Genomic DNA, 57,671 nt, shown 5'->3' with positions numbered 1-57,671 from the left:
GAAATATATTAAAGAAAAAGGCCATCATGAAGCCCCATATAACTAGGGCTCCTAAGGATAAACCAAAATGTTCAGTCAAGTACATTCATATTCCAATAGCTATTGAGGTCGCTTATCTGGATCAATGATAATCCCGCCACCGCGTTGAATTTCTGCACCGCCAGCTGCCGCTAGTGCTTCTTGTGATATAGACACTGTATCAGATTGTAGGGTTTTATTGCTAGCGCTTTGTTCTAAAGCTGGCTTTGATTGTTGCATAGAGTTGTATGCTTGCATTTGCAATTGGCTGTTACCTGTAACTTGCATGAGAGTGTTCCTTTCATTAATTGTTGAATTGATTGCTTAAGCAATTTAAGTTGTTATTGCAAAACGCTATGATATTTTTTTGGCGTATTGCAAAGATGTACCCTTACAGAAACATCTAATTAATACAAAGCAAATAGCGATCCAACTTTTAATCAATTCTGATCTATTTATGATCTTTTTACTATTTTTAGTAATATTCCGAGGAAGAAAAAGACGAATGAGGTCATACCAGATGTGCTGGGACATAAAAAAACGCACAGGGGTAACCGTACGTCTTTTACATCCAGGGATTTTAAGCTACGTTTTTACACGGGATCTCCGTGTTTCGACTTGGCTTCAAAATAAATTCCATTGCGACTTCGTCACAATTGTCTTTGCGTAAACAAAGTTCACAGTCTTTCATTACCTTTTCAGGTAAGCTTTCTTTAGTACAGAATGTAAAACCTTGCTTTTCAAAAAAATCTGGTACTCGCGTCAATACAATGATGCGATTGAGTGCCAATTTTTTGGCTTTGCCAAGTAAATGCTCAACAAGTTGCCGCCCTTGCCCTGTTACGCCAGTTTCAGGGTCTATTCCTAGTGAGCGTATTTCGGCAAGTCCAGTATCATAAATATACAAAGAGGCACAGCCTGCAACCGTTGAGTTCACCTCAGTGACTGCAAACTCATTGATTGAATGCACCATATCGCTTTTAGCTCGCGGTAAGTTTTCACCTACTGTTGCCCAGTGCTGAATAAGCTTAGCAATAGACTCAACATCATCTAGGTTTGCATCACGTACCGTTATTTGCTGTTTTTTTTTGGCATCTTTCACAGCATTGGTTACTTGCTCTAATGATGTGCCACCGAGTGCTTGACGCGCTTTAATACAAGCGTCTATTTCTAATACAGGATATACATCTTGTTCAAAAATACTATGTACTGACTTAAATTGTTCTAAACTTAAATCTTCTAAGTTATTACCTTGTGCAATAGCCATTTGTACCAGCACACCTACAATGTGGTGACCTTCTCTAAATGGGATCCCTTTGGCAACTAAATAATCAGCAAGTTCGGTCGCATTTGAGTGTCCACCCTTTGCTGCAGCGAGGGTACGTTCGCCATTTACTTTTACACCTTTAATACACGCTTGTGCCATATGAATGCAGGCAAGCCAAGTAGGCATTGCATCAAACAAGCCTTCTTTGTCTTCTTGCATATCTTTATTATAAGCAAGTGGCAAGGCTTTAAGGGTCATCATCATCGCACTGAATGAGCCAAACACACGACCAGTTTTACCACGAATAAGCTCAAGTGCATCTGGGTTTTTCTTTTGCGGCATTAAAGATGAGCCAGATGTCACGTTATCAGCCAACTCAATAAACCCTGCTTCACCTGAGTTATAAAAGATCAAGTCTTCTGCCATCCGCGATAAGTGAATCATTGAAATAGACGCGCAACTTAATAGCTCTACCACAAAATCACGATCCGATACCGAGTCTAAGCTATTTTTAGTCGCAGCGGTAAAACCTAGCCCCGTGGCAAGTGTTTGCCTATCTATTGGGTACGCCGTCCCCGCAAGTGCACCGCTGCCTAATGGGCAAAAGTTCATCCGCGCTTTGGCATCACTTAAACGACTTTCATCACGCTCAAGCATTTCAACATATGCCATACACCAGTGACTAAATAACAGTGGCTGCGCACGTTGTAAGTGCGTGTAGCCAGGTAAAATAGTACCTAGTTCACGCTCTGCTAAAGCAATAAACTCACCTTTTAATTGCCCTAATGCTTCAAGTAAGTGATCGGCAGTATCACGACACCATAATCTAAAATCTGTCGCTACTTGGTCATTACGGCTACGTCCTGTATGTAGCTTTTTCGCCAAGTCACCTACTTTTTCAATCAGTGCAGCTTCAACATGTGAATGAATATCTTCAGCGCCCGACGTCGCCACAGCTTGTGGGTTCACTTTAACTTCATCGAGTAATTCATACAGTGCCGCCACCAGCGATTCATGCTCGCTACTCGTTAGTACATCAACTTGCTTTAGGGCACCCGCCCACGCCACAGAGCCAATAATGTCTTGCTCTGCTAATTGATAATCGAAGGGAAGTGAATCGTTAAATTGTTTAAACGCTTCATCTGGACCCGTAGAAAAACGTCCGCCCCATAATGCCATGAAATATCTCCAAACCCTGAAACTGCCCCGTTTAACGGGGCGTATTAAATTACTTCTTCGCTAATGCCGAAATTCTGCTTGAAAGCGAGAATAAACGAATAAACCCTTCAGCATGCGATTGGTCGTATACATCATCTTCACCAAAGGTTGCAAAATCTTCGCTATATAAGCTGTTTGGTGATTTTTTCTGCACAGCTGTTACTTGGCCTTTGTAAAGTTTTAATACTACTTCACCCGTTGCCAGTGTTGATAATGCTTCTGCACCCGCTAAGATTGAATCTTTCAAAGGTGTAAACCAGCGACCGTCATACACTAGGTGTGAAAACTCACCGCCCAATACTTCTTTCCATTTACGGCTTGATTTATCAAGTACAAGCTCGTCAATTGCTTGTAATGCTGCCATGATCACCGTACCGCCTGGTGTTTCATAACAACCACGTGATTTCATCCCGACTAAACGATTTTCCACAATATCAACACGACCAACACCATGAGGCGATGCAATATCATTAAGCTTCACTAAACAGTCATACGGTTTTAATTGCTCACCATTTACGGCTACCACTTCACCTTCAACAATATTTAAAGTAACTAATTCTGGCTCATTAGGCGCTTGTTCGGGAGAGTTCGTCCATGTCCATACTTGGTCACTTGGTTGGCACCACGGATCTTCAAGCTCGCCACCTTCGTGAGAAATATGCCAAGCGTTAGCATCGCGGCTATAAATTTTGGTTGCAGACGCTGAACAAGGAATATCACGCTCGGCTAAGTAATCTAATAGCGACTCACGGCTTGATAAGTCCCACTCACGCCATGGAGCAATCACTTTTAAGTCCGGCGCTAAAGCTGCAAAGCACGATTCAAAACGAACCTGGTCATTACCTTTACCTGTACAACCATGAGAAAGCGCATCTGCACCTACTTTACGCGCAATTTCAACTTGTGCTTTAGCAATGATTGGGCGTGCCATCGAAGTACCTAATAAATAAGTACCTTCGTAGATTGAGCCAGTTTTTAACGTTGGGTAAATGTAATCACTTACCATCTCATCTTTTAAATCAACTACATAACATTCTGATGCGCCTGATGCGATAGCTTTTTCTTCTACGCCTTCAAGTTCTTCAGCGCCTTGACCTACATCAGCCACAAACGCGATAACTTCACAACCGTAGTTTTCTTTTAACCATGGCACGATAGCCGATGTATCTAAACCACCAGAATAGGCTAATACGACTTTTTTAATTGAACTCATTGGTATACCTTAAACAAAATTTGGATTTAATAATGTAACAAGCAGTGCGTTTTGCGCGTGCATACGGTTTTCTGCTTGCTGTATAATTTTTGACGCCGGACCATCCATTACCTCAGAGGTAATTTCAAATTCACGGTGTGCTGGCTGGCAATGTAGTACAGTATCAGCCCCTGTTTGCTCAAGTAATGCTGCATTTAATTGATACGGCATGTACTTTTCTTTAACTTGTTCAAGCGGTGTGTCATCACCCATTGATACCCAGGTATCGGCATAAACAACATTAGCACCTACCGCAGCTTCAACACGGTCGCTCACCATTACGGATGCACCATTCATTGCGGCTATTTGCTCTGCTTGCTTTAAAATTTGCGAATCCGGTGAACTTCCCTTCGGACAAACCGCAACAAAATCAGTACCCAATGTTGCCGCCAATAACATCAGTGAATGCGTTACATTGTTGCCTTCACCTAAATAAGCAAGTTTGAGCTGGCTTACATCACCATACACTTCTTGCAGCGTTAAAAAGTCAGCCAAGGCTTGGCATGGGTGATATAAATCACACAAGCTATTTACCACTGGCACACTGGAAAACTCAGCCAGTGTGGTCAGTGTTTTATGCTGATTAACACGTGCGACAATTCCGTCGGCCCAGCTAGCTATATTTAATGCAAAATCTTTTACTGACTCACGGGCGCCCATAGCGCCATTTTGCGAATCCAAATAAACCGCATGGCCGCCTAATTTGTTAATACCAATATCAAACGATAAGCGAGTGCGCAAACTTGGCTTTTCAAATAACGTGACAACTGATTTACCCGCGAGCGCTTGGCTAAAATCAGCGGGATTTGCTTTTATTTTTTGCGCAAGATTAAGTAATTTAAGTGCGCCTTTTTGGTCTAATTCAAGACCAGATAAAAAATGATTAAACATGTAAAAACCTATGGTGTAATTTTTGTTCCGACGTGCTCACCGTTAAGTAAAGCAATTAAGTTATCTGGCTTTTGCCAGCTCGAAATATACACACCTCGTCGTAAATGTTGGGCAGCGTGAAGACTGGTCTTAACTTTGACCTCCATCCCGCCCACAATTACTCCTTCTTCAATTAAAGTATTGATCTGATTTGTGTCAAGTTGATGTAACGGCTGTTTATTTGCATCAAGTACCGCTTCTACATCGGTCATAAAAATAATTTCAGCATCGAGCTCTTTAGCTATCGCTGCGGCTGCTTCATCTGCATTTACGTTATACCAAAGACCGTCCTCACCAAATCCTATTGAACTGACGAGCGGTAAACGACCCTGTTTTAAAAGCGCAGGCAAGACACTTTGAACACCGCTTTGACATTGACCAACCTGACCTAATGCTTTTAGTTTTTGCGTAGCAATAATACCGGCTTCATACAAGCTAAGCCCTACAGGCATATGACCTGCAACAATAGCTTGGCTCATTAGCTGCTTATTTGCACAACCTGCTAGCGCGCCGACAATGTAAGGCATTTGCTCTTTTGGGCTAATGCGTAATCCTTGGTGCTTAGCACTGGCAAAACCAGCCTCTTTTAACCAGCTATCCACTAAAGCCCCACCACCATGCACAATCACATATTGCGCTTGGGTTTGTGAGGCAAGCGCAGCAAACAATGCTTTTGCGGCATCTTCAGTATTAAGTACTGCCCCACCTAACTTAATTACCCATGTTTGCATTACTTAACTACCCTTTTAAACCTGTGCTATGAGGTAATCCCATAACTAAATTAATACATTGTAGCGCTTGACCAGCAGCACCTTTTAATAAGTTATCAATAGCAGCCATAACAATCAGTTGCTCACCTTGCTGTTGCCACGCAATGTCGACATAAGGCTGTTTTGCAACCCCTTTGATGGACGGGATCTTACTACCAAGCAAACGAATTAGCGGCTCGTCGGCTAAGACCTGATAAGCATCTGTTACTTGCTCTGGCGTTACGTCTGTCTTTAATTGGACGTAGATAGTTTCTAAAATACCGCGAGGAAAATTACCTAAATGCGGTGTAAATAAAACCTCATGGCCCAAGTGTAATTCTATCTCAGGGCTGTGCCTGTGATTAAATAAACCATAAGGTGCAAGTGACACTTCACAAAAGTGGGTACCAACACTTGCTTTACGCCCAGCGCCGGTAACACCCGATACCGCATTTATAATCACAGGCTGATCAGCTAATAAACCCGCTTGTTGTAATGGCTTTAATGCATTCAATGCCGCCGTTGGGTAGCAACCCGCAACCGCAACAAGTTGCGCCGCTTTAATTGTTTCGCCATTCCACTCAGCTAAGCCATAAGCCGCTTGGGCTAATAAGTCTGTGTGCTGGTGTTCAAAGCCATAATAAGTTTGGTAGTCGTCATTGCTACTTAAACGGTAACCACCGGATAAATCAAACACCTTTTTACCCATAGCTAAAAAACGAGGCGCTAACTCAACACTCACTTTGTGATCTGTACATAAACAGACAAAGTCAGCGCTCGTCTCTATCTCGTCGAAAGCAATTTCGCTTAGCGGTAATAAAGGTGTGTCCAGTAAACCTAAATGCTCTGGATATAAATCACTCAACAACTTGCCTTTATCTAAGCTTTGCTCAGATACATAACAACCTGTTAAGGTTAATTGAGGATGCTTAACTATTAAGCTGGCTAACTCAGCACCGCTATAACCACTTGCGCCAATAATGACTACTTTCATTCGTTACTCTTTTAATCGTTAATACTGTTATTCATATAGGTGTTCAGTGCAGAACAATGCACTATTAATTAGGAATGAAATTTCGTTATCGTCGTATAATGAACATAGCTCTACTTAAATATATTTATGCTTAAAAAGTGAATTGATATTCATCATAAATACTTTTATATTGTTATGCAATTAGATTGAATAATTATTTTGGATTTTTTTATGCCTTTACCGTCGTTTTTATCTATGTATCAGCAATTGATTGCTGCGCCTTCAATTAGTGCTATGGACGAGTCTTTGTCTATGAGTAATAAAGGCGTTATCGACTTACTCGCAAACTGGTGCAAAGAGTTAGGCTTTGACTGTGAAATAACTGAACTTTCTGGGCCTAAGGGTCGCTTTAACTTATTAGCAAAGCGTGGCGAAGGCGATGGTGGTTTAATGCTCGCAGGTCACACCGACACCGTTCCTTTTGACGACAGCCGCTGGAATTATGATCCATTTAAGTTAAGCGAACATGACAACAAACTTTATGGTTTAGGTAGCATTGATATGAAAGGTTTTTTCGCATTCGTATTGCAAGCAATTAGCGAGCTAGATGAAAGTCAGCAGAGCCAACCTATATTAATTTTAGCGACCGCAGATGAAGAAACCACAATGGCTGGGGCGCAACAAATATGCAAACACCCCAATTTAAAACCAGCACGCTGTATTATTGGTGAACCAACAGATATGACTCCCGTATTTACTCACAAGGGGCACATGAGCACAACAATTAGAGTAATAGGCCGCTCAGGTCATAGCTCAGATCCTGAGCGTGGTTTAAATGCCATTGAAGTCATGCATCAAGTCACTTCAAGGCTGTTAGTATTAAAGCAAGAATTAAAGAATAAATATTCAGTAGAGCATTTTGTTATCCCTTACCCTACTCTTAACCTTGGCCATATCCATGGTGGTGACAATGCTAATCGCATTTGTGGTTGCTGTGAAATGCATATTGATATGCGACCATTACCGGGTTTAAGTGTACAAGAATTACAAGCTATGCTGCTAACAATCGCGGCAGATATAAATAACCAATACCCTAATGCAGTCAGTGTGGTTGATATGCATGAACCTATTCCAGCGTTTACAGGTAGTACTGATTCAGCCCTTGTCAAATTAGCCGAAAAAATCTCAGGCGAACAAGCTGTAGCTGTAAATTACTGTACCGAAGCGCCGTTTATTCAACAACTTGGTTGTGAAACGATCGTGATGGGACCAGGCTCAATTAATCAAGCCCACCAACCAGATGAGTTTTTAGCGATGGAAAAAATTAAGCCATCACAACATATTATCAGTGAGATGATTAAAGCGAGTTGTTTTAGCTGAACAGTAAAAAGCTGTGGTGTTTCTTTTTAGTAAAGTAACACCACTAAACTACTAATCCATATATTTAGCTAAGAACTTTTTAAATACGGGGTCTGTTTTAGCGAGCTCTTTTTGCTCAGCTAAAATCTCTTTTAAAATGGCTTCTGAGGTCAATGGGTTTGCCAGCACTACACGAAATACCACAGTTGGTTGGTGGTCGTACTTTGCAGGAGTAAGGCGAGTACGTGATACAAAAGAGCGTCCAGCTTCACGTTGACGTTTTTGCATACTCGCAGTAAATCGATTTAACGAGGCATAAATTTCTAAGCGAGTCTGTTCATCAGCTTGTGCGATCTTTTGCTGAATTTGCTTAGGTACGTAACGGTATGTCAGCAAACACAGTTCAGGCGCTGATATTAACTCAAAATCTTCATCAGCATTTACTAGATCAGCAAAGTAACGTGCTTTTTCAATCCCTTTATCTATCAATATCTCGTAGCCTTTACGGCCAATAACACGTAAGCAGGCATGTACTAACATCGCCATACCTGGCCGGCTACCTTCGAGTGTGTGACTGCCTAAGTCTTTTGAGCCTTTACGTAAGATGTATTCTGCATGATGCTCAATTGCATCGGTTGCCGCTGGATCTTTAAATAAAACCAGTCCGGCGCCCATTGGCACATACATTTGTTTATGGGCATCGATGGTGATTGAATCTGCCCGTTCAATCCCTTTTAGTAAAGGACGGTACGTATCAGATAATAAAGTGGCTCCGCCCCACGCAGCATCAACATGAAAGTGGCAACCAAGTTCTTGACTTAAATCAGCCATATCATCGAGCGGATCAATGCTGCCAGTTTCAGTTGTGCCTGCTACGCCGACAATCGCCATCACTTTAATACCTTGTGCTTCAAGCTCATTTGCTTTGTCGCGCATTGCCCCGATATCAACTTTATTATTACTGGCTGTTTTAATAGCGATAAAGTTGTCACGACCTATCCCCAGTAAATCAGCTGATTTCCCTAACGAATAATGGCCACGTTCAGAAACCAGTACAGCAAGTCCTTTATAGCCATAATGTAGCATGGCACTTATTAAGCCTTGTGCACCAATACCTTTAAACTCACCGTCGGCCTTCAACAGTCGATTTCGAGCAATCCATAAAGCAGTAATATTCGCAACCGTACCACCAGAGCAAAACGCGCCCAATGACGTTTTAGCACTGTGCATCCACTTACTATAAAAAGCATCATTTTGGCCATACGCAAGATGATGCATCATGCCAAGTACTTGGCGCTCTAATGGGGTGAATGCTTTTGACGTTTCTATTTTTACTAGGTTTTGGTTAAGGCCAACCATGAGCTTTGATAGCGGTAATACAAAGTGTGGTAAAGCAGACGTCATATGCCCGATAAAGCTAGGCGCAGCAGTATGCACCGAATGAGCAACAAGTTGATCCATAATGTCCTGCGCATAAGCAGAAACAAACGTGGGATCTTCAGGGATCACTGCCGATTGAAAATCTTTTTCAATTTCATGCAATGGCTTTTCTATTGCCGCTATATTTTCATTCAAAAAGCCAGCCAAGTTACTCGAAATCTCAAGCTCGATTTTACTCAATGTTGAGTCAGGGGCTTCTGGTACAGTAAATATACGCATCAGCGTTTCTTTAGAGGCGACGGCACTACGCTTTTGATCCATCTTGATACCCAGTAAATGCAGTTTTTCACAATCTTAATACCCAAATAGACTAACATTCGATAAGTAAGGCAAACTGCAGTGTTGCTACGAAATGCGCTAACTTTACTGCAATATAGTATAAATGTCTCGTATTAAGCCATAAAAGCCAACAATTGCATGACAGATTAATGATAAATTGATTAATTATTTACCTCGCTAAAGACTAATTATATATAGTCGCCGTCAAATTTTTTTGTATAATGTCCACGTCAATATATAAGGGACTAACATGATAAGTGCAAGTTTGAGGACAAACTGGATAATTGCGGGCTTTTTGGTTTTTCTAATTAGTTTGCTTAGCTATGTTTATTATACTTATCATACTACGCGTGCAGATATCATGCGCCAAGTTGATGCCCGTTTACTCAATGCTGCAGTCAGCGTAAAGCACATATTAGGAAATGAGTACCACGACCAAATAAACGCAGGGGTTTTAATCCCTCATTCAATGTATCAACTAAAAAGTCGCCAGTTGTCTGAGTTTGCCAACGCACTGGATGTTGCCTATGTGTATTCAATGGTATTAAAAGATTCCAATGTACACTTCAGCGCGTCTAGCTATACACAAGAAGACCAAAACAGCGGCAAAGTAACACAGTTCCTTGATTTATACCCAGAAGCCACCAAAGCTAATATAAGCGCTTTTTATTCCACCGAACCGGTGTTTGAAACATCCAAAGATCAATGGGGTCATTTCAAAAGTATATTCGTGCCGTACGTTGATAAAAACGGTCATACCTATTTAACCGGTGCTGATATCACAATCTACGATTTAAACGAGCAACTGAGCGAGAGTGTTTCTAAAGCGGCAGCCCTTGCTAGCTTCTTCTTTTTTATTGCGTTGCTGGTAGCAGGCATTTATATCTATTTACTTAAACGTGCTTTATCTACTGATAGCAGCAGCGGTTACGCAAATCACATAGCACTTGATTACTATATAAAACAATCATCGACCTCTCACATGCAAGTTGCAGTTATTTGGGTAAATGAAATAGAAGACATTAATAGTTTTTATGGTACAGAAGTGGGTGACAAAGTAATGAAATGCCTCCTAGAACACTTTGCATTACGTCGCCCAGCTAGCAGTAAAATCTTTCGCTTAGCAACGAATAAAATAGTCTTGATTGCCCCTTTTGATGAAGAACACACGGGGTTTAGCGATCTTATTCAAAATTATAATTGTAGCACTCCATTACTAACCGACCCCTTTATTTACATTACATTATGTGCAGGTATAGCCAGTGGTAATAAAGCCATGCTTCTTGAGAATGCGCACATTGCTGCGCTACAAGCTAAGCAAGGCCGATTCAATGTTGTGAACTACTCAATCGCATTACATGATGTTAAAAATCAATACCAATATAATGTAGAAATGGCAAAGGATGTGCGAGAAGCGTTTGAAAATAATCGCATAGTGCCTTATTTTCAACCTGTTTATGACTATGAAAACAACTCAATTATACAATACGAATGCCTAGCACGTATGATCACTTGTCATGGCGAGATATTACTGCCCGATGCATTTTTAAATGTAGTAAACCGCTCTCGTATGGATGGTATGTTAACCAGAACCATGCTTAATCAATGCTTTGAGCGATTTAGAAAAACAAGTATCTGCTGGAGTATAAATATCACAGCACAAGACATGCTAGATCCAAGCTTAACAGAGTTCTTAGCAGACGAGCTTAAACGCTACCCACAGCCAAGCAATATTACTCTCGAATTATTAGAAACCGAAGCAATCGCGAACTTCTCCGAAGTGAAAACATTTATAAGTATGGTTAAACAGCGTGGTGTAAAAGTGATCATTGATGATTTTGGTACTGGTTACTCTAATATCTCCAATGTTTTAAAGCTCGACGTAGACGGTATAAAGTTAGATGGTTCTTTAATACGACAAATTATTAACGACCAAGATATTTACCTTTATATTGAACATATTGCTAGTTTCGCAAAACAACTAAATTTACATGTTATTGCAGAGTGCGTTGAAAGTAAGCCGATAGTCAACGCACTAATAAAAGCAAAGGTAAACTTAATGCAAGGACACTACTTTGCCTGTGCGGCTCCGCAGATATCTCCCCACACGCAGATCGTTAATCCAAATCGATTACTAGCCGGTGACTCTGTTGACCACTCGCCCAATATTTACGCTCAAACGGAGTGATTGCTTCTTCGCTTTCATACAGTTCAACCTGTGTCTCTTGCCCTGCCAAATAAAGAGCATGAGCGAATTCTTTGACATATATATCCCAATTACTGCGCACTTCTAATCGGCCACCTAATTTAACAATAAATGGAAATATTGCAGCGCCATGCCAACGACGCTGAATATGTTTCGCTTTAGGCCAAGGGTTTGGATAAAGTAAATAGTGATGTGTTGGCTGCCAATTAGCTGCCACAGCTAAACGCCAAAAATCGTTTAAGTCAGCCTGCACTAAAATATAGTGGCCTGAGTCAGTCTGCTTGTATTCAACTTCATGTTTATCCAAACGGTGTGATGATTTGTCTATACCGATAACTAACGCATCAGGGTGACGCTTAGCTAAGTTAGCTGTGCTCTCACCCACCCCACAACAAGAATCTAAAATAAGCGGGCCTGTAAAAGCCTGTACCTCTTCATTTACTTGATCAAATGCTGTTTGTGTATGTGCTGCAATAGGTTTTTTAAACTGCGCTGTTAAATGCTTATTGACTATTTCATCCAGCTTATCATGTAAGCCATCTTGGTTTGATACAATACTACGTGAATTTGCATCACTCATCAGTGTCTAAGCCCCACACCTTTTTTAATTAACGTCAATGCTAATGTAAATAAGGCTGTAATAAATAAAAATAACACACCAAATGCAACTGATAAATCAACATCTGACACACCTAAAAAACCATACCTAAAGGCATTAACCATGTAAATTATTGGATTAACCTGCGATACACCTTGCCAAAAATCAGGCAACAAAGTAATTGAATAAAACACCCCTCCCAAGTAGGTCAGTGGCGTTAAAATAAACGTAGGAATAATGCTTATATCATCAAAGCTATTTGCATAAATTGCATTTATTAATCCACCTAATGCAAACACTGCCGAGGTTAAAGTCACAGTCGCGATAATAACAAAAATGTTATGAATTTGAATATCAACAAACAACAAGGATACACAAGTAACAATTAAGCCTACCAACATGCCTCGCGTCATCCCGCCACCCATATAACCAAGTACAATAATATAATTAGGTACAGGTGCAACGAGTAGCTCTTCAATACTTTTTTGAAATTTTGTAGAGTAAAAGCTGGATGCCACATTAGAATATGAATTAGTGATCACCGACATCATAATAAGGCCAGGTACAATGAACTCCATATAACTAAACCCACCCATATCACCAATACGAGAGCCGATTAAGTTACCAAAAATAACAAAATACAAACTCATTGTAATAGCAGGTGGTACGAGTGTTTGAACCCAAATACGCAAAAAGCGGATACATTCTTTTATCCATAAACTCTTTAAGGCTACGCCGTATTTAAACATCTACTTCTCCCGCCCTTGCTCTAGTAAACCAACAAACAATTCTTCTAACCTATTTGCCTTATTTCGCATACTTAATACTGTATTACCTTGCTCAGTAAGTGCTGAAAATACGGCATTTAAGCCTTGTGCTTTCGCAACTTCAACTTCAATTGTATGATCATCAACCATAGAGAACTGATAGCCATCTAGGGTCACCGCCTGCACAGGCTGCTTTAAGTCCAGAATAAAGGTTTCTTTATCCAGTTTGGCTAACAAAGCTTTAATTGTAGTATTTTCAACGATGATTCCCGAGTCAATAATTGCGATGTTTTTACACAATAATTCAGCTTCTTCAAGGTAATGAGTAGTCAGTATAATCGTCACCCCTTGCTCGTTAATTTGCCTTAAAAAATCCCACATGGAGCGGCGAAGCTCAATATCAACACCAGCCGTTGGTTCATCTAAAATAAGTAACTTAGGTTCGTGCATTAGTGCGCGAGCAATCATTAAGCGACGTTTCATTCCACCCGATAATGTGCGCGCTTGTTTATCTTTTTTATCAAGTAAGCCCAGCTGCGTCAGGTATTTATCGGCTCGCTCATGGGCTAATTTACGAGGAACACCGTAATAACCTGCTTGATTTACCAATATTTGAGTCAGAGTTTCAAATTGGCTAAAATTAAACTCTTGTGGCACTAAACCTAGCTCTGATTTAGCCGCTTCTAAATGGGTATCAATATTATGACCAAATACTTCAACTTCACCTGCGGTTTTATTTACTAATGAAGAAATAACCCCTATTGTTGTTGATTTACCAGCGCCATTGGGACCAAGCAGTGCAAAAAAATCGCCTTTTTGTACTTCTAAATCAATGTTTTTTACTGCTTCTACACCATTTTTATAAACCTTATTCAGGCCTTTAATGTTTAACGCTATTGTCTGTTTGCTCACTTTTTACCTTCCCCATAACCCCAGCGTTTAGTGAGGGTATGCTCAATGTTTAAATGATCTAAAATCCGTGCCACCATAAAATCAACTAAGTCACTTATTGACTCCGGTTGATGATAAAAACCCGGCGCTGCTGGCATAATTGTAACCCCTAACCGAGCAAGTTTAAGCATATTCTCTAAATGAATTTCACTAAATGGGGTTTCTCGTGGCACTAAAATAAGCTGTCCACGCTCTTTAATAACCACATCAGCAGCACGCTCTAGTAAATTATCAGATGCACCTACTGCAATCGCTGAAACCGAGCCTGCGCTACATGGGCAAACAATCATTTTTTTCGGTGCCGCAGAGCCTGACGCAACCGGGCTAAACCAGTTATCTTTACCAAATACTTGTAGTTGCTCAGGTTGCGCATTAAAAAGTGTGCATAATTGCTCGGTGGCTTTGTCTTCATTAGCTGAGAGCTTAATATTTGACTCAGTATCAAGCACCACACGTGCTGCACTTGATATCAATACATACACTCTAAATTGTTGTGCTAAAAGCACTTCAAGCAACCGTAAGCCATAAGGGGCACCTGACGCCCCGCTAAACGCAAGAGTGATGGTTTCTTTATATTGCACTGTGGCTCTCTCTTTAAATTTAATTAAACTTATCAGTTAAATGGCTAATCAATAGCTCGTGTAAACCATTAAACCCACCATTACTCATAATTAAAATATGCTGATGCGGGCGCACTTTATCAACCACTTGAGTCACTATTTCGTCAGTACTGGATAAGCAGTTCATTCCCGCTTGCTGCGCTTGCTCATTCAAAGACCAGCTCAGATTGTCAGGTTCAAATAAATAAACCTCATCGGCATCAACTAATGATGCTAATAATGTATGTTGATGAACGCCCATTTTCATTGTGTTAGAGCGCGGCTCTAAAATAGCGATAATCTTATCATTACCTACTTTAGCACGCAGGCCCGCAAGCGTGGTTTTAATTGCCGTTGGGTGGTGGGCAAAATCATCATAAACCTTAATATCAGCAATATCCGCTTTAAGTTCCATTCGCCTTTTTGGACTAATAAACTGTGCTAAAGCTGCAATACTGTGCTCCATTGCAATGCCCACGTGACGCGCCGCAGCAATAGCCATAATGGCATTTTTAACATTATGCACACCAATTACTTGCCACTTAACAGTCCCTACAGACTCGCCATTAAGCAAAACGCTAAACTCACTGCCATCAGACTTAAGTAAGTTATAATTCCAATCACTACCAAGCGTTTCACTTTCGCTCCAACAGCCTTGATTAATGACCTCAGTTAAAGCCTGTTCATCATTGGGCCAAATTACTTTACCTGTACTTGGTAGTGTACGCATCAAATGATGAAATTGTTTTATTATTGCATTCAAATCGTCGAATATGTCAGCGTGATCAAATTCTAAATTATTCAAAATCAGTGTACGCGGCAGGTAATGTACAAACTTACTGCGTTTATCAAAAAATGCAGTGTCGTATTCATCTGCTTCAATAACAAAAAACGGGGTGTCACCGACTCGGGCTGACATTCCAAAATTTTGTACAATTCCACCTATTAAAAACCCTGGTTTCAAACCGGCATATTCGAGTATCCAAGCAAGCATACTTGCTGTTGTGGTTTTACCATGAGTCCCCGCTACAGCTAACACCCATGAATCTTGTAGTAAGTTATGTTTTAACCACTCTGGACCTGATGTATAAGGTAAGCCTTTATCTAACACATACTCTACACACGGATTACCACGACTCATCGCGTTCCCTATGACAACCATATCTGGCGCAGGCTCTAGTTGAGAAATCCCATAGCCTTGAGTAAGTGTGATACCAAGCTCTTCAAGCTGGGTACTCATTGGGGGATATACGTTTTGATCTGAGCCAGTAACTGTGTGACCTAATGATTTAGCTATCGCGGCAATGCCACCCATAAAAGTGCCGCAAATACCTAAAATATGAATATGCATGTCTATTCCTTTGCTGCACTAGTTATAAGCAGCATTGTTTTTATTACCTGCCATAATGCCAAAATTAGCAGCTAGTTGCCATTGCCATATCGCATTACAGTTTTGCAAAAAATCAGCTAATTAAGCAGCTTATTGCAAAAAGTTCCATGCCACTTGTCTAACTGGTGACAAAACAAACACCACTTTTTATACAAAATTAACATTAGTGCCGATTTAAACCACTAAAATATTTATATTTAATTTAAATAAAGTTAATAACAGGAATAAAAAAACACTAAAAAACAATCTAAACAGGACGTTGTAAATATATAATTACATAATTTTACCTTAAATATCATATTGATACCAATATATATTCAAAACAAAAACAAAGCACACATTATTGAAACAACATACACATTACCATTTTTTAAGACTCTTATTAGGTACTATGTTAAAACGTAGCGCTAAATTACATCTGGTTACATTGTCTGCCATTTATTTAACTTCTTAAGTTAAAAGTGCCTACCTTGATAACTAGTTAGTTCAATCATGCTTTAACTCCTAGTTGAAGCTTGTCGAAATTAAAGGTGTTATGTTGAAAAAATTAAATCTTATCGCAACAGCCGTAAACGCAGTTTTAGTGACAACTGCATTTAGTGCATTAAATACATTTGCACAGTCAACGACTGAAACGAAACCCGTTGAACGCATTCAAGTTACCGGCTCAAAAATAAAACGCTTTAACCTAACGTCTCCAACCCCTGTTACTGTGATCAGTGGTGTTGAGATGGAAAACCAAGGTATAACTAACGTCAATGATTTACTTGCAGAAATGCCACAGGCAACAGTTGGCCTTTCTCCGGAAACAACAACTAACACTATTTATGCGTCAGGCCTTAACACTACGGACCTTCGTGGTTTAGGTTCAGAGCGAACTTTAGTGCTTGTAAATGGGCGCCGTTTTGTACCTGGTTCTGTGGGTGATACAGCAGTTGATTTAAACAACATTCCTACCACAATGATTGAACGTATCGAGATAGCTACAGGTGGTGCAGCAGCCGTTTACGGCGCAGATGCAGTAGCTGGTGTGGTAAATATAATTACTAAAAAATCAATGGATGGGATTGAACTTGATGTCTCTACCGTACGTCCAGAGCAAAGTGGTGGCGAGCAAAACAACTTCTCAATTACTGGCGGTATGGAAGGCGATAAACTCTCTTTTATTGCCTCATTTAATTACACTGAAAACAAAAGTTATGGCAAGCTGAGCCGTGATTTCTACCGCAACCCTGTAAACTCATACGCAAACCCGGCAAATAAAAGTGGTAGTGATGGCATCCCTTCACGGGTTGTTTTAGGTCAGCCGACAGGCCTTGCTTATTACTCAGAGGGTGGCGACTTCTTCGCTAAAGACTCACTTAAAGATAATGGTTACGACAATCATCACTACACCTTTGATGCAAATGGCAACCTAAAACCGTTTGACTATGGCTTGGGGCGCATTCCTAATCCAGGTGTTGGAAGCGATGCGTCAAACTACTTTCAAGATAATCAAAATCAAGGCGATGGTGTTTTTGGCCACGGCTATAAAGATTACTTTCAAACGCCATTAGAAAGAATAATTGCTTCTGCGTACGGCACATATGAACTCAATGACGACCACGCTTTAACCTTTGATTTCACCTATTCAAATACAGAAGCCACAACAGAGAGCTCACCTTCTTTTTTTCGCCATACGATACGTCGCGACAATGCGTTTATTAAAAACGATATGGCTAAAGTAATGGACGACAATGAGCTTACAGAGGTAACACTTCGCCAAGCTAATGAAAACTTATGGGGCGACCGTGCATATAACCAAGAGCGTGAGGTATTTCGTACCTCAATCGGCGCTGAAGGTATTTTAAACGATGACTGGGGCTACTCTGCTTACGCACAATTTGGCCGCATCGAGCAAAACACTCTTTGGACTGGCGAAGTATTAACACAAAACTTAGCTAACTCTATTGATGCCGTTGAATACCAAGGTAATGTAGTGTGTGCCAAGCGTAATGAAAACGGCGATGTTATAGGTGCTATTGAAGGTTGTACACCATTTAACACAATGGGCGCGACGTCAGCAACACAAGCACAGTTAGACTATATAGCGACTGATGCAACACGTTTTGCTAAGCACGACCAAGCCGTGTTTGCTGTTACTGTAGATGGCGCCTTATTTGAACTACCAGCAGGATATGTTGCTGCGGCCTTCACTGCTGAACACCGCAGAGAATCAGCGATCACTAGGCCATCTGAAAACATGGAAAAAGGCCTTATCTTTGGTAACTCAAGTTCACCGATGGACGGCGAAATAGATGTAAACGAACTTTCAGCTGAAATTTCAATTCCATTATTAGAAGAAACCTTCCTAACAACAGATTTAACCCTTGAAACAGCGTTCCGTTATATGGATTATTCGGTTACAGGTGAAGATAATGCTTGGAAGATAGCTTTAAATTGGGGCGTCACTGATGAGTTACGCGTACGTTTAAATCGTTCAAAATCAGTACGCGCTCCTAACTTAGGTGATTTATTTACTCCTAACTCAAAAACGTTCAGCTCAGGACGTGCTGATGTATGTAGAGCTGATTCTATCGCTGAGTCAGGCAGCAAATATAAAGATAACGTAATCAAAAACTGTCAAGCTGCAGGACTGCCTCAAGGTTGGATGCCTTCTGAAGAGTGGTTAGCAGGAGGTAGTTTACCGGGTTATATTCAAGGTAACCAAGACCTTAAAAATGAAACGTCAAACGATTACACAATCGGTGTTATTTACACTCCAGAGTTTATTGAAGGATTAGATTTAACTCTTGATTATTGGTCATTTGAAATTGATGATGCTATTGAATATTATGGCCGAGATAATGTTAAGCTTTGTTATGAATCAACATCACTAGACAATCTATTCTGTAACAACGTGGAGCGAGACCCTCAAACAGGAGAGATAACAAACTTCTACAATCGACCTATCAATGCCGCAACTGTAGCAATTAAAGGTATCGATGTTGAATCTGCATACCGTACAGAGTTGTTCTCTGGTGATTTGGCATTAAAACTAACAGCAACCTATTTAATAGAGGACAATAATAACTCTACAGGTCGTGCTGAAGACTTTAGAAGTGATGTAGGCGAAACAGCTTCACCTCGCTGGAAGGGCCGCTTTAATGCTGTTTATTCACAGGATGACTCTGCTTATGTATTAACAATGAATTATCGCCATGCAACTGTTAATGACAACGACTGGACCATTGAAGACAATAACTACAATGATATCCCGTCTTACACAACATTTGATTTCATGTACAAAACTTATCTAATGGATGAGCTACAGTTACGTGTTGGTGTTAACAACATATTCGACCGTGAGCCGCCACGTAACCCGTTCACTTACGACGATGGTGAGTTCTTTGATGTTAAAGGCCGTCGCTTATCGTTAGGCGCTAAATATACTTTCTAATAAAGCTTGTATTTAATTGCTTATAAAACGGCTCAGTTCATTGAACTGAGCCGTTTATTTTTAACCAGCGACTAGAACAGCCAATTTACCTGCATATTTAACGATAATTGCATCGCTTTGTTTGGGTTCAACTTATCCATCGCCATCTCAAGTTTAAAAAAATCAATTTCATAACCTAACTGAGGCGTTAAATTAATTGGATCAAGCATTAACGCAAACTTGCCTTTTTTGTAAGAAAACTGAGCACCTATCTGCATAAAGTTAATATCACCTTGGCGTGATAAGTTTAACGCATAGTCAATTTTTTCATGATGGTAGGTAAACGCTAAAGCTATTTGTTCTGGTATTTTAAATTTATGCTTGCTTTGCCCCTCAAAACCTTTGAGCAAAGGTCTAAAGCTATTAAATCCTTGATTATCAATAAAGCTACCCTTGGTGTTTATATCTGCTGATGTATAACCTACATTATCAACACTAAAGCGATTGTAAATATCTATCAGATCAGCACGTACAGTTAGGTTATCTAATACATTCATTTCAGCAAATAAGTCGACTGAATAACCCTTGCCTTTACTATCCCAACTACCTTCATTAGGGCGTTTTAAAAAGTTGTTATGCGTGTAGTACTCTTCATAATTAAGGTCGCCTAATAAACTATTATCAGCCCTTCCTTGCACATTACCCGAAACAACAGAGTGACGAAAATAATTAACTCGCCAATAGCTGCCTTTAATGCCAATCAATAAAGCATCACTAAACTCATAGCTATAGCCCGCAGCAAACCCTTTGCTCCTATTTGCAAAGTAATCAAGCTTCACCTTGTAGTTCTCTTTATCTAGTAATGGAATATCATTCTGTTCTTGATAATAGCCTAAAGCAGTATCAGCATGACTTTTAACAAAATAATCTAGGCGCTGTTCGATATGAAAGGTAAAGCCTTCTAGACTTGAGTGTTGATAGCTTACGCCTAGCTTTGTTTGCGAGAAGCCCTTATCAGCATCTGGCTGAGGTTTGCTCTGCCAGTCATCATCGACTACCGCCAACACCGGTGAGATATTACTAAAACTATTAGAATCAACATATACAGACACTTTTTGCTGAGCATTACAATGCAATGCCATTAAACCTAAGCAGCTTAGGAGTGTATTTTTTATCATTTATTATTTCTTTTATAAAAAAGGCCTGCAAGAGCAGGCCTTGAACTTCATGCAAAATTATAATGTTTCAACAGTTCCATTTTCATAAACAATGAGCACCAACGAATCACGCTTAACAATTTCAGCTGCTTTTTCATCACCGACCATAATTGTGCCGAGTACTTGCTGCTCTGCTTCTTCATCATCTGACTCAGCTAAAACTAGCTTAACGTTTTCAGCATTCGTCGCTGATAAAGTTTCAAGTTTAGTGTCATAGCTTACAATAAAGCTGCGTTGTTTATCACTGTCTGGCAGTAAATATTTAACATCAAGTGCTAATTTACCTTGCTCAAGTTCAGTACGTTCACCTGTTAAATTTAGCTCAAGGTTGTATTCTCCCACCTCAACCTGTACATTTAACGCCGCATTTACGTCTAAGAAAGTTTCTTCATTTTCAACATTAGAACCAAGTTCTGGTTGGGCTAAATACATATCAATCGTATAAGTACCATCAGCAGACCATTGCATGTGCTCAGGTTGTGTAAAATCAGCAGCAACACGGCCTAAACCATCAACGTAACTGTAAAAAGTCCGTGCTTTAAACTGCTGTGAAGGCTCCTCCCCCGGGTTAATAGGCACAGGGTTATCACTTCGATAACTATTCAAACCAGATATAAATGCATCATCAACAGTAAAACTATCGATGCTCTCACTCGTTATACCAAAACGCGAAAAATCCCACGATGTATCGATAAAATCATCAACAGTAGAGTAGCTTCCACAATCATACCCTTGTTCTTCAATGCTAATTACTGAACCATCGTAATCCAAATACTCACCAGATCCATTAATTCTAAAAAAATCAATCTGCTTACAGGCAAGGTAATCAACTAGAGAATCATTGTCAGAGTCGATAGGCATCAAGCTTACAAAATTTCCCCAATTCCAATCATCAGCCTGATGGTAATATTCAGCATTTAAATTTTGTCCCAGTGCTACCTCATGACTGCTGACCTTGAGAGTTTGACGCTCATCGAGCTCTCCACTATTATCTTTTATCTCATTACTTATAGAAAAGCTGTTGACGTCAGCCCTATCAATAGTAATAACCTGAGTAGTACCACCTTCGACTATAGCTTCTAAATTAGTAGCATCATCGCTAACGGTAATAACAAGTTGGCCATTTAAAAGTGGTGAAACTAAGTAGCCATCTACCATAAATGACTCACCCGCTTTTACTTTGTCCAACACATCTTCAGTATTAAACCTAAAGTCTCCGGTATCCTTCAGTGATGCAGAGTAACCGCTTTCAAATACACCATAGTAATACGAACTTATTGAGCCGGGGTCAACTGAAGTACCAATACTTAGCCACTCTTGAGCTTCTTCTAAAGAATAGAACCAACCGTTATTTTGATACGGTATGTCAGCTATATTTACTTGCTCTCCCTCGCTATTGGTAAGCACACCTTGGTTGAAATCTGAGAAATAATCAAAGTTTGCCATCAAGTTATAAACGCCGTCGCTCTCATTATATTCGATGTATTCAATCCACGAGTATTGAGTATCGCTAACAATATTATTCTGGTTAAACATATAATATTGACGTTCACCAGAGTTATAAGCTTCTCGATTAAATGTACCTTGGAAGTAACCTTCGATATCCGTTGTTCTACTCGCTGCGATTTTCCAATTACCAGAGCTTTCGGCTGTTTTGGTGTAAACATACTGAGTGAGCGTTTCATCGTTATTAATAGACAGATTTAACTCAGTATCCGCTTCATTAATAGTCACTTGTGCAATATCTTCATACATTTCACCAAAGCCTTTAAGTTCTGGCGGTGTATATGTTTCAAGATCTTTAATATTAACGGTTGCAGTGGCTTTTACAAATTCACCTTCTAGAGACGAAAACTCACCACTTAAGCTCGCCATTTTAGGTAGCACAAGCGTATCTTGCTCAAGCGTGTAATCCCAAGCTGTTTGTTCCCAACCATTCAATGACTCTGCACTATAAACTTTTAACGGCAATAATTCAGCGGTTAGAGCACCTGTAAAACTAATAGGGTTTACTACAGTGTCTGTAGCCTTTTGCGCGAGTGTAACACTCAGCTGTAGCTCCCCTTTGGTTGGCTCTGCATTAACATCACCACTTTCAATTTGGCTTCGCGTAACAGTACGATCTAAGTTAAGTGTTGCGTGACTACCTTCTCCAATTGTTAATGCTACAGCGTCATTCTCAGCCATACCTGACAACAACAATTGATACTGCGTATTTTCTGCTAATGCGTTAATAGCAACATCAAGGGTTAACTTCTCGGCTCCAGCTTGTGCATCAACACTAAAAACAAGGTTTTCTTCATCGATAGTTACACTACCTGTACCTGCTGTACTTAAGTAATCCGCTAAATCAAATACCGTACCTGTTACTTCTTCGTTTTCAAGCTGTTGATGAATATCTGTCACGGCTTCAATAACATCACTTAAAAGAGCAAAGCTATCACCTTGTTCTGCAACCATGTCACCGGCAGCTTCGACGAGATTTACAAATTGCTCCCCCTGCGACTCAAAGTGTTCTCCCGATGAATTTGTTACATCAAATAAATTAGCAAATAAGCGAATATCATTCACCATAGCGCTTGCTTTTGCTATCGCATCACCTTGAGTTTCATCGCTAACATTACCTTTAATACGACCGTCATCACCCGCTTGGGTTATTTTCACTTGAATTTCGTTAGCTATATTAGTCGCAATTTGCTCTAAGTCATCTAAGTGTTCAACTAACGAAGGGTCCTCTGCAATGACTTCTATAAGCTGCGTTAATGCCTGCTCAGAGCCGTTGAGAACATCTTCAATTGAAAGTTCAAACTCATCGTCATCATCTGCATCAGCAGAAACTAACATTCCGCCATTTGCTGCAACCATATCATCTATCGCGAACTTTAATTTAGCACTCAGAGAAAGATCAGGCTCTTCAATGTATAAAGCATGAGCAATACCTGCGTTGATTAAGGCATAACGCATTGCGTTTGTATTTTCTTGATCAAATAAAGAAGAAGGCGTTTCAATTGCACCTGGCGTAAGTGAGTTCAAGGCTCCAACCAATCCAAAAGTATTTGCTATCTCTGATTGTGCATCTGAAATTGTTTGTTCTGATACATCACCACGGCTTTCAGCTAACGCAGTTGCCATATGAGTTAATGGTGTTATATTTGCTGTATCTTGGGTATCAGCTGAGTCACTGCTAACAGATAAGATACTGGTTAACGAAAACTCAGGATCTTGTAGTGTAAGATTAACGTTTTCACCGAATTTAATAGCAACGTCATCAGCACCAACCCCACAACCTGTTGGTGCATCACACACCATAATTGTCGGCGAGCCTGCATCGCTACTTACAGACAGTTCAACCTTAACAACGCCCTGAATATCATTAAGCGTAACTAGGTATTGTCCGTTTTCATCAGTAACTAAGCTTGAATCCCCTAATTCTTCATCAGTTAACTCAACAGCACTGCCTTCTACGTACTTATAGAAAGTAAGCTGTGCATTTTTTAATGTGCCTTTAGATGCCACCCCATTAATTTGTGCCTCACTGACCGTCGGTGTTTCTGGATCTGTGACTACAGGAGGATTGGTAACTTCACTATTATCATCTGAAGAACCACCGCAACCGGCTAAAACCGTAAGTACACTTAACACTAGAATTGATTGTTTAAATTCCATCTTTGTCCCTTTTAATCAAATTATTATTTTTAAAATCCTAATAATCATAGCTGGAAAAAATAATAAAAACAGCAACGCTTTTATCTTAACGCTAACTGAACGAAGAAAAAAGAAATGGAATAAGGAGGCTTACGTGAAATTTTTTAACTAAATACAGCTGGAGAACTAATTAAATAAAGGCTTCAAGAAAATCCGACAGGATAATCTTGAAACCCAATCACATAATAAATAAACGTTACTACGTAATTTAACTATTTTTTTCTCATATAATTTAAAATTTATTTCAGAGACTCAAGAAAAGAATCAATCCAGCGCCTAATAATAAACGGTAAATGACAAATGGCATCATGCCCATGCGTTCAATGATTTTCAAGAAAAAGTAAATACAGGCATACGCAGATACAAAAGATAAACCTGCACCTAACAAAATTGCTTGCCAGTCAATAGCTTCACCTGCTGTGAACAGTTTGTAGGTATAGTAAGAGCCAGCAGCAGCAATAACAGGGATAGACATTAGAAATGAAAAGCGTGCTGCACTTTGCTTATTTAGCCCTAATAATAAACCAACCGTTATTGTTATCCCTGAGCGTGATGTACCAGGAAAAACCATCGCAATAACTTGTGAAAAACCTAATAATAACGCGCTCACTAAATTGAGTTGATAGATGTTCTTTACCTGTTTTGCTTTTACATCTGCATACCAAAGTAATAAACCAAATACGATCGTAGAAGTGGCTATTACCCATGCATTTCGAGAATAACTTTCTACAAAGTCTTTAAAGAAATAACCAATAACAAGCGCTGGAATAGTCGCTGCAATAATCCACCAGCCTAGTTTACTGTCATCTGTTGCACCTTGTGCTCCAAACGATTTAAACCACGCACCAAGTATATCGACAACTTCTTTTCTAAAATAAATGACAACAGCGATTAATGTACCAACGTGTACTGCGACATCAAATGCCAAACCTTGATCTTGCCAGCCTAAGATTTGTGAAGGAAGAATTAAGTGGGCTGAACTTGAAATAGGTAAAAACTCAGTCAGTCCTTGGATCAGGGCTAAAACAATAATTTCTATAATACTCATGGGTTAGTAAACTCCACCTTCCATAGTTTTTGATTAGGGTTATTATATTCATTCCATAGCTGCGCAATCGTCTTCTTTGCGACTGGGTGAATAAAATGAGGGGCTATTTCTGCCAATGGTTGTAGCACAAATGCATTTTTTGTTATTTCATCTCGAGGTAACTGTGCTGGCGAGTCGCAAATTACATCATTATAAAATAATAAATCAAGATCTAAGGTGCGCGGGCTAAACTTTTTATCGTTGAGCTTGCGACCATTATCTCGTTCAATTTTTTTCAATAACAAACACAACTGTTCAAGCGGCATTTCTGTTTGAGTACCAACAACAGAATTATAAAAGTTACTACCTGAAAAGCCAACAGCTTCACTTTCAAATACACTTGAATGCTCAAGCTCGGTAAAGTGCTCTTTTAAGGTGGTAAGTGCTTGGCGAAAATAATGCTCTTTATTCACGTTAGAGCCAAGGCTAATATAAATCTGTGCCATGCTAGTTAGTGGCCTTTTCTCGCGTAATTTGCACACCAACAGTGTGTGCTTGGGCTACCGCAGCTGGCTTGCTCACTTTTATTGTAACCTCTGAGGTATTGAACTCGGCTAAAATAATGACTGCAAGTTGTTCGACTAGCGTTTCTAAAAGCTCTACAGGCTTTGCTGTTGTATGCGCAATAACTCGTTCGCTTACTTTGGCATAATCTAAGGCTAAATTGATATCATCACTTTGAGCTGCAGGTTTTATATCGCAGAGCATTTCTATATCGAAATATAAACTCTGTTTGGTTTCTTTTTCAAAATCGTACACGCCAATGATAGTCTCAACATGTAGTTGCGATATAAAAACTTTATCCATAACTGCTCCAACTTGAAAAATTTAAACTCAATTGACGAGTTTTACCCACTATAATTAACTTTTATAGTGTTTATACACTTTAACTATGTTTTATTATGTAAAAATTAACCATACAATAGTCAGTGGGTACAAAAACAACTGCTCTATTGTTGAACATAAAAGTATGCAATGTTATTTTGCCCTCGATATTTGCGGCCAATGATAGCCGAAAAAGCGCGATTAAAAAATAAGGAAGCGTGTGATAGCTGTTTTAATGTTAGTTTTAGCCTACTTACTAGGGTCGATTTCATCGGCTATTCTAGTGTCACGGCTGTTTAAACTACCAGATCCACGCACTAATGGTTCAAATAACCCTGGCGCTACCAATGTCTACCGTTTAGGCGGTAGTTTTCCCGCTTGTTTAGTCCTAGTATTCGATATTCTTAAAGGCACTATACCTGTATGGGCCGCATACTTTTTAAAACTTGACCCGCTTATGCTAGGTTTGATAGGTGTAAGTGCTTGTTTAGGCCATATGTTCCCGGTGTTTTTTCGTTTTAAAGGCGGTAAAGCCGTTGCCACTGCATTTGGAACTTTGTTACCAATTGGCCTTTCTTTAGGTGGGCTGCTAATATCGACTTGGGTGGCAGTTGTTGCAATTACTCGCTACTCGTCGCTCGGAGCGCTGATTGCAGTTTCCTTAGCGCCTTTGTACACATGGTGGATTAAGCCACTCTATACCTTGCCTGTGACATTTTTAACTGTACTTATAATTATTCGCCATCATGGTAATATAAAACGTCTTTTCAGTGGAGATGAACCAAAAGTTGGTGATAAAAAGAAACCACCAACTCAGGATAACAATAGCACTAGTTAAATCGCTTCTAAGCTATCTATAGGCCAACGCGGTTTTGTTTTCATATCGAGACTAGCAAATTGTCCAGCTTTTAAGCGCTGCATACCGGCATAAGCTATCATCGCACCGTTATCAGTACAAAACTCTGTACGTGGATAATATACTCGCCCCTTCATACCTTGCATTACCCGCTCAAGCTGTGCGCGTAGCTCCACGTTTGCGCTTACACCACCTGCGATCACAAGACGCTTAATTCCTGTTTGTTTCAGCGCACGTTTACATTTGATCACTAACGTGTCAATCACAGCGGTTTGAAATGCATGGGCAATATCAGCTTTGGTTTGCTCATCGCTATCATTATCACGAATCGTGATAGCAGCAGCCGTTTTTAAACCACTAAAGCTAAAATCAAGGCCTGGCTTGTCAGTCATTGGGCGTGGGAAAATAAATCGTTTAGGCTCGCCTTGCTCCGCCAGTTTAGCTAAACGAGGACCACCAGGGTAATCCAAGCCTAGAAGTTTTGCTGTTTTATCAAATGCTTCACCTGCGGCATCATCAACAGACTCACCAAGCACTTCATATTGACCTATGCCTTCGACTTTCACCATCATGGTATGACCACCTGAGACTAACAACGCGATAAATGGAAAGTCTGGTACATCTTCTTCTAGCATTGGCGCCAGTAAATGCCCTTCCATATGATGCACTGCGACAGCAGGAATATTCCAACCATAAGCAAGTGAACGTCCAATAGAAGTGCCAACCAACAGAGCCCCTACCAGCCCAGGCCCTGCTGTGTAGGCTATCCCATCAATATCATCTGCAGTACAGCCCGCTTGTGCAAATGCAGCATCAATCAATGGTAGGGTTTTACGAACATGATCGCGTGACGCAAGTTCAGGAACCACCCCACCATAATCAGCGTGCACTTTTACCTGACTATACAACTGGTGCGCCAGCAATCCTTGTTCGTCATCATAGATTGCAATTCCTGTTTCATCACATGATGACTCAATGCCTAAAATTCGCACTGCTTTTTCTCCTACCGATAAATTCGTGTTATAGCGCTAAACCAATATTTGTTTGACCATCTGCAATAGCATGTTGTTTCAGTTCTTTAACACTCTGTGATGTGACACGGCCCATTTGCTCGACAAAATCGATCATTTCACTAAGCACTTCAATTTCATATTGCATTAAAGGGTGTTCGCGTACTGTTTTATTATCGGCAACTACCCCCTCAACTGTCAGTTGATATTCAATAAAACGAGCAACGGTTGCTTGTGATATCTTGCTTATACTGACAAATTCACTATCATTTTGGGCAATTAAACCGTGCATTAACCCAAGTAAAGCCGTTGCCGCATCGATCGCGGGATATGTACCAAACATATCAAAATCGGCAAGTTCGGGGACATTAGGTTCAATTTTTTCGATTTGTTTTTCTAAATCAATTTTACTTTTAGGGAGCAGAATTTTTTCCCAGCACACATTCAGTGCACTACGAAGCGTCGCTTCATCACCAAACCCAGTCGCTTCACTAAACAAACCATAGTTTGGTAGCATGCGCTCAATTAATGCAGCCGCTAATACGGCTTGTTGTAAATAATTAAGCTCTCGAATACGCTGAAAATTATTCGCTTTAGTCATTCTTAGGAGTCCTACAAGACCAACAAATTTCAAATGTTGGCCCATTATGCTCATTACAGTTGGGGCATACCCAATCCAGAGCAGATTGCTGTTCTTGGCTATAGTTTAACAATATTTCACGCGCATGGCGCTCTTTTATCGCATAAACCTGTACACGAACTTCTGTTTGAGCAATGGGAATTTCACCTACTGCGCTTTGTAATGACTCGCCTAACAATTGGCAGTTTATTTCGTTCCCTATTAGCAGCCCTTTCACTATATTTGCTTCAACAGCATCTGCAGCGCTATAAACCGTTATCCAACGAAATGGTTCATTGTTCATAATTTCATTTCCTATTTATTATATGAATGAACTCTTTTACTTTGTAATTAAACTCCCCTAATCTATTCTAAGCGAAGTATTTGTTATTTAGGAATAATCATGACACTAACCACCCCAGGCTTACTTTTTCCTGCTATCTCATTATTACTATTGGCTTATACAAACCGATTTTTAGTATTAGCGCAATTAATTCGGGAATTAAATGCGCGAGAGGGTGAAACTATACGACCACTTGTTGTTGCGCAGATCACCAACCTAAGAAAGCGTATAAAGCTCATTAGAACCATGCAAGTATATGGCGTAGCATCATTTTTAATGTGTACTATTTCAATGTTTGCATTATTTATTGAGTTTAAAACCACAGGCGTTATTTTATTTGGTATTAGTCTAGGTTGTTTAGCTTTATCGCTTTTAACTTCTTTATATGAAATACACATATCATGCGATGCCATAGAAATTGAACTCAAAAACATTGAAAAAAAACCATTAAGTGATAAAGCAGACTAACTATCAGGCAATAACCCTTTTGGTGAAGTATTAAACGAAGGGGATTTATGCGACAGACTTTTTATTTTCAGACGAGACTGTAATTGAGCCACAAAGTGAATACGCAACAGTCATTTTGGCATATTCTTATTGTCGACAATGGTGCAAGTATAGCCACCAAGTCACCAAGTCACCAAGTCACCAAGTCAGTTTTATCTGGTTTTAAATTTGAAAGCGGACCACTTCGCTTTCACCAAACCTAAAAAGTAAAAGAACTATTACAACAACATAATGACATCTCTCGGGTTAATTGATGTTGTGATGAAAAAAACCATGCTGGACTCGCTCTGAAAAAATTTAATCGCGATGACAGCAATAATCATTAAAGTGTCTTCGATGGCTGAATCAGTGATCATTATTATCGTGCTTTCATTAATAAAAGAGCAACGCACAAAGCAGCTTTCCCCTAAAATTGTTGATATATCCATCAACAACTTAGCACTTTTTTTTGAGTTTAATCAACGTTAACCTGACTAAAGTTGTAATATTTTTGTAAAAAGAGACTTTTCAAATTAGGTACAATACATTACTATCTGTTAAGATAATTTCAACTATGCTCGCACTCGTGCGACTTACTTATACAAAGGACTATAAAAGTGAGATTTGAACAATTAGAACAGTTTGTTGCATTAGGCCAACTTAGACACTTTCGCCAAGCGGCCGAAACCACTAAAATAAGCACTTCAGCGCTAACACGTAGCATTCAAACCCTTGAAGATGAAGTTGGCTATCAATTAGTTAAACGCTCTACTCGCTCAGTTAAACTTACTGCCGAGGGTGAATTATTTTTAGATTATGCACAAAATACCCTATCAGCTTTAGAAGCGACCAAAAAAAGCTTATTTCAATCATTCAACGACTGCTCAAGCGAGAAGTTGATAATTGGTTATACGACTAAGGCAAGCGCAATTGTACCTGTATCATGTGGCCAATTTTTAGCACAATACCCGCATGTAAAAATAGAAATGCAGTTACAAGAACAAAGTGAGTTACTTCGTAAGTTGCAACTAGGTGAAATTGATATTAGTGTTTGCTCACAAGCTGTAAATAGTATTGGTACTGATATACACCTACCTGATCAACTAATTTTATTTGTGGCTAAAAGCCATCCATTAGCCAAAAAAAGTGATATCAGCAAGCAAGACCTTATCGACTTCCCAATGTATGGCTGTTTTTCGCAATCAAAGCAAATTCAAACTATGCTTAACGAAGCAATTGATGGTTTAAATAAAGCTTCAAGTATTAAAGTTGGTAGTATTGAACAAGTAATGGACGGCTTGTGCAAATCGAACCACTTTGCCATTGCAAGCATTGAACATGCAAATACAGTTGCTGAGCATTCAGATCTCGTGCAGTTAAAAACAAATAAAGACTTAGCTCATGAGCAGCTGATTGTGCAAACTAGTCAGCAAGTATCCCCTGGGGAGCACATAAACCAGCTCTTGTCCTTAATAGAAAAGACAGCGCTGTCGGTTAGTGAGTAAGGTTGATATTGAAAGCCTGATTTATTCAGGCTTTTTTTGTTTTAAGTCCGAAATAAAAAGCTCGCTTTAAATAAATATTAAGCTAAACTAGCGCACCTCCCTATACTTAGTATATAAAATGAACGCTCATTTCATTTCTGAAATCTATTTAGATGATATTGAAAGCCGTGGCTATACCATTATAAATAATGCTCTATCTAAAAGTTTAACTGCAAAATTGATGCTTGATTGCTATCGCATTAACCCCGAATTTAGTGTCGCTGGCATTGGCCGTAAACATGACTTACACGTCAATAAAACTGTTCGCAAAGACAAAACATTTTGGTTTGATGACAGTAGCCAAGCACAACTAGATTATTTAGCATTAATGGCAAAGATGAGAGTCGTACTCAACCGGAGTTTCTTTTTAGGTTTATTTGATTACGAATGCCATTATGCTAAATACCAACAAGGTGATTTTTATAAAAAACACTATGATGCCTTTAAAGGCCGCTCTAACCGAGTTTTTACCACAGTATTTTATTTGAATACACCTGACTCTGGTGGTGAATTAATAATATACAAACCTAAGAGTAAACAAGTCGAAGTGTGTATTAAGCCACAGGCTGGCACACTTGTTATGTTTGAAAGCGAGCGCTTTATGCATGAAGTGTCACCTGCAGGTGATGATCGCTATTCCATAGCTGGTTGGTTCAGGATGAATGCCTCTATTAGTGGCGTGATTGATCCGCCGCGCTAGTAAACTAAACACAAGCGATGAAATTTACAAGTTTAGGGGTAAGGACGCCACTAAACCAACAAAAATGACTAAACCAACGTAATGGTTATTTAAAAATGCCTTAAAGCATTGAGCACGTTCACGAGAATGAATCAAAACCTGCTGATAAGCTAAAAATCCAGATGCGATCACTATGCTAAGCCAATACGGTGTATCAAGTTGCTCACTCCAACCGATGTAACAAAGTAAAGCTATAAAACTGCCATTAAGACACAAGATGATTGCTCTATCTGCTTGACCAAACAAAATTGCTGTTGACTTTACCCCGATTTTTAAATCGTCATCTCTATCAACCATGGCATACATCGTATCGTAAGCCACAGTCCAAATAACATTGGCCATAAACAGCAACCAAGCAGAGGCAGGCACATGACCGCTTGCAGCCATATATGCCATTGGAATAGCCCAACTAAACGCAGCACCTAATACCACCTGTGGTAAATTAGTAAAACGCTTCATAAAAGGGTAACTAAAAGCTAAAAACAGCGCACCGACAGATAGCACGATGGTTTGCCAGCTGAGTAATAACACAAGTCCAAATGCAATTAATATCAAAAATACAAATAAGCTAAGAGCTTCTCCACTAGTAACAAGTCCTGCAGCCAATGGCCGCTGTGCAGTGCGTTTAACAGAGCCATCAATTTTACGATCGGCATAATCATTGATCACACACCCTGCACTGCGCATAACAAACACACCCAAGCTAAACACTATAAAGTTTAATAAGCTTGGTACACCACCACTTGCGAGCCATAAAGCCCAGTAAGTTGGCCACAACAACAAAAGCGTGCCAATTGGCTTATCGGTGCGCATTAGTTGTTTGTAGTGTGCAATGTTCGCAGTTTTTAATGCAGCTAATGTCATTGGTAAATAAACGCCTTAGGTAAAAAGATTTCACACACTAAAAAGCGACTTTGCGCTAAAGAAAATATACTACGCCGCCCCCATAATGGACTTACACAATCAAGAGGTTGCTCAGCCAACTGTTGTACTGGGTGATACTGATCAAAACATGCAATTTCAATCTCCGTGCGTTTTAAATCAGGGTCGCGAAAAATCACATCACCTAATGGCTTATTGCCAAGCTCAAGTAATTGTTGTTGTTGCATACTTTGAGAAACAGGTAACCAACTTTGAGCATAAACCATAGGGTGGCCATTACACCAAAGTAACACTTCACGGTTAATACCTTGCGATAAATGACAATCAAGTAATTGCTGTTGCTGTAGGCTTAAAATAAAACGCTTTTCACTCAATACTTGAACAGAGAAATCACGACCATGGCTTTTAAGTTTAGCCGTCAGAGAATTTGGCTCAAGCAGCCAGTTTTGTTCTTGCTGTGAAAGTGAGGTAACCGTATTACCACGTTGCCAATTAGCTGTTAGGGAAAGAGGAAATGTAATCACAATAGCTCTATTTAATAAAAACCGAGTAAATGATAACACTGCCTAAGCTATGGAAAAAGTAATTGAAGATATTCAATAACAAATAGCTGATTCAGCCTGTATATTAATCAGTATTACGTATAAACTGTTAACATGAAATATGGATCACCCCACTTACTTATGAAAAAAGCGCTTTACTCAGGTATCTTAATAGTTACATTGTCATTTAGTTTATTAGCAAGCTTTAGCAGTCGTGCAGAGTCTACCGTGGGCTACTTTGGTTTTGAGCCCGATATAATTGCCAATTACATCGCGCAAAATAACAAAAAGTTAGGGTATGTCCGTGTAACTGTAGATTTAATGCTGACAGACATGGCAAACATTGCAGTTGTTGAACATCATACACCACTGCTACGCGATGCGCTGGTAGAGATTTTATCGAAAGAGCCTGAAGAAAATATTAAATCACTCACAGGGCGTGAAGAGATTCGTAAACGCTGTGCTGAGCGATTAAAAACCCTGCTAAAACAAGAAACAGGGCAAGAAATCATTCGCGAAGTATTATTTACTAAATACCTTTATCACTAGCGTTAAAAAACTGTGCGGTATAAGCGTAAGCCATGCCGCTAAGTAAACCACCTAAATGCGCCCAATTAGCCATATTAACAGGTAGCATATTACCAAACCCTAAAATAACCCAAATAAGCATAAAACCAATGACCGCATTACTCACCAAAGCAGGCTGCTGTGGATTGAGCGTTCTGTAAATCCAACAGTAACCCAGCAAACCATAAACTACACCACTCAAACCACCAAAGTTAGGGCCTACCATTAAATACTCAGCCCAATTACTAAACAAGGCTGTGGTTAAAAACAAACCTATTAATGTGCTTTTACCAGCAAGCTTTTCAATACCATCTCCCAGTGAGATCCACCAGATAATATTAAAAATTAAATGAATCGCACTAAAGTGCACTATCGCAGGCGTCAACCAAGTTAAAGGTTGATTGGGATTAAATTGTAAAACACCATAAATTGACTCAAAACCACCGAGTAAGAAGGCGATATAAATTCCTACACATAATAAGGTAACGGTTTGGTTGAGCCAGCTGAGTGCTTTAAAACGCTCTTTTAAATTAAGTGACTGACCTTGGTAACTAAGAGGAGATTGCGTATTACCAACTTGCCACGATGCATCTTGATAACGTACATGGTTAGGATTTTCAACAAACGCTTGCCACAAAGGTTGAGCTTGGTGAAAATGCTCAGGGGCAATACAAATAATCACATTTTGGCCATCACTTGAGCGCAATTCGCCGCTAAGCCCTTGGCTTTTTATATAGTCGATAAAACCTTGTGCCGCACGAGGATTATTAATACTGCCAAGCTCTATCATTTTTCAACTAGCTCCGGTAACTGTACTTCCCACTGTGTAAAACCGCCATCCATACTATACACATCTTCAAACCCCTGCTCAGATAAATAGTTAGCAGCACCTTGCGAACTCATACCATGATAGCAAACAATAATGATTGGCTGATCAAACTCTTTGTTCATCATAAATTCGCCAATATTCGTATTTGATAAATGCTCAGAGCCGGGAATGTGGCCTGCTTGATATGAATTAGGATCTCGAATATCTGCAATCACCACATCTTTTTTATTAAGTAGTTCTTGAGTTTGGGCGATTGAAATATGTTTAAATGCCATTGCTGCCTCTTAAAAAATTAAATAAATCAATAAAAAAGGCGGCTATAGGGCCGCCTTTTTCTATATTAGAAAAGTTAGTCCCAATTAAGGATAACTTTACCTGATTGGCCTGAAATCATCATATCAAAGCCAGCTTGGAAGTCATCAACTGAATACTGGTGAGTAATGATTGGGTCTAAATCTAGCCCTGATTGAATAAGGCTGGCCATTTTATACCAGGTCTCAAACATTTCACGACCGTAGATACCTTTGATCACTAAGCCTTTAAAAATAACTTGGTTCCAATCAACCGCCATATCTGATGGTGGAATACCGAGCATGGCAATCTTACCACCATGGTTCATATTATTTAGCATGGCATTAAATGCCGATGGCACCCCTGACATTTCAAGACCAATATCAAACCCTTCGGTCATACCCAGATCAGTCATTACATCTTCTAGCTTTTCGCTTGCAACATTAACGGCACGAGTTGCACCCATTTTGCGAGCTAAGTCTAAGCGGTACTCATTTACATCTGTGATTACTACGTGGCGAGCACCTACGTGCTTAGCGACAGCAGCCGCCATGATCCCTATTGGACCTGCACCTGTTATAAGTACGTCTTCACCCACTAAATCGAATGACAACGCAGTATGAACAGCGTTACCAAACGGGTCGAAAATTGATGCAAGCTCGTCGCTAATGTTATCTGGAATTTTAAATGCATTGAATGCTGGGATCACTAAGTACTCAGCGAATGCCCCTTCTCTATTCACACCTACACCGGTGGTGTTACGGCATAAATGAACACGCCCAGCGCGACAGTTACGACAATGGCCACAGGTAATATGCCCTTCGCCAGATACTCGGTCACCAACACTAAAACCACGGACTTCTTGGCCCATATCAACTACTTCACCGACATATTCATGACCTACGACCATAGGCGTAGGAATCGTGTTTTGCGCCCACTCATCCCATTTATAAATATGTACGTCAGTACCACAAATAGCCGTTTTACGAATCTTAATTAATAAATCGTTATGGCCTACTTCTGGCTTTGGTGCATCTGTCATCCAAATGCCCGGTTCTGCTTTTAATTTTGATAATGCTTTCATGATCACACACTCAATAAAAACCGCGGACATACCACGGTTTAATAATTAATTAGATAACACCCATTTCTTTACCAATGCGGGTAAAGGCTGAAATTGCCGTATCTAGCTGTTCAGTACTGTGTGCTGCTGAAATTTGCGTACGAATACGAGCCTGACCTTTTGGCACAACAGGGAATGAGAAACCAGTAACGTAAATACCCTCAGCAAGGAGTTTATCAGCCATGGCTGATGCAACTTTTGCGTCCCCTAGCATAACAGGGATGATCGCGTGGTCTTTACCTGCGCAGGTAAAGCCTACCGCTTCCATTTGTTCGCGGAAGTACTTCGCGTTTGACCATAATTTAGCACGCAGTTCACTGCCATCAGCTAGCATTTCAAGCACTTTAATTGAAGCTGTCACAATTGACGGCGCAAGCGAATTTGAGAACAAGTAAGGGCGCGAGCGTTGACGTAACCATTCAACAATTTCTTTTTTACCTGAAGTATAACCACCTGATGCTCCACCAAGGGCTTTACCTAAAGTACCTGTAATAATATCAACACGATCTAACACGCCGCAGTACTCTGGTGTGCCTTTACCGTTTTCACCGACAAAGCCCACAGCGTGAGAGTCATCAACCATCACTAATGCGTCATATTTATCCGCTAAGTCACACACAGCTTCTAAATTACAAATAACGCCATCCATTGAGAACACGCCATCTGTTGCGATGAGCTTAGTTTTAGCACCCGCTTCATCCGCTGCAATTAATTGCTTTTCAAGATCGGCCATATCGTTGTTAGCATAACGGAAACGTTTGGCTTTACATAAACGCACACCATCAATGATTGAAGCATGGTTTAAAGAGTCTGAGATGATAGCGTCTTCTGGGCCTAAGATAGTTTCAAATAAGCCTGCATTGGCATCAAAACAAGATGAATATAAAATTGTATCTTCAGTTTCTAAAAACTCACTAATTTTTTGTTCCAATGTTTTGTGAATATCTTGAGTACCACAAATAAAACGTACTGACGCAACACCAAAACCATGCTCATCAAGACCATGTTGTGCGGCTGCAATTAGCTCAGGGCTATTAGCTAAGCCTAAGTAATTATTGGCACAAAAGTTAATAACTTTATCACCAGAGGCAACTTGAATTTGTGCTTGTTGTTGCGAGGTGATCACTCGCTCACTTTTATACAGACCTTCGGCTTTTACTTCATCAATTTGTTGCTGAAGTTGGCTAAAAAATGCAGATTCTCTCATCTGAAATCTCCAAATAATTGAACGGGTAATCAAGCGTAAATTTAATCGCCGATCACGAATTGTGGCTATTGTAAAAGTTTAGCCAACTAAATGCACTGTTTGTAGTTCATCGCATAAATTGAGACTGACAACTTAAGCTGCCAGTTTATATTTAGCTACAACAGTAATGCGGGTAAATCAGCTAAAGAGTCACAGATATGATCTGCCGCTGCTATAGCACAGGCATCACATGCTTGGCCTGAACGTACAAGTACTTTAGTTGCAATATTCGCATTACTTGCGGCTTGCATATCACTGAGCTTATCACCCACCATAATACTTTGCTTAGAATCAATATGATGATCATCAATACCTTGTAGCAACATCCCAGGTGCAGGCTTGCGGCAATGACATTCTTTTAGATATTCAGCAAGTGCTTTTTTTGGGTGATGAGGGCAAAAATAAATCCCACTGACAGTGACATCATGCTCTGCAAATTGCGCTACGACCCAGTTGCTTAACGCATGAAAATCAGCCTCTGTATAATAACCTCGCCCTATTCCTGATTGATTGGTCACAATAATTAATTTATAGCCTGCATCAACAAACGCCTTACAGGCAGAAAATACGCCGTCGACAAATTCAAACTTCTCAGGTTCATACACATAACCATGATCAACATTAACAACACCATCACGGTCTAAAAAAAGCGCTTTATTTAACATTAGCAAACCTTAGTTGCGAGCAACTGCTCTTTTTTAACGACTAGATCAAACATTAATGTTACGTCTTCAACGGTTATCTGGGCCATTAAATCACTCCCTTTAACCCGTGTACCCCAAGCAACTTGCTCAGCGGTTTTACCCATTTGCTGTAATAAATTTTGATGATAAACCTCAACCACATAATTTTGGTACAAATATGGTCCTGTACGTTTTGGGTTTGAATGGGCATATAAACCAATAACAGGCGTACCAACGGTGACAGCCATATGAGCAGGCCCGGTATCAGGCGCGAGCACCAATGCAGCACGCTTAAGAACACAGAGTAATTGTTTGAGTTTTGTTTTGCCGACTAAATTTAATATAGGTGCGTTAGTGTAGCTAATTATTTGCTCGCTCAGTTCGATTTCAAGCTCAGTTGGACCACCCGAGATCACAACTTGAAACCCTTGGCGATCAGCATGTTCTGCAAGAGCTGCATATCGCTCAGGTAACCAATTACGTTCTTTTTTACTCGCAGCTGGCGATATCACAAAAATAGGGCTGGCAAGACGCTCTGCCCCGAGTAACTCATCAGCGACGATTTGATCTTGTTCTGTCACTGGCATAGCCCAGCTAGGTTGGTAGTCAGGTACACCTATCGCTTTAGCAAACCCTTTAAAACCTTCAAGTACATGTGCTTGTGGCTCTGCCTCTATACGTTTGTTTATAAATAAGCTATGGAGCTCTTTAGCACGGGCCCAGTCAAACCCAACTTTAATCTTTGCCGGAATACAGCGTGCGACGAGGTTTGCGCGTAAAGCGACTTGCATGTGTAAGAGCACATCAAATTTGCGGCCTTTAAATTGCTGCTTTAACTGCTCAAATGCTTGCTTGCCCTGTTTTTTATCAAACACAACAAGCTCTACGCCTGGTAAATCAGCCAATAGCATGGCTTCTATTTTACCCATCACCCAGGTAATTTTAGCATTAGGATGTGCTTTTTGAATTGCTTGGACCGCAGAAACCGCATGGCATACATCACCAATTGCTGAAAGTCGTAAAATACAGATATCTGAATAGTTTGCAGTCTGGCTCACAGGCATTGTTCACTTTATTATTAACGAGAGCTTGATCTTAAATTAACCACTCACTATTGCAAGTACTTATGCTTGGCATTAAAACGCGTTAAGATACCGTTATTGCCTGCTACAAAGTATATTTGCCATGTTTAATCAACAAGTAATCAACCAACACATTATTCTGAGCCACCCAGAGTACAGCGCTCAAATTAGCCTAAATTGGTTTGATGCAGAATATTGGCAACAGCAAGAAAAGATAGTCGGCAGTAAAAAAGGCCGAGCTACCGCATGGTTTTTTTGTCATAAAGAATTAACAGCCGTGCTAAGACACTATTGGCGCGGCGGTTTAGTAGGTAAAGTTTTAAGCGATCAATACTTGTACCTTGGCCTTGAAAAGACCCGCGTTTATCAAGAGTTTGCTTTGATGATGAAGCTTTGTGAAATGGGCCTCAACGTACCAAAACCCATTACTGCAAAAATTACTCAGCACGGTTTAATCTACCGCGGCGATATTATCACTCAAGCAATAGAGGGTGCACAAAGCTTACTAGATGTATTAAAAAAGCGTGCTTTAACAGCTGATGAGTTAACAATGATTGGCAACACCATCGCACAGTTCCATAACTTAGGTGTTTATCATGCAGATTTAAACATTAATAACATCTTATTCGACAATACGGGCGCTGTGTATATTATTGATTTCGATAGAGGTGAGATAAAACCTGTTCAAAAGCAGTGGCAGCAAGCGAATATATCGCGTTTACTACGCTCGTTTGAAAAAGAGCATGGCCGTAACCAGGTAATGCATTGGCAACAAAGCGACTGGCAGCAATTAAGTACTGCGTACCAGTCATCCCTTAAGCCTAAGATTTAATTTTGCTGATCACTTTAGAGGTTGAGCAACCGTCTAAAAACTCCAGCACTTCGACCTTACCACCATGGCGTAATACGTGTTCAGCACCCGCGATTTGCTCTACGGTGTAATCCCCGCCTTTAACCAAAATATCAGGGCTGATCTTTTCGATTAATTTTGCCGGCGTGTCATCTTCATCAATGCTGCCAAACGGAATGACCCAATCAACTGATGCTAATGCACTCAGTACCATTGCACGCTCATCAAGCGGGTTAATAGGTCTTTGTGGACCTTTCAAACGTGCAATAGACTCATCATTATTTAAACCAACCACTAAACGATCGCCTCGAGCTTTTGCTTGCGCCAAGTAACGGACATGACCTGCATGTAAAATATCAAAACAGCCATTGGTAAACACAATTGTTTCACCATTTTGTTTTGCAAATTCAATATGCTGCAATACATCATCAAATGGTGTTTGGTAATGCTCACCATTTTTTTGTAAGTACTGACCAAGTTTACGACTCAACTCTTCAGGGGAAACTGTTGCGGCGCCAAGCTTACTAACAGCAATGCCTGCTGCAAGGTTAGCAACTTCAACCGCATCTTTTGGCTGCATACCCGCTCCAAGCATTACCGCAAGCGTTGCGATAACCGTATCGCCAGCGCCTGTTACATCACTGACTTCAAGCTGCTGCGCCGAATAATCGTACTTTTCATTTGCGCTTATCAGTGACATACCTTGCTCTGAACGAGTAAGGAGCATAGCTGCAACACCGGCATCTTTTATTAGTTGGCGCGCGCTGTCGGTTAAACTTTGCTCTGAATCAGTTTGGCCACCAGCGAGCTTAAACTCATTTAAGTTTGGTGTAATATAGTCAGCACCACGGTACTGATTTAAATCTGATGATTTAGGGTCAATAAGAACCGTTTTACCTGCCGCTTTAACCACTTGAATCATTTTTTGAATTAAGCTCAACGAGCCTTTATCGTAATCTGAAAAAAGCACAAAATCATACTGTTCTAAAACAAGTTTTAAGCGATTTAACAATAATTGGCTGTGCTGCTCGGTAAATTTTTCTTCTAAATCTAATCGAACGACTTGTTGGTGGCGACTAATAACACGCATTTTAGAAATAGTGGGTAAATCACACACACTGACTAGCTGCGAATCAATACGTTCATCATTTAAAATGCTTTCGAGGATTTGACCACTTTCATCCTCGCCAATTAAACCAAGCAAACCAACTTTACCGTCTAGCCGAGCAATATTTTTAGCCACATTGGCTGCGCCACCGGCTTTGTCTTCAAACTTACTCACCTTAACAATCGGCACCGGGGCTTCTGGCGATATACGCCCTGAATCACCATGCCAATAGCGGTCCAACATGACATCGCCAACCACCAATACCTTTGCGTTAGATAAATTTTTAAGTAACCCTAAATCCATTACTCTTGCCCCGCAACAACCATATCGATGGCTTCACATAACCAATGACCAATAAACATATGCGCTTCTTGGATGCGAGCTGTTTCATCATCTTTTATAATAATTGGCAATTTTGCGATATCTTTAACTTTGCCACCATCACGACCTGTCAATGCAACAGTGTAAGCACCTATTTCATTTGCTGCTGCCAATGCCAAATTAATATTAGCGCTGGTACCTGACGTTGTTAAACCAATGACTAAATCTTCAGGCTTGCAGAGTGCTTGTACTTGGCGTTCAAACACGGTATCAAAATGATAGTCGTTGCTATGCGCCGTCAAAATCGAAGTATCTGTTGTAAGTGCAATGGATGCCAAAGGGCCACGCTCTAATTTATAACGTACCACAAATTCTGCGGCTAAATGCTGTGCATCAGCGGCACTACCACCATTACCAAACCAGACTACTTTGCCGCCCGCTTGTAACACGCTGTGGCATACTTCAAGTAACTGCATTACTTGTGGGTGATACGTCTCCATTGTCTCAAACAAGGCTTGATGACGGGTTAAGCTTTCAAGATAGCTATCTGCAACTGAGTCAGTGTTAGACATAATTATTTCTCTCAAATTTATTGCGGTATTTTAATTACTTAAAAACAATTAAGACTATTAATTACCAAAAAAGTGCCACCGATAACCATGTATAGTCATCACCGAATACATCTTCGCCATACGTTAGCGTAGTTTCAATATTATAGTCTTGCCATTGTCGGTTATTACTAAGTTGTAGTTCAATAGCTTGTTCATATTGCCCACTAACTGCACCGACATGATTTATATAGCCGCTTTCATTCTCAATTATCGTCAGTTTTGCACGCCAAAGTGATTCAAATGTATCGGCGTAGGCCACCTCTAAACTATGAATATCAGAAGGTACACCATCATTAAATTTACGTTGGTCTGCAGCGTAATGGCCGATAACAAAGCCATCCTTAGTATTCCCACTAGCAGGAAAAATATAGTTTTTATACCACAAGCTATGCATACTAGTGTATTCATAACGCAGCGCTAGTTCGTCTGTTAATTTAGGTAAAAAAATACCTAAATTATATAATATGTTACCAAATTCATAGTTTTTATGGCCTTTCGTATCCTCACCGCCATATTCAAAATACAGCTCGGTTGGCATCCCCCAATTAAAGTTAACTGTGCTGGTTATCGAAGCAAATTGATCGCCTAACTCATTATCTGGGCCACCAGCAAGTTTGCTGTTATCATTACCAGCAGGATCAAAAAAAGCTTTAAATACATCCCCAGCACTTACTTCGCGAGGACCGCCACCAAACTGCATCATGCGGTTTAAACCTATTTTCCAACCGCTTACAGGTTCAATACTAATATGTGTACCAGCTAGTTTTGGCGTGCCATCATGTAGTTCACCTTGATATAAAATACCTTTTTCAACATGCTCAAGCTCAGAGTAATAAAGCTCAAAATCAAAGTTCCACCAATTATGCGCTGGCGCCACCATACCTAATGAAATTGATGGCGAGGTACGGGCATTGGTTGAGATTATTTGCGCTGATTGCTTAAACGGTGAAAACCAATGTTCCTTATAGCCAATATTTAGCTGTAAGTCGTCACCTGCAAAACTAATAAAACTATTATAGTTGGTAAATTTATTCTGTTTGGCGCGGTAATCGGCGCCAACTTGCATTAGCATGTAATCGTTCGGTCGCCAAATACCTTCAAAAAATACCTGCCCCCATTCATCAGAGCTAACTCCACGTTGATTGGCAAGTTTTACTGTTTTATCACCATCCACTGTGAGTTTTACACCGACACGGGTGATATTATCAGTGCCTTGGTAAGGCTTTATTTTAGCACGAATTGCACTTACTAAAGCCGGCTGTGTAGCTTGTAATTTACTTAACGCAGCCTCAACTTCTGTAAGACGATATGGCTTAGCCATCGGCGTGCCCGATGTTAATGCAAATAAGGTATCTAGTTGGTGATCAAGCTGCGCATCCATGCCAATTGGTAAATAAGCCGTGGGGCTAGCTATAGTTGGAAACGCACCAGCTAAAAAACTGGCTACGACTGCAGCTTTGATAAATTTGAATTCCATAACATCACACATTTTCTAATAAGTGGCCAAATATTACCAAATTAGGGCAAACTAAACACTCAAAACTCTCTCAAATAACGCTTTTTAACAATTTCATATTTAGCTTATTAGGTATCCACGTTATTATGACCCTTTATTATTTGAGGCTTAAAAATGGCACGCTTTTGTTATTCGCTTATTCTTTATCTATTAAGCCCACTAATTATTTTTTATCTATATGCAATAAGGGGTAAAAAAAATCAGGCCTATCGCCATCAATTTACTGAGCGCTTTGGGTTTGTAAAAGCTAACAAGGCTTCTCCTTTGCTCATTCACTGTGCCTCGGTGGGTGAAGTGCTTGCTGCGACACCTTTAATAAAGCAACTACAATCGCAGCACCCAGAGTTAGCAATTATTATCACCTGTAATACTCCTACAGGTCGTGAGCAGATAAAAAATAACTTTAAAGACTCCGTACAAGCACTTTACTTGCCACTTGACTTACCATTGGCAACAGCCCGTTTTTTAAAGAATATACAACCGCAAGCACTGTGTATTTTAGAAACTGAACTTTGGCCAAACTTAATGGCGCAGTGCCTAAATAAAGATATTCCAGTATTAGTATTAAACGCGCGTTTATCGGCAAAATCACAGCAAGGTTATAATAAAATAAAGCCACTAACCCGAGTAATAATGAGCTCAATAACACGCCTTGCAAGTCATAACCAACAAGATGCACAGCGCTTTATTGAGCTCGGCTTAACGCCTGATAAAGTAGTCGTAACTGGCTCAATTAAATTTGATATTCAATCAAACACAGAGCAACTTGAAAAAGTGTCTGAATTGAAGGCACTTTATAATCAGCAACGCTTTATCTGGGTCGCAGGCTCTACTCACCCAATTGAGCATGGGCTAATTTTACAAGTTCACTCACATTTACTAACACAGTTCCCTGATGCATTATTGGTTATTGCTCCACGCCATCCAGAACAATTTAATAAAGTTGCCGACCTATTAACTGACTCCTCTCTTACATTTAGCCGCAGGAGCGAAGGTAATTATGCTAATGAGCAAGTATTATTAGCGGATACCTTAGGTGAATTACAGTGCCTCTACGGGATGGCTAAAGTAAGTTATATTGGAGGCAGTTTAATTGAGCGTGGTGGTCATAACCCGCTCGAAGCAGCTGCATTTTCTGTTGGAGCAATAGCCGGCCCGCATACCTATAATTTTAACCATGTTTACCCAGAGTTAATAGCACTTGGCGGCTGCATACAAGTTAAAAGTAGCGACGAACTCTATAAACAACTTTGCTTATATGCAAACAAACCTCAATTATGTGAAGCACTCGGTATACAGGCCAATAAATGCCTAATGAGTAACCAAGGCGCTATTGCAAATACACTCACCATAATTAATCAGTATATTAAATCATGAACAATCAAACCGTCACGTTAGCAGAACTACAAACTCGTCAGTGGGTCTCAAATGTTATCGTCAAATACAACTTCTGCCCGTTTGCTCGTAAAGAGGTCGAGAATAACTGTATTCATTATTTTACCAGCCAAAGTATTAGCATCGATGATGCGGTAATGGAAATGCTTGAACAGTGCAATCAACTTAATTGCTTAGCTGAACGTGAAACAGCACTTATCATGTTTGAACAAGGCTTTAGTGATTTTGAAGAGTTTTTAGATTTAGTAGATTTAGCTAATGCTTTACTCGTTGCACAGGGATTTGAAGGTAAATACCAAATAGCGAATTTTCACCCTGATTATGTATTCGCTGATAGCGATGAAAGCGATGCCGCTAATTATACTAACCGAGCTCCTTTCCCCACGTTGCATTTAATACGTGAAGCAAGCATGAGCGCGGCGTTAGATGAATATAATGAGCCAGAGTCAATCCCTGAACACAATATCAATTTAGCACGCCGTAAAGGCATCGATTTTTGGCAAGCCTTATTAGAGAACTGTAAAAAACCGAGCATGTAAGCTCGGTTTTTAATGCCCTTGAGTAATGCGCTGAGTTTATTTTTTAACCCACTCACCATTTACTTCAACAAAGTGCCCTTCTTGGGTTTTTTCTATGGTTTTCGCTGCTGCCAGCGCTTCTACTTGAGCAAGTGACAAATTGTTCTTTTTCGCAAGTTTTAAATACTGTGCTTTACGCTTAGCGTTAATTTCATCAACAACCGCTTTCGCCTCTGCATTTTGTACGACCAAACCTAAATAACCTGAGCTGTCTTCACCAACAAGCCCTTGATTTTTTGCATCATCTAACGTGAGTGCCCAAGCAGAAAATGACAAGAAAACGGCACTTAAAAGTGTGACCACATTTAACTTTTTATTTTTTAATAAACTCATAATTGCTCCTTAGAATAATTCACTGTCATCGCCAAATAGATCATCCAGCTCTTTATCAACTTTCACTCGAATTTCATGATCAACCTTAACATTTAAGTTAATGGTGATAGGCTCTTTCGCCGCCACTTCAACACGGTGCGTACATGCACTAAGTAACCCCAGCGCTGTAAGTATTACCAGCCATTTAGTCATTTTTAGTTCCTTTTGTTGAATACTCTTGTTCAACTTTTTGAGTAATCTCATCACTTAAGCGTAGTGCTCTTAAGAGTGTAAATACATTTTCTTCATGGTTGTAATTAAAGTTAACCTGCTGCGCTTGCGCCTCATTGTAACCTTTTAGATTAACACCTAAATATAGCCAACCATCTGGCTTTAAATCGACACTGCTTTTTAAACCTTGAATGTCTAAGTCTTCCAATAAGCTTAAAATAGGGCTCAGCTCTTGTTGCTGTGCTTTAACTGCATCAAAAGCAGCGTTATCAGTAATAATTAGTTTACCTGTCCCTTGGTTTGATAACTCACCCGACCTTACTGAAACACCTTGTTGATCCAAGTAAACAGGTAAACGCCCATTCACTCTACCAGTTAATGTAATACCTGATTTATCATCTAAGGTTATTAATTTACTGGCATCAATATTTTCAAATGTGACCAGAGACTGCTGAGCTTCTTTAGTCACTCTGTAGCTATCCAAAGTAAAGCGACCATCTAACACATCACCACTTATTTGATAAGCGCGTGCAACTGAGTTATCAACGCTTAGATTACCTGCCACGTTACTCACAACAGCACCTGCACGTAACTCGTTTAGTTCAAATGTAGTGGGAGCCACATTAAGCTGACCTGAATCGTAACTACCGGTTAGGTGGCTGCTAAAGTGCTTCGCTAAATAATCGTTGTATAAGCCACTTAGCTGCTCTACTTGTAATATAAAGTCTGCCTGCTGCAAATTCACATCTCCGCGAACAACGCCATTAAAGCTACCGTCGGTCAGCGTTGCTAGTGGCTCAAACTGCTGTAAAACAGGGTTAAGTTTAGTCACCGCTTGCTCTGCAATTATTATCTCAAATGGATGCTCCACAGCAGATACATTGTGACTAGCTACCAATTCGATACCATCAATAAATACATGATGTGAGGCTTGCAATGCCCGACTTGGCAGGCCTTTTGAGCTTATGCGAATATTACTCAGGTTTAAAAAATCACTGTTAAATTGAGTAAGTTTAGTTTCACTGTTTAAATCCACAAATAATTCGCCAACAGCCAAACTAGAAGATGCTGATAATTGATTCTTTACACCAAGCAGTTGATATTGATCATAAGTAACTGAGCGTAATTGGCTATTTAAACTTGCGTTTATATTTTGTTTATCATCAAGTTCAGTCGTAAACTGTGCCTTGTAATCCTTTGCTGTTAATTTATCAAACTTAAGCTCAGCAAAAGCAATCTCGCTGGTTATATTCGCATTTTGCTGAAGTTGTAAAACATTCGCTATTTTAAATTGACCTGTGCTTGTTAACTTTTGAGCTGATGCAGGTAAAAAACCAGGGAGTTCATCAACGCTTAATTGGTAATCCCCATTTATAGCCAAGTTATTCAAAGCTGCATTTACTGCTATATGTTCAATGTCTTCACTGATAAACAACAGCTTAATATCGCCTTTGACTTGCTCTAATGGCTGCTGAATATTGATTGCTAGGTTGGTCAGGCTGAGCTTCGCGTCACTATTTTTAGCGTTAAATAACATTGACGGCATAACAAGTTGTTCATTTTCAAACTTCACTGTATCACTCAGCATGATTTGCCACTTTAAAGGTAGCTGCTTAGCTATAAATTCACGCTGTGCTGGATTATTTACTAGCGCCAAACAGTCACTGTCAAACGTTACCCAACTCGTTAATTGCTGCGCATTTAACGACGCTTTCCTATCATTTAAATGGTAGTGAGTATTTACATCACCAAAAGCATTTAGCATCACAGGGCATTGACTAAACTCTTGACTAAACTCAGTATCTATACTTGATTTTATATCAACAGATAATCCGTCAAAGGTGAATGCATGCTCACTGTTTAGTGTAAGCGCGGGTATAGGTTTTATCTTTGTTAGTAATCCATCAGTTAGATTAAAACGGCCAGTAACTTTATGATTGTTGACCGCTACCTCGGCTGTAACATCACCTGAAATCACAAATGTATTTAGCTTTTCTTCAACAACGCTAACCGCCAGTTCATCATGAAGTTGTGGGTGGGTAATTAACAGCCTTTTGATCTCAATTTTAGGCCGCCCTTTGGGTAAGTTAAGTGCCAGCTTTTTGAAGGGGTCATTACTTGATGAATCGCTCTCGCTATCATTTAAACGAAGGTTAGCACGACCAACGGTTACTTTTTTTGTATCAACCACAATACCGCCAAGCTCAATTTGATGGCCTTGGTAAGTCAGACATACTCGCGATACGTTTAAGCTAACATTTGAATTTAGTGACCAATCTAAACAATGTAACTCAACGCCAGATTGACTCAAAGAGGGGGCTATAGCCCATTGAGTTATAGACATACGAAATACATAACCCAGTGTTAAAACACTCAGTAATAAAAACACGATTCCCCATGCAATGCGTTTGATCATACTATCCTTAACTTGAACCTTGAACCTTGAACCTTGAACCTTGAACCTTGAATCTTGAATCTTGAATCTTGAATCTTGAATCTTGAATCTTGAATCTTGAACAGTGTAGACAAAAAAGGCTGCACAATGCAGCCTTTTATTTTACAACTAGATTCTGAATCTAATGTGTATATTAACCTACATTTTTACGCGCATTGCGGAACATACGCATCCAGGGGCTATCTTCGCGCCACTCATCTGGGTGCCAAGAGTTAGCTACTGCACGGAATACACGTTCAGGGTGTGGCATCATAACTGTTGCACGACCATCCGCCGATGTAATACCGGTAATACCTTCAGGCGAACCATTCGGGTTATTAGGGTACTGGGTTGTTGGGTTACCGTGGTTATCAACAAACTTAACCGCGACAGTGCCTGAATCAAGTGCCGCTTTAATGGCTGCATCATTGGCAAACTCTGCATGGCCTTCACCGTGAGAAACCGCGATAGGCATACGAGAACCCGCCATACCTTTGAAGAATACAGATGGACTCTCTTGTACTTCAACTAAACTAAAGCGTGCTTCAAAGCGCTCTGATTTATTGGTCACAAAACGTGGCCAATGCTCAGTACCAGGGATCAACTCTTTCAATGTTGATAACATCTGACAACCATTACATACACCTAAACTAAATGAATCTGAACGTTCAAAGAAGCTTTGGAATTGGTCACGAGCCATATCATTAAATAAAATTGATTTAGCCCAACCTTCACCTGCACCTAATACGTCACCGTAAGAGAAGCCACCACATGCTACTAAGCCTTTAAATTCTTCAAGGCTTAAGCGCCCTCCAAGAATATCGCTCATGTGCACATCAACCGCAGCAAAACCGGCACGGTTAAACGCCGCAGCCATTTCTAGGTGTGAGTTAACACCTTGCTCACGCAAGATAGCCATTTTAGGCTTAGCGCCAGTGGCAATGTACGGTGCTGCAACATCTTCGTTTAAGTCAAAGTTGAGTTTAACGTTCAGACCAGGGTCTTTTGCATCAAATTTGGCATCAAACTCTTGCTTAGCACAGTCTGGGTTATCACGACGCGCTTGCATTTGATAGGTTGTCTCAGCCCAAATAGTACGGAGCTCAGTGCGTGTATTACTCAGCACTGTGTTACCTTCGCGATTAAATACCACAGTATCATCGTTATTAAGTGTACCAATTTCATGGCTGATAGCAGCAATACCGTGCTCAGCAAATACCGCATTCACAGCCACTAAATCGCTATTAGCAACTTGGATAACAGCACCGAGCTCTTCGTTATAAAGTGCTTCGATATCAGAGCCCGTTAAACCATCAAGATCTACAGTTACACCGGTATGACCCGCAAATGCCATTTCAGCAACTGTGGTAAATAAGCCACCGTCTGATCGGTCATGATAAGCAAGTAACTTATTGTCAGCGACAAGTGCTTGCATTGCATTGTAGAAGCCTTTTAATAATTCAGGGCTATCAACATCTGGGGTTACATCACCAAGTTGCTTATAAACTTGCGCTAAGCTTGATGCGCCCATGCGGTTTTTACCCGCACCTAAGTCAACTAAGATTAGTGATGTTTCACCTTTATCAGTACGTAATTGTGGAGTCACAGTTTTACGTACATCATCAACGCGACCAAACGCAGTGATGATCAAAGATAGCGGCGCCGTAACTGATTTCTGCTCGCCATTTTCATCCCACTGAGTTTTCATCGACATTGAGTCTTTACCCACTGGAATAGTTAAGCCTAGCGCAGGGCAAAGCTCTTCGCCAACAGCTTTAACTGCTTCATAAAGGCCCGCATCTTCACCAGGGTGACCTGCTGCAGCCATCCAGTTTGCTGATAACTTAATATTCTCAAGACCACCAATATTAGCACACGCAATGTTGGTTAATGACTCAGCCACAGCTAATCGTGCCGATGCGCCATAGTTTAGAAGCGCTGCAGGTGTACGCTCACCGAGCGACATTGCTTCACCGTGGTAAGTATCGTAAGTTGCAGCTGTAACTGCACAGTTAGCAACAGGTACTTGCCAAGGACCAACCATCTGGTCACGCGCAACAAGACCTGTTACAGAGCGGTCACCGATGGTAATTAAGAAGGTTTTTTCTGCAATTGTTGGCAGACGCAATAAACGAGTTGCAGCTTCTGCCAAATCAATTTTGCTCGTATCAAGCGCTTCGCTCACTGCCTTTTGCGTATTCGCTTCACGGTGCATTTTAGGCGCTTTACCTAGTAACACATCAAGCGGTAAATCAACTGGATTGTTGTCAAAGTGACTATCAGCAACCGTTAAGTGGCGCTCTTCTGTCGCTTCACCGATGACAGCGTACTGCGCACGTTCGCGCTTACAAATTGCTTCAAAACGGTCAAAATCTTCAGTAGCTACAGCAAGTACATAACGTTCTTGAGATTCATTACACCAAATTTCGTGTGGTGCCATGCCTGGCTCATCATTTGGAATATCGCGTAGTTGGAATTTACCACCACGGCCACCATCATTAACAAGCTCAGGGAAAGCATTTGATAAACCGCCAGCACCCACATCGTGGATAAACGCAATTGGGTTAGCGTCACCTAGTTGCCAGCATTTATCGATAACCTCTTGGCAACGACGTTCCATTTCTGGGTTTTCACGTTGTACTGAAGCAAAGTCTAAATCTTCGTTAGATTGACCAGATGCCATTGATGAAGCAGCGCCGCCACCTAAACCAATGTTCATCGCTGGGCCACCTAAAGCGATTAACTTAGCACCAACTGGAATATCCCCTTTTTGCACATGGTCGGTACGAATATTACCTAAACCACCGGCAAGCATAATTGGCTTGTGGTAACCACGTACTTCAAATCCATTATGGCTGGTTACTTGCTCTTCATAAGTACGGAAATAACCAACTAAATTTGGACGACCAAATTCGTTATTAAATGCAGCACCACCTAATGGGCCTTCAGTCATAATATCAAGGGCATTAACAATACGAGCAGGCTTACCAAAATCAGTTTCCCAAGGTTGTTCATAACCAGGGATACGTAAGTTAGATACGGTAAAACCAACTAAACCAGCTTTTGGCTTAGAACCACGACCTGTTGCACCTTCATCACGAATTTCACCGCCAGAACCAGTAGCAGCACCAGAGAATGGCGCAATTGCAGTTGGGTGGTTATGGGTTTCAACTTTCATCAAGATTTCAATGTTTTCTTGATGGTAAGCGTATTCACCTTCAGCATTGGGGAAGAAGCGGCCTGCTTTTGAGCCCGTCATTACTGCTGCGTTATCTTTATAAGCTGATAACACATTTTCAGGGTTTTTCTCGTAGGTATTTTTAATCATTTTGAACAATGATTTAGGCTGTTCTACACCATCAATTGTCCAATCAGCATTAAATATTTTATGACGACAATGCTCTGAGTTTGCTTGTGCAAACATAAATAATTCGATGTCGTTCGGGTTACGCCCTAACTTTTGGAAGTTTTCTACCAAGTAGTCAATTTCGTCATCCGCTAATGCAAAACCTTGCTCAACGTTTGCATTGACAAGTGCTTCACGACCACCACCTAAAATGTCAACAGATGACATTTCACTAGGTGCATCAGTGCGGAATAATTGAGCCGCAGCATCAAGCGAGCTATGCGTTGCTTCAGTCATACGGTCGTGCAGCAGTGCCGCAACTTGAGCAACTTGCTCAGCGTTCAAATCACCTTCAACATAGTAAGCAATACCACGCTCTACACGGTGAACTTGCGTTAAACCACAGTTGTGCGCAATATCCGTTGCTTTTGAAGCCCATGGCGAGATAGTGCCAGGGCGTGGCGTTACTAACACCAAAGTGCCTGCGGGTGTATGTTCTGCAATCGTTGGGCCGTAGGTAAGTAACTTCTCAAGCTTAGTTTGCTCGTCACTTGACAGCTGTGCGGTTAGATCTGCAAAGTGTGCATACTCAGCGTATACATTAGTGACTGGAAGTTGCGCCTGTTGGCAACGGGCTAAAATTTTCTGAACTCTAAAATCGGAAAGTGCTGGTGCACCACGAAGGATCAACATAGGTATTTTCATCCGGGGTTAGGGATTGAACGATATTTTAGGTGGCTATTATAGTGCAAATAGCGCTTAGATTTAACTCAAAATTACGCTTTTCGTAAAATTATCTTTTCTTATATCTATGAACATGAATAAACACTATAAAACTAATCGCCAAGTGACGACCGGTTAAAGTTTTGTTATAAGAGTACTATTGGATATAAGGGGCGCATTATGATTAAACAAAAGCTAATAACAATCATTACGTTAGTAATGCTTTTGTGTGCCTGTGATATGCAACAGCAAGAATCTCAGTTAAGCCAAATAAAAACACAGAATAAAATAAGGGTTGGTACTTTAGCTGGTGCAAGCAACTATTATCAGGCAGTTCAAGGCGAGCAAGGCTTTGAGTATGAATTAGCACAAGAGTTCGCCGATCACTTAGGTGTTGAGCTTGTAATGGTGCCGTTTTTTAATTTATCTGACATGTTTTCTCGACTAGATAATGGCGATTTAGATTTAATTGCTTCAGGTTTAACTTACGATAAAACTCGTGCTCAGCGCTATCGGTTCGGACCAACTTATCGCACGATCAGCCAAAAACTTGTATATAAGCAAGGTCGAATTCGCCCAAGAGACTTTGATGACTTAACAGGTAATTTAACCGTTCTAGCTAAAAGTAGTCACTCATTAACCCTGCAACAGTTAAAACAAACTAATCCTAATTTAAAGTGGCATGAAACCGAAGACCTTGATGAAGAAGAATTATTACAAGCTGTGATTGATGGTGAGATTGATTATACACTCGCCGATTCGCACACCTTATCGCTATTTCGTCGCTACCACCCAAATTTAAGTATTGGCTTTTCCGTTACTCGCAACGACCCTATTGCTTGGCTAATGCGAAAAGACGGCGATGACTCCTTATATGCGCTGATGGTGCCTTTTTTTGGCGATGTAAAACAAAATAACCAGCTTTATGTGCTCGAAGAAAAGTACTTCGGTCATGTTCGTCAATTCAATTATGTAAACACCCTTGCCTATATTGAAGCAATAAAAGAGACTTTACCTAAATACCAACCTTGGTTTGAACAGTATGCCGGCAGTTTGGATTGGCGCTTACTTGCTGCGTTAAGTTACCAAGAGTCAATGTGGAACCCAAAAGCAAAGTCTCCCACAGGCGTACGTGGGATAATGATGCTTACTCGCAATACAGCAAAACAAGTTGGAGTTACAAACCGATTAGCGCCAGAGCAAAATATTAAAGGGGGAGCTGAGTATTTAGAAAAGCTAGTTAAACGTATTCCTGAGCGTGTTCCACAACCCGATAGAACTTGGCTTGCGCTAGCATCTTATAATATTGGTTGGGGCCATGTGAACGACGCACGTATTATTACACAACAACAAGGTGCCAGCCCCGATAAATGGGCTGATGTGAAAAAACGTTTGCCTCTATTAATCAAAAAACGTTATTACCGTAAAACTAAATATGGTTATTCTCGTGGTGATGTCGCCGTGAAATACGTTGATAACATTCGTCGTTACTATGACGCTCTAGTCTGGCTTGATGAAAATGATGCTATTAGTGAACCTGAACCGACTAAAGCGAACAGCGATATGGAACCGCCCTCTGTAACTGAGCAACAGCCCCCTACAGAAGACGACAAGGTTAAATCAACTGACAAAACAGACAGCCAAAATCAAACAAACCAGTAATAACACTAAAACAGGTAAAATATCTATTTACTTGTCATCAATTGATCACTAATGTGTGCTATCAATAAGTTATCTAAATTAACTATTTCTCACTCTCACGTATTTAGGAGAAAACATGCTTAAGCGTAGGCGTACACATTCATTTAAACGTAACGTTATTTTTTCAACCGCGACCCGCCGTAGAATTATGCTGCGCAATTTGCATAAAAAAGTTATTTGGCGACGCCGTATGTTCGCAATGCAGCAAATGTCAGAGCTAAGTGACTCAACACCTTCAAGTTAGGATTGCTGCTCTCGCTTTGCTTGCTTTAGCGCTTTAATCTCCTGACGGCGGCGTTTGAAGAACACGGAGATAGTGTCTCCACACCTATCAGCTAATATCCCTGCGGTTACCTCTACTTGATGATTTAATTTAGGTTCTTGCAATAAGTTCATAATGGAACCCGCAGATCCTGTTTTCGCATCAAAGGCCCCAAACACCAGTCGTTTTATTCGGCTATGTACCAAAAGCCCAGCACACATTGAACAAGGCTCTAACGTTACATAAAGCGTGCAATCAATTAAGCGGTAATTCTGAAGTGCCTTACCTGCTTCACGTATTGCAATCATTTCAGCATGAGCAGAGGGATCATTATCAGTGATCGAACGGTTATAACCAGCCCCAATGAGTTCGTTACCTTTAACAAGTACAGCTCCAACAGGGATTTCATTGAGCTTTTCGGCCTCTTTTGCGTACTCTAACGCTTTTTCCATCCAATACTGATCACTAAATTGCTCGTTCATTTTATTTAATCTTTCACTAATTATTGTTTTATTATACTCACTTAGAACACAAAAATGACTACCAAGCTGATTAATGACAAAAATAAAACAAATTAAAACCGCTTAACCATGGCTCAGCCTGTGTGATTTGCGCTATAATCTCCCGCTTTTTTTATTTAGCTCACAACACACGGGTAGCAAATGAAATTTCCTGGACGCCGCAGGCATAAACATTATTTTCCGGTGGAAGCCAAAGATCCACTAACGAATCAACTCAACGCCAGTGATAAGTTGCAGCGCAGCTACATCACAGGTATCGATCAAATTGTAGTTGATATCGAAGCAAAAGTTGATCAAGCTTTCCTCGATGAGTTTCAGCTGCGCCGAGGTATGTCGCAAGTAATTGATAGTGAAATCACCAATGCACTTTATGACCGCTTAAAGCTCAACGACATGATCGATTATGAGTTTGCCGGCGGTACAATTGGTAACACTATGCACAACTATTCAGTGCTTGCTGATGACCGCTCAGTACTACTGGGTGTCATGAGCGAAAACATTAAGATTGGTAGTTATGCCTATCGCTTCCTTTGTAACACCTCAAGTCGCGTCGATCTTGATTACTTGCAACCTGTTGATGGTCCAATCGGTCGCTGTTTCACTTTAATTGATGACAGCGGTGAGCGTACCTTTGCAATCAGTGCAGGATTGATGAATCACTTACGACCTGAATCTATCGATAAAGAGCTAATAGAAAACTCATCAGCTCTTGTTATCAGCGCATACTTAATGCGTACTCAAGGTAGCGAAACAATGACCGAAGCTACCATGCAAGCGGTTAAATACGCAAACGACGCTGACGTACCAGTAGTGCTAACCCTTGGTACAAAATTCTTAATTGAACAAGATCCAACTTGGTGGGCTAACTTTGTTGCTGAACATGTTGATATTCTTGCCATGAATGAAGAAGAAGGCTTTGCGATCACCGGATTTGAAGATCCACTTCTTGCTGCTGATAAAGCCCTTGACTGGGTTGATCTCGTTATTTGTACAGCAGGAGAAAAAGGCCTATTTATGGCCGGCCACGTTGACGATAAGTTCAAGCGAGAAACTGAATACCCACTTTTACCAGGTGCAATAGCAGATTTCAATCGCTATGAATTTTCACGCGCGATGCGCAAAATTGACTGTGAAAATCCAATGCGAGCTTACAGCCACACAGCCCCATTTATGGGCGGTCCTGATAGTATTAAAAATACCAATGGTGCCGGTGATTGTGCACTAGCTGCCGTACTTCATGATTTATCAGCAAATGTGTATCATAAGCTTAATGTGGGTAACTCAGCTAAACACCAGCAGCCCGCCATGACATATTCATCGCTAGCGCAAATTAGTAAGTATGCTAACCGTGCCAGCTATGAAGTATTAGTGCAACACTCTCCTCGCTTGTCACGCGGCTTGCCAGAGCGAGAAGATTGCCTAGAGCAAGTTTACTGGGAACAGTAAACTTGTGACTAGAATATAGAAATATCGAGCTTTTTAGATAGCAGCTCCAGAGCTGCTATTCCTGCCACAGAATTACCAAAGCTATTTAACCCAGGCGACCACACAGCAACGGTAAATTTATTAGGTAATACAGCTAAAATTGTACCTGATACCCCAGACTTTCCTGGCATACCAACTCGATAGCCAAAATCTCCCGCAGCATCATATAGACCACTAGTAAAGAGTAACGAATTCAATTGTTTGTTTTGCAAACTTGAAAGAACTTCTTTACCAGAGATATTATCAACCCCTTTATTTGCAAGAAAGTTATAAGCTTTTGCAAGTTCCACGCAGTTAAGTTCAATCGCACAAAAATTAAAGTACGCCCACAACACGTCATCAACTTCATTATGAAAATTGCCAAACGACTTCATTAAATGACCCATCGCAGCATTACGGTGGCGAAATTCATACTCAGAGTTAGCAACTTTCTTATCAATAACTATGGTGTCATTTCCTGACAAAGCACGAAACGTTTCAAGCATGGAATGCATAGGTGCCGATAAACGGCTGTATAAAGCATCACAAGTAACAATAGCCCCTGCATTAATAAACGGGTTACGTGGTAAGCCTTTTTCAAACTCAAGCTGCGTAAGAGAGTTAAAAGCAGTCCCTGATGGCTCTTTACCCACACGATGCCACAGCTCATCACCATAACGTTGTAGCGCCAGTGTTAGTGTCATTACCTTTGATACTGATTGTATCGTAAAGCGCTTAGAGCAATCTCCAGCGCAGAATGTCTGGCCATTGGTGGTATAAATAGCAATTGAAAATTGCTCTGCATCAACCTCAGCTAGAGCAGGAATATAATCAGCGACCTTTCCTTGAGAAAGTAATGGCTGCACCTGTGCCGCAATCTCATTTAACACTTTTTGATAATCAGAATTCACCAATATCGCTCTCACTCTCTATGTCGATAAAAATAAAATTCTAACATGATAGTTGAGATCAGTTGAGGCCATTTGTAGATAAAAATTTGTGAGCTAGTATTTTTCTGGAGGAGGAGAGTTTGATAGACAACCACCGTAAAGGTCATGCTGTTTAAAGGGATATATTGGGCTCTAAGGTTGTTGTCGCGTTCTTTTACCCGAGGGTATCAAATACTCAACTCACGCTACGGTGCATAGTTTGACGCTGTGTTGATGAGAGCTGGCGGCTTATACCAAACACATTTAATTGATGATCTA

Annotated in this window: 54 protein-coding genes (1 of these 54 running past the window's edge); 16 read left to right on the top strand and 38 right to left on the bottom strand. The window is 40.4% G+C overall.

Annotation, left to right across the window (positions count from 1 at the left end; translation table 11 throughout):
• From B5G52_RS15240 to argC, 7 genes are all read right to left on the bottom strand, one after another.
• Positions 1–85: the 5' end (the start) of a hypothetical protein gene (locus tag B5G52_RS15240; protein ID WP_087533501.1), read on the bottom strand. Its footprint begins 446 nt before the window's first position; only the first 85 of its 531 coding nucleotides appear in the window; it begins with the start codon at positions 83–85; its stop codon lies beyond the left edge, outside the window.
• Between the two features lie 14 nt (positions 86–99).
• Positions 100–306: a hypothetical protein gene (locus tag B5G52_RS15235; protein WP_087533500.1), complete on the bottom strand. Its 207-nt coding sequence runs from the start codon at positions 304–306 to the stop codon at positions 100–102.
• 292 nt (positions 307–598) lie between these two features.
• Entirely contained in the window at positions 599–2,464 is a 1,866-nt protein-coding gene (gene argH / locus B5G52_RS15230) for an argininosuccinate lyase (protein ID WP_087533499.1), read from the bottom strand.
• A gap of 49 nt (positions 2,465–2,513) precedes the next feature.
• The gene (locus B5G52_RS15225) at positions 2,514–3,716 is read right to left on the bottom strand and encodes an argininosuccinate synthase (RefSeq protein WP_087533498.1); all 1,203 of its coding nucleotides are present in this window, start codon (positions 3,714–3,716) and stop codon (positions 2,514–2,516) included.
• 9 nt (positions 3,717–3,725) lie between these two features.
• Positions 3,726–4,646: an ornithine carbamoyltransferase gene (locus B5G52_RS15220; protein WP_087533497.1), complete on the bottom strand. Its 921-nt coding sequence runs from the start codon at positions 4,644–4,646 to the stop codon at positions 3,726–3,728.
• Between the two features lie 8 nt (positions 4,647–4,654).
• A complete protein-coding gene (argB, locus tag B5G52_RS15215) occupies positions 4,655–5,416 on the bottom strand; it encodes an acetylglutamate kinase (protein WP_087533496.1) in 762 nt (253 codons plus the stop codon).
• A 7-nt stretch (positions 5,417–5,423) separates the two neighbouring features.
• On the bottom strand, positions 5,424–6,428 hold the full coding sequence (gene argC, locus B5G52_RS15210; protein ID WP_087533495.1) for an N-acetyl-gamma-glutamyl-phosphate reductase: 1,005 nt from the start codon (positions 6,426–6,428) through the stop codon (positions 5,424–5,426).
• A gap of 210 nt (positions 6,429–6,638) precedes the next feature.
• Here argC and argE point away from each other — a divergent pair, with 210 nt between their 5' ends.
• Positions 6,639–7,787, top strand: a complete 1,149-nt coding sequence (argE, locus tag B5G52_RS15205; protein ID WP_087533494.1) for an acetylornithine deacetylase — start codon at positions 6,639–6,641, stop codon at positions 7,785–7,787.
• A gap of 51 nt (positions 7,788–7,838) precedes the next feature.
• Here argE and panP read toward each other — a convergent pair whose 3' ends face one another.
• Positions 7,839–9,467, bottom strand: a complete 1,629-nt coding sequence (gene panP / locus B5G52_RS15200; RefSeq protein WP_087533493.1) for a pyridoxal-dependent aspartate 1-decarboxylase PanP — start codon at positions 9,465–9,467, stop codon at positions 7,839–7,841.
• A gap of 268 nt (positions 9,468–9,735) precedes the next feature.
• On the opposite strand from panP, the gene B5G52_RS15195 reads away from it, so the two are divergent.
• The gene (locus B5G52_RS15195; RefSeq protein WP_087533492.1) at positions 9,736–11,673 is read left to right on the top strand and encodes an EAL domain-containing protein; all 1,938 of its coding nucleotides are present in this window, start codon (positions 9,736–9,738) and stop codon (positions 11,671–11,673) included.
• Here the strand turns inward: B5G52_RS15195 and B5G52_RS15190 are convergent.
• The 5 genes from B5G52_RS15190 to mpl are packed head-to-tail and all read right to left on the bottom strand — an operon-like array spanning position 11,603 to position 15,957.
• Positions 11,603–12,271, bottom strand: a complete 669-nt coding sequence (locus B5G52_RS15190) for a tRNA (guanosine(46)-N(7))-methyltransferase TrmB (RefSeq protein WP_087533491.1) — start codon at positions 12,269–12,271, stop codon at positions 11,603–11,605. The genes B5G52_RS15195 and B5G52_RS15190 overlap by 71 nt on opposite strands.
• Positions 12,271–13,038 (bottom strand): ABC transporter permease, encoded by a 768-nt coding sequence (locus B5G52_RS15185; RefSeq protein ID WP_087533490.1) that lies wholly within the window; start codon positions 13,036–13,038, stop codon positions 12,271–12,273. The genes B5G52_RS15190 and B5G52_RS15185 overlap by 1 nt, the downstream gene beginning before the upstream one ends.
• Positions 13,039–13,968 carry an ABC transporter ATP-binding protein gene (locus tag B5G52_RS15180; protein ID WP_087533489.1) on the bottom strand — a complete coding sequence of 310 codons (930 nt, stop codon included), beginning with the start codon at positions 13,966–13,968 and terminating at the stop codon, positions 13,039–13,041. It lies immediately after the preceding gene.
• Positions 13,965–14,588: a flavin prenyltransferase UbiX gene (locus B5G52_RS15175; protein ID WP_087533488.1), complete on the bottom strand. Its 624-nt coding sequence runs from the start codon at positions 14,586–14,588 to the stop codon at positions 13,965–13,967. The genes B5G52_RS15180 and B5G52_RS15175 overlap by 4 nt, the downstream gene beginning before the upstream one ends.
• A 19-nt stretch (positions 14,589–14,607) precedes the next feature.
• A complete protein-coding gene (gene mpl, locus B5G52_RS15170; RefSeq protein WP_087533487.1) occupies positions 14,608–15,957 on the bottom strand; it encodes a UDP-N-acetylmuramate:L-alanyl-gamma-D-glutamyl-meso-diaminopimelate ligase in 1,350 nt (449 codons plus the stop codon).
• 574 nt (positions 15,958–16,531) lie between these two features.
• Here mpl and B5G52_RS15165 point away from each other — a divergent pair.
• Complete coding sequence (locus tag B5G52_RS15165) at positions 16,532–19,435, top strand: TonB-dependent siderophore receptor (protein ID WP_087533486.1); 2,904 nt, start codon at positions 16,532–16,534, stop codon at positions 19,433–19,435.
• A gap of 71 nt (positions 19,436–19,506) precedes the next feature.
• On the opposite strand, the gene B5G52_RS15160 is transcribed toward B5G52_RS15165, so the two are convergent.
• The 5 genes from B5G52_RS15160 to folB form a co-directional block, all read right to left on the bottom strand.
• Positions 19,507–20,592, bottom strand: coding sequence for a hypothetical protein (locus B5G52_RS15160; protein ID WP_087533485.1), 1,086 nt, complete (start codon positions 20,590–20,592; stop codon positions 19,507–19,509).
• A 57-nt stretch (positions 20,593–20,649) separates the two neighbouring features.
• Positions 20,650–24,297 carry a hypothetical protein gene (locus tag B5G52_RS15155; protein ID WP_087533484.1) on the bottom strand — a complete coding sequence of 1,216 codons (3,648 nt, stop codon included), beginning with the start codon at positions 24,295–24,297 and terminating at the stop codon, positions 20,650–20,652.
• 283 nt (positions 24,298–24,580) lie between these two features.
• Positions 24,581–25,384, bottom strand: a complete 804-nt coding sequence (locus tag B5G52_RS15150) for an undecaprenyl-diphosphate phosphatase (protein WP_087533483.1) — start codon at positions 25,382–25,384, stop codon at positions 24,581–24,583.
• Positions 25,381–25,869 carry a 2-amino-4-hydroxy-6-hydroxymethyldihydropteridine diphosphokinase gene (gene folK, locus B5G52_RS15145; RefSeq protein WP_087533482.1) on the bottom strand — a complete coding sequence of 163 codons (489 nt, stop codon included), beginning with the start codon at positions 25,867–25,869 and terminating at the stop codon, positions 25,381–25,383. The genes B5G52_RS15150 and folK overlap by 4 nt, the downstream gene beginning before the upstream one ends.
• A gap of 1 nt (position 25,870) precedes the next feature.
• Entirely contained in the window at positions 25,871–26,230 is a 360-nt protein-coding gene (gene folB / locus B5G52_RS15140) for a dihydroneopterin aldolase (protein WP_087533481.1), read from the bottom strand.
• A 238-nt stretch (positions 26,231–26,468) separates the two neighbouring features.
• On the opposite strand from folB, the gene plsY reads away from it, so the two are divergent.
• Positions 26,469–27,086: a glycerol-3-phosphate 1-O-acyltransferase PlsY gene (gene plsY, locus B5G52_RS15135; RefSeq protein WP_087533480.1), complete on the top strand. Its 618-nt coding sequence runs from the start codon at positions 26,469–26,471 to the stop codon at positions 27,084–27,086.
• Here plsY and tsaD read toward each other — a convergent pair.
• From tsaD to B5G52_RS15120, 3 genes are read right to left on the bottom strand one after another with little or no spacing between them, the layout of a single operon-like run.
• Positions 27,083–28,096: a tRNA (adenosine(37)-N6)-threonylcarbamoyltransferase complex transferase subunit TsaD gene (gene tsaD / locus B5G52_RS15130; RefSeq protein ID WP_087533479.1), complete on the bottom strand. Its 1,014-nt coding sequence runs from the start codon at positions 28,094–28,096 to the stop codon at positions 27,083–27,085. The genes plsY and tsaD overlap by 4 nt on opposite strands.
• 28 nt (positions 28,097–28,124) lie before the next feature.
• Positions 28,125–28,715: a YjaG family protein gene (locus B5G52_RS15125; protein ID WP_087533478.1), complete on the bottom strand. Its 591-nt coding sequence runs from the start codon at positions 28,713–28,715 to the stop codon at positions 28,125–28,127.
• Positions 28,708–29,037 carry a DUF2007 domain-containing protein gene (locus B5G52_RS15120; RefSeq protein ID WP_087533477.1) on the bottom strand — a complete coding sequence of 110 codons (330 nt, stop codon included), beginning with the start codon at positions 29,035–29,037 and terminating at the stop codon, positions 28,708–28,710. Before B5G52_RS15120 ends, B5G52_RS15125 begins: the two co-directional genes overlap by 8 nt.
• A 99-nt stretch (positions 29,038–29,136) precedes the next feature.
• Between B5G52_RS15120 and B5G52_RS15115 the strand changes: the two genes are divergently transcribed.
• From B5G52_RS15115 to B5G52_RS15105, 5 genes are all read left to right on the top strand, one after another.
• The gene (locus B5G52_RS15115) at positions 29,137–29,544 is read left to right on the top strand and encodes a DUF2721 domain-containing protein (protein ID WP_087533476.1); all 408 of its coding nucleotides are present in this window, start codon (positions 29,137–29,139) and stop codon (positions 29,542–29,544) included.
• A 95-nt stretch (positions 29,545–29,639) separates the two neighbouring features.
• A complete protein-coding gene (locus B5G52_RS22215; RefSeq protein ID WP_217896191.1) occupies positions 29,640–29,786 on the top strand; it encodes a hypothetical protein in 147 nt (48 codons plus the stop codon).
• A 103-nt stretch (positions 29,787–29,889) separates the two neighbouring features.
• Positions 29,890–30,051: a hypothetical protein gene (locus B5G52_RS22090; protein WP_176372561.1), complete on the top strand. Its 162-nt coding sequence runs from the start codon at positions 29,890–29,892 to the stop codon at positions 30,049–30,051.
• A gap of 128 nt (positions 30,052–30,179) precedes the next feature.
• A complete protein-coding gene (locus B5G52_RS15110; RefSeq protein WP_087533475.1) occupies positions 30,180–31,067 on the top strand; it encodes a LysR family transcriptional regulator in 888 nt (295 codons plus the stop codon).
• Positions 31,068–31,185: 118 nt separating this feature from the next.
• On the top strand, positions 31,186–31,806 hold the full coding sequence (locus B5G52_RS15105) for a 2OG-Fe(II) oxygenase (RefSeq protein ID WP_087533474.1): 621 nt from the start codon (positions 31,186–31,188) through the stop codon (positions 31,804–31,806).
• Positions 31,807–31,830: 24 nt separating this feature from the next.
• On the opposite strand, the gene ubiA is transcribed toward B5G52_RS15105, so the two are convergent.
• Both ubiA and B5G52_RS15095 read right to left on the bottom strand, forming a co-directional pair.
• Positions 31,831–32,709 (bottom strand): 4-hydroxybenzoate octaprenyltransferase, encoded by an 879-nt coding sequence (gene ubiA / locus B5G52_RS15100; protein WP_087533473.1) that lies wholly within the window; start codon positions 32,707–32,709, stop codon positions 31,831–31,833.
• Complete coding sequence (locus B5G52_RS15095) at positions 32,706–33,251, bottom strand: chorismate lyase (protein ID WP_087533544.1); 546 nt, start codon at positions 33,249–33,251, stop codon at positions 32,706–32,708. Before B5G52_RS15095 ends, ubiA begins: the two co-directional genes overlap by 4 nt.
• 159 nt (positions 33,252–33,410) lie before the next feature.
• Here B5G52_RS15095 and B5G52_RS15090 point away from each other — a divergent pair, with 159 nt between their 5' ends.
• Positions 33,411–33,818 (top strand): flagellar basal body-associated protein FliL, encoded by a 408-nt coding sequence (locus B5G52_RS15090; protein WP_087533472.1) that lies wholly within the window; start codon positions 33,411–33,413, stop codon positions 33,816–33,818.
• On the opposite strand, the gene glpG is transcribed toward B5G52_RS15090, so the two are convergent.
• From glpG to B5G52_RS15060, 6 genes are all read right to left on the bottom strand, one after another.
• The gene (gene glpG, locus B5G52_RS15085; protein WP_087533471.1) at positions 33,799–34,626 is read right to left on the bottom strand and encodes a rhomboid family intramembrane serine protease GlpG; all 828 of its coding nucleotides are present in this window, start codon (positions 34,624–34,626) and stop codon (positions 33,799–33,801) included. The two genes, B5G52_RS15090 and glpG, sit on opposite strands and share 20 nt — an antisense overlap.
• Complete coding sequence (gene glpE / locus B5G52_RS15080) at positions 34,623–34,940, bottom strand: thiosulfate sulfurtransferase GlpE (protein WP_087533470.1); 318 nt, start codon at positions 34,938–34,940, stop codon at positions 34,623–34,625. Before glpE ends, glpG begins: the two co-directional genes overlap by 4 nt.
• A gap of 74 nt (positions 34,941–35,014) precedes the next feature.
• The gene (tdh, locus tag B5G52_RS15075) at positions 35,015–36,040 is read right to left on the bottom strand and encodes an L-threonine 3-dehydrogenase (protein WP_087533543.1); all 1,026 of its coding nucleotides are present in this window, start codon (positions 36,038–36,040) and stop codon (positions 35,015–35,017) included.
• A 49-nt stretch (positions 36,041–36,089) separates the two neighbouring features.
• Complete coding sequence (locus B5G52_RS15070) at positions 36,090–37,286, bottom strand: glycine C-acetyltransferase (RefSeq protein WP_087533469.1); 1,197 nt, start codon at positions 37,284–37,286, stop codon at positions 36,090–36,092.
• Positions 37,287–37,441: 155 nt separating this feature from the next.
• Entirely contained in the window at positions 37,442–37,990 is a 549-nt protein-coding gene (gene gmhB, locus B5G52_RS15065) for a D-glycero-beta-D-manno-heptose 1,7-bisphosphate 7-phosphatase (protein ID WP_087533468.1), read from the bottom strand.
• The gene (locus tag B5G52_RS15060) at positions 37,990–39,066 is read right to left on the bottom strand and encodes a glycosyltransferase family 9 protein (RefSeq protein WP_176372562.1); all 1,077 of its coding nucleotides are present in this window, start codon (positions 39,064–39,066) and stop codon (positions 37,990–37,992) included. Before B5G52_RS15060 ends, gmhB begins: the two co-directional genes overlap by 1 nt.
• A 127-nt stretch (positions 39,067–39,193) precedes the next feature.
• On the opposite strand from B5G52_RS15060, the gene B5G52_RS15055 reads away from it, so the two are divergent.
• On the top strand, positions 39,194–39,922 hold the full coding sequence (locus tag B5G52_RS15055; RefSeq protein WP_087533466.1) for a 3-deoxy-D-manno-octulosonic acid kinase: 729 nt from the start codon (positions 39,194–39,196) through the stop codon (positions 39,920–39,922).
• Here B5G52_RS15055 and hldE read toward each other — a convergent pair.
• The 3 genes from hldE to B5G52_RS15040 all read right to left on the bottom strand — a co-directional run bounded on the left by hldE (position 39,912) and on the right by B5G52_RS15040 (position 43,457).
• Positions 39,912–41,351 (bottom strand): bifunctional D-glycero-beta-D-manno-heptose-7-phosphate kinase/D-glycero-beta-D-manno-heptose 1-phosphate adenylyltransferase HldE, encoded by a 1,440-nt coding sequence (hldE, locus tag B5G52_RS15050; RefSeq protein WP_087533465.1) that lies wholly within the window; start codon positions 41,349–41,351, stop codon positions 39,912–39,914. The genes B5G52_RS15055 and hldE overlap by 11 nt on opposite strands.
• Positions 41,351–41,941, bottom strand: a complete 591-nt coding sequence (locus tag B5G52_RS15045; RefSeq protein ID WP_087533464.1) for an SIS domain-containing protein — start codon at positions 41,939–41,941, stop codon at positions 41,351–41,353. Before B5G52_RS15045 ends, hldE begins: the two co-directional genes overlap by 1 nt.
• Positions 41,942–42,002: 61 nt before the next feature.
• The gene (locus B5G52_RS15040; protein ID WP_087533463.1) at positions 42,003–43,457 is read right to left on the bottom strand and encodes a capsule assembly Wzi family protein; all 1,455 of its coding nucleotides are present in this window, start codon (positions 43,455–43,457) and stop codon (positions 42,003–42,005) included.
• A 153-nt stretch (positions 43,458–43,610) separates the two neighbouring features.
• On the opposite strand from B5G52_RS15040, the gene waaA reads away from it, so the two are divergent.
• Positions 43,611–44,873, top strand: coding sequence for a lipid IV(A) 3-deoxy-D-manno-octulosonic acid transferase (gene waaA / locus B5G52_RS15035; RefSeq protein WP_087533462.1), 1,263 nt, complete (start codon positions 43,611–43,613; stop codon positions 44,871–44,873).
• Entirely contained in the window at positions 44,870–45,430 is a 561-nt protein-coding gene (locus B5G52_RS15030; RefSeq protein WP_087533461.1) for a DUF1415 domain-containing protein, read from the top strand. Before waaA ends, B5G52_RS15030 begins: the two co-directional genes overlap by 4 nt.
• A 36-nt stretch (positions 45,431–45,466) precedes the next feature.
• Here the strand turns inward: B5G52_RS15030 and B5G52_RS15025 are convergent, their stop codons facing one another.
• The 4 genes from B5G52_RS15025 to purL form a co-directional block, all read right to left on the bottom strand.
• On the bottom strand, positions 45,467–45,802 hold the full coding sequence (locus B5G52_RS15025; RefSeq protein WP_087533460.1) for a YdbL family protein: 336 nt from the start codon (positions 45,800–45,802) through the stop codon (positions 45,467–45,469).
• A gap of 9 nt (positions 45,803–45,811) precedes the next feature.
• The gene (locus tag B5G52_RS15020; RefSeq protein WP_087533459.1) at positions 45,812–45,994 is read right to left on the bottom strand and encodes a YnbE family lipoprotein; all 183 of its coding nucleotides are present in this window, start codon (positions 45,992–45,994) and stop codon (positions 45,812–45,814) included.
• Positions 45,987–48,428 carry a YdbH domain-containing protein gene (locus B5G52_RS15015; RefSeq protein ID WP_087533458.1) on the bottom strand — a complete coding sequence of 814 codons (2,442 nt, stop codon included), beginning with the start codon at positions 48,426–48,428 and terminating at the stop codon, positions 45,987–45,989. Before B5G52_RS15015 ends, B5G52_RS15020 begins: the two co-directional genes overlap by 8 nt.
• A gap of 172 nt (positions 48,429–48,600) precedes the next feature.
• A complete protein-coding gene (gene purL / locus B5G52_RS15010) occupies positions 48,601–52,485 on the bottom strand; it encodes a phosphoribosylformylglycinamidine synthase (RefSeq protein WP_087533542.1) in 3,885 nt (1,294 codons plus the stop codon).
• A 210-nt stretch (positions 52,486–52,695) separates the two neighbouring features.
• Between purL and mltF the strand changes: the two genes are divergently transcribed.
• Together mltF and B5G52_RS22085 are read left to right on the top strand one after the other, a co-directional pair.
• On the top strand, positions 52,696–54,177 hold the full coding sequence (gene mltF, locus B5G52_RS15005) for a membrane-bound lytic murein transglycosylase MltF (protein WP_087533457.1): 1,482 nt from the start codon (positions 52,696–52,698) through the stop codon (positions 54,175–54,177).
• 115 nt (positions 54,178–54,292) lie between these two features.
• Positions 54,293–54,460 carry a hypothetical protein gene (locus tag B5G52_RS22085; protein ID WP_176372560.1) on the top strand — a complete coding sequence of 56 codons (168 nt, stop codon included), beginning with the start codon at positions 54,293–54,295 and terminating at the stop codon, positions 54,458–54,460.
• Here the strand turns inward: B5G52_RS22085 and tadA are convergent.
• Positions 54,457–54,960, bottom strand: coding sequence for a tRNA adenosine(34) deaminase TadA (gene tadA / locus B5G52_RS15000; RefSeq protein ID WP_087533456.1), 504 nt, complete (start codon positions 54,958–54,960; stop codon positions 54,457–54,459). The two genes, B5G52_RS22085 and tadA, sit on opposite strands and share 4 nt — an antisense overlap.
• Before the next feature lie 180 nt (positions 54,961–55,140).
• On the opposite strand from tadA, the gene B5G52_RS14995 reads away from it, so the two are divergent.
• Positions 55,141–56,445, top strand: a complete 1,305-nt coding sequence (locus B5G52_RS14995; RefSeq protein WP_087533455.1) for an inosine/guanosine kinase — start codon at positions 55,141–55,143, stop codon at positions 56,443–56,445.
• Positions 56,446–56,453: 8 nt separating this feature from the next.
• On the opposite strand, the gene glsB is transcribed toward B5G52_RS14995, so the two are convergent.
• Positions 56,454–57,377 (bottom strand): glutaminase B, encoded by a 924-nt coding sequence (gene glsB, locus B5G52_RS14990; protein ID WP_087533454.1) that lies wholly within the window; start codon positions 57,375–57,377, stop codon positions 56,454–56,456.
• Positions 57,378–57,671 lie beyond the last annotated feature (294 nt).

Origin of the sequence: Pseudoalteromonas sp. A601, from assembly GCF_002165575.1 — a bacterium.
GTDB lineage: Bacteria > Pseudomonadota > Gammaproteobacteria > Enterobacterales > Alteromonadaceae > Pseudoalteromonas.
Note: the sequence above shows the minus strand (reverse complement) of the source record. Positions and strands in the feature narration are given on the sequence as shown.

Excerpts from the sequence above, each read along its gene's own strand:
- B5G52_RS15125 (WP_087533478.1), bottom strand. The coding sequence starts at position 28,715 with ATGACTAAAGCGAATAATTTTCAGCGTATTCGAGAGCTTAATTATTTA.
- B5G52_RS15070 (WP_087533469.1), bottom strand. The coding sequence starts at position 37,286 with ATGAGAGAATCTGCATTTTTTAGCCAACTTCAGCAACAAATTGATGAA.
- B5G52_RS15115 (WP_087533476.1), top strand. The coding sequence starts at position 29,137 with ATGACACTAACCACCCCAGGCTTACTTTTTCCTGCTATCTCATTATTA.
- argH (WP_087533499.1), bottom strand. The coding sequence starts at position 2,464 with ATGGCATTATGGGGCGGACGTTTTTCTACGGGTCCAGATGAAGCGTTT.
- glpE (WP_087533470.1), bottom strand. The coding sequence starts at position 34,940 with ATGGCATTTAAACATATTTCAATCGCCCAAACTCAAGAACTACTTAAT.
- folB (WP_087533481.1), bottom strand. The coding sequence starts at position 26,230 with ATGGATAAAGTTTTTATATCGCAACTACATGTTGAGACTATCATTGGC.
- mltF (WP_087533457.1), top strand. The coding sequence starts at position 52,696 with ATGATTAAACAAAAGCTAATAACAATCATTACGTTAGTAATGCTTTTG.
- B5G52_RS15045 (WP_087533464.1), bottom strand. The coding sequence starts at position 41,941 with ATGTCTAACACTGACTCAGTTGCAGATAGCTATCTTGAAAGCTTAACC.
- B5G52_RS22085 (WP_176372560.1), top strand. The coding sequence starts at position 54,293 with ATGCTTAAGCGTAGGCGTACACATTCATTTAAACGTAACGTTATTTTT.
- B5G52_RS15220 (WP_087533497.1), bottom strand. The coding sequence starts at position 4,646 with ATGTTTAATCATTTTTTATCTGGTCTTGAATTAGACCAAAAAGGCGCA.
- waaA (WP_087533462.1), top strand. The coding sequence starts at position 43,611 with ATGGCACGCTTTTGTTATTCGCTTATTCTTTATCTATTAAGCCCACTA.
- gmhB (WP_087533468.1), bottom strand. The coding sequence starts at position 37,990 with ATGTTAAATAAAGCGCTTTTTTTAGACCGTGATGGTGTTGTTAATGTT.
- B5G52_RS15105 (WP_087533474.1), top strand. The coding sequence starts at position 31,186 with ATGAACGCTCATTTCATTTCTGAAATCTATTTAGATGATATTGAAAGC.
- B5G52_RS22090 (WP_176372561.1), top strand. The coding sequence starts at position 29,890 with ATGACAGCAATAATCATTAAAGTGTCTTCGATGGCTGAATCAGTGATC.
- B5G52_RS14995 (WP_087533455.1), top strand. The coding sequence starts at position 55,141 with ATGAAATTTCCTGGACGCCGCAGGCATAAACATTATTTTCCGGTGGAA.
- B5G52_RS15155 (WP_087533484.1), bottom strand. The coding sequence starts at position 24,297 with ATGGAATTTAAACAATCAATTCTAGTGTTAAGTGTACTTACGGTTTTA.
- B5G52_RS15185 (WP_087533490.1), bottom strand. The coding sequence starts at position 13,038 with ATGTTTAAATACGGCGTAGCCTTAAAGAGTTTATGGATAAAAGAATGT.
- B5G52_RS15195 (WP_087533492.1), top strand. The coding sequence starts at position 9,736 with ATGATAAGTGCAAGTTTGAGGACAAACTGGATAATTGCGGGCTTTTTG.
- B5G52_RS15090 (WP_087533472.1), top strand. The coding sequence starts at position 33,411 with ATGAAAAAAGCGCTTTACTCAGGTATCTTAATAGTTACATTGTCATTT.
- B5G52_RS15235 (WP_087533500.1), bottom strand. The coding sequence starts at position 306 with ATGCAAGTTACAGGTAACAGCCAATTGCAAATGCAAGCATACAACTCT.
- tdh (WP_087533543.1), bottom strand. The coding sequence starts at position 36,040 with ATGAAAGCATTATCAAAATTAAAAGCAGAACCGGGCATTTGGATGACA.
- glpG (WP_087533471.1), bottom strand. The coding sequence starts at position 34,626 with ATGATAGAGCTTGGCAGTATTAATAATCCTCGTGCGGCACAAGGTTTT.
- hldE (WP_087533465.1), bottom strand. The coding sequence starts at position 41,351 with ATGGATTTAGGGTTACTTAAAAATTTATCTAACGCAAAGGTATTGGTG.
- purL (WP_087533542.1), bottom strand. The coding sequence starts at position 52,485 with ATGTTGATCCTTCGTGGTGCACCAGCACTTTCCGATTTTAGAGTTCAG.
- B5G52_RS15225 (WP_087533498.1), bottom strand. The coding sequence starts at position 3,716 with ATGAGTTCAATTAAAAAAGTCGTATTAGCCTATTCTGGTGGTTTAGAT.
- B5G52_RS15025 (WP_087533460.1), bottom strand. The coding sequence starts at position 45,802 with ATGAGTTTATTAAAAAATAAAAAGTTAAATGTGGTCACACTTTTAAGT.
- B5G52_RS15120 (WP_087533477.1), bottom strand. The coding sequence starts at position 29,037 with ATGAACAATGAACCATTTCGTTGGATAACGGTTTATAGCGCTGCAGAT.
- mpl (WP_087533487.1), bottom strand. The coding sequence starts at position 15,957 with ATGCATATTCATATTTTAGGTATTTGCGGCACTTTTATGGGTGGCATT.
- B5G52_RS15030 (WP_087533461.1), top strand. The coding sequence starts at position 44,870 with ATGAACAATCAAACCGTCACGTTAGCAGAACTACAAACTCGTCAGTGG.
- B5G52_RS15015 (WP_087533458.1), bottom strand. The coding sequence starts at position 48,428 with ATGATCAAACGCATTGCATGGGGAATCGTGTTTTTATTACTGAGTGTT.
- ubiA (WP_087533473.1), bottom strand. The coding sequence starts at position 32,709 with ATGACATTAGCTGCATTAAAAACTGCGAACATTGCACACTACAAACAA.
- B5G52_RS15160 (WP_087533485.1), bottom strand. The coding sequence starts at position 20,592 with ATGATAAAAAATACACTCCTAAGCTGCTTAGGTTTAATGGCATTGCAT.
- argB (WP_087533496.1), bottom strand. The coding sequence starts at position 5,416 with ATGCAAACATGGGTAATTAAGTTAGGTGGGGCAGTACTTAATACTGAA.
- B5G52_RS15020 (WP_087533459.1), bottom strand. The coding sequence starts at position 45,994 with ATGACTAAATGGCTGGTAATACTTACAGCGCTGGGGTTACTTAGTGCA.
- tadA (WP_087533456.1), bottom strand. The coding sequence starts at position 54,960 with ATGAACGAGCAATTTAGTGATCAGTATTGGATGGAAAAAGCGTTAGAG.
- argE (WP_087533494.1), top strand. The coding sequence starts at position 6,639 with ATGCCTTTACCGTCGTTTTTATCTATGTATCAGCAATTGATTGCTGCG.
- B5G52_RS15040 (WP_087533463.1), bottom strand. The coding sequence starts at position 43,457 with ATGGAATTCAAATTTATCAAAGCTGCAGTCGTAGCCAGTTTTTTAGCT.
- B5G52_RS15055 (WP_087533466.1), top strand. The coding sequence starts at position 39,194 with ATGTTTAATCAACAAGTAATCAACCAACACATTATTCTGAGCCACCCA.
- folK (WP_087533482.1), bottom strand. The coding sequence starts at position 25,869 with ATGGCACAGATTTATATTAGCCTTGGCTCTAACGTGAATAAAGAGCAT.
- panP (WP_087533493.1), bottom strand. The coding sequence starts at position 9,467 with ATGGATCAAAAGCGTAGTGCCGTCGCCTCTAAAGAAACGCTGATGCGT.
- B5G52_RS15165 (WP_087533486.1), top strand. The coding sequence starts at position 16,532 with ATGTTGAAAAAATTAAATCTTATCGCAACAGCCGTAAACGCAGTTTTA.
- B5G52_RS15190 (WP_087533491.1), bottom strand. The coding sequence starts at position 12,271 with ATGAGTGATGCAAATTCACGTAGTATTGTATCAAACCAAGATGGCTTA.
- B5G52_RS15150 (WP_087533483.1), bottom strand. The coding sequence starts at position 25,384 with ATGAGTATTATAGAAATTATTGTTTTAGCCCTGATCCAAGGACTGACT.
- argC (WP_087533495.1), bottom strand. The coding sequence starts at position 6,428 with ATGAAAGTAGTCATTATTGGCGCAAGTGGTTATAGCGGTGCTGAGTTA.